This is a genomic window from Microbacterium pollutisoli, assembly GCF_053586795.1.
Window position 1 is genome coordinate 172,720 of sequence record NZ_JBNYWT010000006.1, and the last position, 47,628, is coordinate 220,347.

A 47,628-nucleotide genomic window follows, 5' to 3' on the forward strand; every position below is an offset into this window, starting at 1 on the left:
CGCCCAGTCGCGCCGCCGATGCTGGGCGAGCAGCACCGCCTCGACCGACACGGTGCTGAACGTCGTGTATCCGCCGAGGAGTCCGCCACCGAGGATCACGAGCCAGGCCGGACCCAGCGCCGTGCCGAGCCCGGTGAGCAGCCCGAGCGCGAAGGCGCCCGTGATGTTGACGACGAGGATGCCGGCGGGGAACGCGTTCTTCCGGCCGCGCATGACGAGCCCGTCGACGAGATAGCGGATGCCGGCGCCCAATCCGCCGCCGACGATGAGCGCGATGATCTCGAACGTGCTCATTCGGCGTCCTCGACCGGTTCGACCTCGTCGGGCACACCGGCCCACCGCCGCCCGACGACCAGGCCCACCCCCGCGGCGAGCACCCCGCCGAAGATCGACACGAGGATCAGCAGCAGCCCGATCACCGGTGCCGCGGTGAAGGTGGTCACCGCATGCACCGCGAAGGCGCTGTAGGTGGTGAACCCGCCCAGCACGCCGGTGCCGAGGAAGACCCGCAGCCGGGGATGCCGGCCGTCCAGGCCGGCGACGACCAGGCCCAGCAGGAACGAGCCGGCGATGTTGATGACCGCGGTGATGCCCGGCACGAGCAACGGGTGCGCTCCGTCGGCGAACGGGACCGTCATCAGCGCACGCGCAGCGACGCCGACGGCACCGCCGACGACGGCGAGCAGCAGCGCGACGGGCGAGAACCAGCGTGTGGATGCCACGGCCTCACGCTAGAGGCGGATCACCCCAGAAGCAGGGCACGGATCGCCGATTCGGGTGAGATCGAGGTGTCGAGCACCCGGCCGCGCGCATACTGGCGGAACACCCGCGGGTCGATGTATGCGCTGCGGGCCACGGCGGGGGTGTTGCCCAATGCCTCGGCCGTCGCCCGCACCGCGAGCGCCTCGGCGCGCTTGCGGTCGCTCTTGGTGTCGACCGTGCCGATGCGGGCCAGGGCGTCCGCGGCGAGGATCGTGCCGCGCAGCGTCCGGAAGTCCTTCGCGGTGAATCCGCCGCCGGTCACCGCCCGCACGTAGTCGTTGACCTCGCGGGCCGTCACCGGCACCCGCCGCCTGCCGCGCTGGTACGCCAGCAGCGCGGAGTGGCTGCGGCCGGCGACCAGCAGCAGCATGACCACGGCCAGGTCGTCGTCGTCGATCTCGAGCGCCTGCCGCTTGCCGCTCTTTCCCGGAAAGGTCAGGGTGGTGACACTGCCGTCCACCACCGCGTCCCGGCGGCGCAGGGTGGTCAGTCCGCGGCTGCCGTGGCGCTCGAGGTAGCGTTGGCTGCCCACCCGCAGCGCGGCTTGATCGAGCAGGCGGAACGAGGTCGCCAGCACGCGCTCCCGGTCCAGCGCATCGCGGCGCAACGACACCGTCACCCGCCCGCGCGCATGCGGCAGCGCGGCGGCGAGCGCGAGCGACCGGGTGAACTTGCTCTTGTCGCGCCGGGGCGCCCAGTCCGGGTGGTACAGGTACTGCAGCCGCCCCGCGCCGTCGATGCCCGTGGCCTGGATGTGCCCGTCGGCGTAGGGACAGATCCACACATCGCGCCACGCGGGCGGGATCACCAGGGCCGTGATGCGCTCGCGCTCCTCCTCCGGCAGTGGGTCGCCGTCGGCATCCACGTATCGGAAGCCGGAGCCGGCGCGCAGACGGCGGAAGCCGGGGTCGTTCCCCGGCCTCACGCGGCGTAACCGTGGCACGTCAGTGGTTGCGCAGCATCGAGATCAGCTCGGCCTTGCGCTTGCCCGAGTACCCCGAGATGCCGAGCTCCTTCGCGCGCCCGCGCAGCTCGTCCACGGTCCAGTCTTCGTAGTCGCCGGCCTTGCCGCCGCGGCTGCCGACCTTCTTCCGCCCGTCGCGGGCGGCGGCGTTCGAGATGCGCGCGGCCTTCTCCTTGGAGGCGCCGTCGTCGCGCAGCTCTTCATAGAGCTCGGGGTCCTTCAGGCTGTTCGATCCGCGTCCGCGAGGCATGGCCTTCTCCTTCTCCTTGGTCGATCGGCTCACGCTACGACTCGCCGCGAACACCCCACGAGGGGGTTGACGCGCGTCACGGCGGCCATTAGCACCGCCGAGAAGACGGCGTCAAGGGCCTGTCGGCGCACACCGTCTCCGCTCTACCGTCAGTGACACATCGATTCCGCACGTGCCCACACAGTAGCGTCGGAAGAACGGGAGAGAAGACATGAACATCGCCCTCCTCATCATCATCGTGGTCGCGATCGTGCTGGCCATCGTCGGTGGCCTCAACTCGGCGCTGAACTGGTTGCTCTGGGTTGCGATCATCGTCGCCGTCATCGCGCTGATCGCGTTCCTGTTGCGGGTGGTCCGCGGCGGCACGCGTACGTGACCGCCGGCTAGCGAAGCGCCCTCCGGAAGCCATCCGGAGGGCGCTTCGTGGGCGTCACAGCTGCGCCTGGACGTAGACGCGCAACGCGTCGCGCACGAATTCGGCGCCGGCCTGCCCGCCGTAGTTGGCGGCGAAGCGCGGGTCGGCGACGTACATCTCGCCGAGGCCGGTCACGTACCCGGCCAGGTCGCCGTCGGGGCTGGATGCCGGTGTCCCGGGGATGCCGGTGAGCCAGGCGATGTGGCGTTCGGCCAGGGCCTGTGCCTCGGCGCTGTCGGCCGCGATGCCGCGTGCCGCGGCGTCGCTCCAATCCTCACCGAGCTTCTGGGCCCGCTCCTGCCACGCGGCCTTCTCGTCGGCGCCCATCGAGCGCCACCACCGATCACTGTCGGCATAGGCCTTCTCGCCCCAGCGCTGCTCCACCTCCTGCTTGTACTGCGTGTGGTCGAAGCCGTCGAACATGTTCTCCGCCATGAGCGGCTCTCCTCCTTTCAATGCGGCGATGGTCGCCTCGACCGACGCGATCTGTCGCGCCAGCCGGTGCTGCTCCTCGCGGAGCCACGCGAGGTGGCCCGCCAGCGCGTGCTCCTCGCTCGAGGCCCGCGCGAGGATGTCCGCGATCTGGGGCAGCCCCAGTCCGAGCTCCCGCAGCAGCAGGATGCGCTGCAGTCGCACGAGCGCCCGCTCGTCGTAGTACCGGTAGCCGTTGCTCCCGATCCGGGACGGGGCCAGCAGCCCGATCTCGCCGTAGTGCCGGAGGGTCCGGCTCGTGGTGCCGGCGAGTTTCGCGATCTGCTGGATCGACCATTCGCTGTTCATGGGAATCACGTTAGAGGTTGACGTTGCGTCAAGGTCAAGCCCGTGGCATCCACCCCTCTTGACAAAGTCGAGATATATCGTGTTATCGTCGGTCCAACGCGATATATCTCGAATCGCCCTCACCATCCAGGAGAACTCATGACCCTCGAGAAGTGGCTCATCCAGCCCGGGCAGACGCGCGTCATCGACCTTGAAGACGTCCGCAAGCTCAAGATCGGCCTCGTCGGCGGTCAAGTCGACGTCGTCGCCCACAACGAACCCGGCGTGCGCATCGAAGTGCACTCGGTCACCGTCAAGGACCTGCGCATCGAAGCCGACGGCAGCGCGGTCGAGATCGACCACGCACAGCTGCGGTGGGACAACTTCCTCGAGGCGTTCCGCAACTTCGGCAGCGGCGGCCCGAAGGCCGAGATCAGCGTCGCGGTGCCGCGCAGCGTGGCGCTCACGCTCGGCGTCGTCAGCGCCAGCGCCCTGGTGTCCGGCCTCGAGACCGACGCCAAGCTCAACACCGTGTCGGGCGACATCATCGTCGACGGCCTCTCCGGCGACCTGTCGGTCAACGCGGTGTCCGGTGACGTGCAGGTGCGCGGCCTGTCCGGTTCGCTGAGCGCCAACTCCGTCTCGGGCGACATCGCCGCCACCGGCACGATCCGCAAAGCCGACATCGACACGGTGTCGGGCGCGGCGCTGATCGACTCGGACGGCGCGATCCAGTCGGCCGGGTTCAACACCGTCAGCGGCGCGGTGACGCTGCGGCTGGACGAAGACCTGCCCGCCAACTACGTGCTGCGCACGGTGAGCGGCCGCCTGCTGGTCGACGGCAGCCTGCAGCAGGGCACCGGCGGCATCGGCGCCAACTTCACCGGCTCGGTCGGCGAGCTCAGCGGCTCGTTCGTCGACGTGCGCGCCAACACCGTCTCCGGTGACATCACGGTGCTGCGCCGCGAGCCCGCCGGCGCCGAGCCCGGCGACGCTCCGACCCCTGAGGAGTGGTGATATGCCTCCCGTCTTCTCCCACGGCGACCTGCGCCTGTACCTGCTGAGCCTGCTCGACGAGGCGCCCCGCCACGGCTACGACCTGATCCAGGCGCTCTCGGACCGCACCGGCGGCACCTACACACCCAGCGCCGGCACGATCTACCCGCGCCTGGCCAAGCTCGAAGAGGACGGCCTGGTGACCAAGACCGTCGACGGCCGCAAGACCGTCTACGAGATCACCGAGGCCGGCCGCGCCGAAGTGGCCGCCCGCGCCGGCGAGCTCGAAGGCATCGAGGCGGGCCTGGCCGACAGCGTGCGGCTCATCGCCGAAGAGGTGCGCGGCAGCGTCCGCGAGGCGATGAAGAGCCTGCAGGCCGACCTCGCCGCCGCGGCGCACGCCGACCGGTCGGGCAAGGCGTTCGGGCCACCCGCCGACCGCGCCGACGACCCGCGTGTGCTCTCCCGCGAGCAGCTGCGCCGCGCCGACGGGCTGATCTCCGAGTTCCGCGCGAACCTGCGGGCTGATCTGCGCACGCACGTGGCGCACGGCGGCGCACTCACCGCCGCGGTCGTCGACGAGCTGTCGGCCGCGCTCGACGAGGCCACACGCACGGTGACCCGCGCGCTCCGCGGCGACTGATCCCGCCCCGCGAGACGCCTACCTGCGTACGAGCCGCCCACGTGTGGACGGTACGCAGGTAGGCGTCTCGCGCAGAACTGGGCGTCTCGCGGCGGAAAGGCACGGCCTAGACGAGGGCGCTAGGAGTCGGGCCAGAGGTCCTCGTCGTCGGCGGCGGGTTCGCCCAGCGGCACGACGAGCACCGGGCGCGGCTGGCGGTGCGCGAGCCGCGCGGCGACCGAACCGGTGAAGAACTCCCGGATCGACTCGCCGATCCCCCGCTTGCGCGTCCCGACCACGATGAGCCGGGCGTCCGACCGCTCGGCCAGGTGCTTGAGCGCCAGGGCCGGGTCGCCGACCAGCTGGCGCACGGTCCACTCCACGTCGCTGCCGGCGAGGACGTCCCGCGCCGCCTCCTGGATGGCGGTCAGCTGCGACTCGCCGGTGGCGAGATCGAGGTCGATCGGCGCTGAATGCACGTAGCCGTCCGGGTCCTCATACGTCACGAACCGGGTGACGTCGACGTGCGTCACGATCAGCGGAGCGCCCAGCAGCTTGGCGTAGCGCGACGCCTCGCGCAGCACCCGCGGCGACTGATCGGGGATCACTCCCACGATGACCGCGTGCGGCGGCACGGGCAGCTCGTCGGACGGTGTGGCACCGGGCACCACCCCGGCATCCACCTCGTCGGAACGGTCGTCGGACATGTCGGCAGCCATCCTTCCCCGCGCATCCGACCCCACTCGAACCCTGCGCGGTCCGCGATGGGCCGGGAGCGCCGTGTTATTCTGAATGCTACTCTTCCCGGCGTTGCGCCGGACGTTATTGCAACGGGCGCAGCAGCCAGCCCGCAATTTAGAAATGAGGGGGTCAGGCATGGGGCGTGGCCGTCAGAAAGCGAAGCACACGAAGATCGCTCGCGAACTCAAGTACGACACCTACAACGTGAATCTTTCCGCGCTGGAGAAGGAGCTCGCACACCACAGCGACGACCAGTACGTCGACAAGTGGGCCGACGAGTACGAGGACGAGAAGGCGTAAGCCTCCGTCCGCTCACCAGCGACCGCCGCGGCGCTCCCACTCCTCTTCGACGGTGTGGGTGCGAGCCGCGATGAAGCCGGCGGGGATGGATGCCGTGATCACTACGGCCAGCAGCCCCAACGGCCCGATCCACGACCCCGTGAGTTCGTGGAGGACTCCGAACGCGAGCGGCACCATCGCCGCGATCGCGTAGCCGATGCTCTGCACGAAGCCGCTGAGCGCGACGGCTGCCTCGTGCGTCCGCGTGCGCAACCCGAGCAGCACCAGCGCGAGGGGGAAGTACAGGGGCGTGAGGCCCAGCAGGGTGACCCACAGCCAGGGGGCGACCCCCGGCGCGAACATCAGCCCGGCGATGCCCCCGAACACCCCGAGCAGGGCACCGGCGGCCGCTTCATCGAGCCCGCCCCGGTCGGTCAGCAGCTGCGGCAGCCACATCGCCATCGTGTAGACCGCAGCCGACGACGACCCGAACGCGAGCGCGAGCGCCCACGCCATGGGAATGCGAGACATACGCCCGAGGATCGATGCACGCGGAGTCGCGACGCTGACGTCCGCCGCCCGGCGGGCGTGGTTCGCCAGGCCGGCCCACGGGATGACCGCGCCCACCGCGATCACCGCCCACACGCCGAGCGAGACGCGCCAACCCGCGGCGTCGGCCACCGGCACGGCGATGAACGCCGGAACGAACACGGCCAGCGAGAGCACGGTCGTGTACACACCCGTCACCAGGAAGATGCGATCGGGGAAATACGCTTTCACGAACGGCGGCAGCAGCACATTGCCCACGCCACACGCCGCGAAGACGAGGGCCGTCGCCAGCAGCAACAGGCCGGCGTCCGGCGCGAGGGCGCGCGCCAGCATGCCGACCGCGGCGACCACGATCGCGACCAGGGCGAGCCGCTCGAGGCCGAGCCGCCGTTCGAGCGCAGGGGTCAGCAGCCCGAAGATCGCGAAGCACACCGGCGGCGCACTGCCGATGAGACCGACGACCCATGTCGGCACGGCGAAGTCGGCTTCCGCCCGCGCGAGGACGGGTGACAGCGATGCCACCGCCGACCGCAGCGAGAACGCCAGCAGGAGGACACCGGTGACGGCCATGGCCCGGCCACGCCATAAGGGCCGGGGCGCGGGGGTCATCAGGCAAGCCTAGGCGGCGCGGCGGGAGGCGACCCCGCAGGTCACGACGGGATACCCAGCGCCTTCGCTTTGCGGTAGATCGTTGCGCGGGATATGCCCAGCAACTGTGCAGCTCTTGTCCGATTCCCGCCCGTTGCTACCAGGGCGCGGTGGATCGCATCCTGCTCAGCCGCGACCATGAGGCCGCGCTCTTCGAAGGCGCGGATGTGCGGAGGTAGGTCCGCGACACGGGCGACTCCCTGCCTGCGTTGCGCGCACACGTGGGCGACGGTGTGATGCAGCTCACGGAGATTGCCCGGCCACCCGTATTGTTTCAGGATCGCGAGCGCCCTGGCCTCCGGCCGCACCGTACTCGCTCCTTCGCGGCGCGCAAAGCTTGTCCAGAGCTCTTCGATGTCGGCTGGCCGTTCACGCAACGCCGGGACGTGGATCAGATGTGCACCGAGCTGCTGTGCAAGCGGCTCGGCGGCAGGGCGCGACAGCAACGATGCTGTCAGCGTTACACCGGCTGCCGTCGGCGTGTCCTGGACCAGCGCACGAAGGTTCTCGAACGACGGCCTACCGAGCATGTCGACATTGCTCACGACGAGCCGTGCGCGTCCGTTCAAGGCACGCGAGACACGCGCGAACCATCGCTGCGCGCCATCCGTCTTGTATCGGGACGCATCGATGACTTCGACGTCGTCGGGAACTGCAGCACCATGCGGGGCACCGGTTGCGAGCGACGTCCGCCCACTGCCGACCTCACCGGCGATCACCAACGGCTTGCGGCTCGCCCGCGCTCGCGCAGCGGCACGCACGACCTCTCGCCACTCAACGGCGTTGCCGACCAGCTGAGTAACGCTGCCTGCGGGGAGGGGGCGGAGTCTGATCCGCACGAGGTGATGGTCGAGCCCGTAGGAACGGACCGACATCTCGACGTCACCGAGCGATGTTCCAACGCGCACGTGGCCTCGCCCTTCGGCCCGGCGCGATGCTTCCTGCAGCAGCGCGACGTCCGCGGGGCTGAAACGCCGGGCGGCACTGTTCTGCAGAAGTGTGCCGTCAGCCATGAAGCCGATGACTGCTTCGGGCTGGAGGCCGGCCCCGGTCATGAAATCATGAATGAGGCGATCCGCTCCCAACTCGAACATACCTCCCACCGAGCTCGTCAGGCGCCGTCGGGCGCTGCCGCATCGCTAGGCCGCGAGGGGCCGTCGAAAACCTGCCGAAACCTCAAGAGCTGCCGATCACGCCATTGCACACGGTCGCCCCATTGGTCCGCGGGCAGCACTGCGCGTCGCTGCTGCTCGACGTCCGCAACCAGCTGCGTGGTCCATGGGTCATTCTGGCCGCGCTCCGCCCCCATACGCGCATAGGCCGGACCCATCTTCTCTGCGTGTGACGCGATGCCGCCGCGGGTGTTCAGATCGATCGTCTCGAACGGGCCGATGAACGCCCAGCGACGCCCGAGCCCGTCGCGCATGACGGTGTCGATGTCTTCAACCGTTGCCACCCCGTCACGAACGAGGCAATACGCTTCACGCAGCACGGCGCCCTGCAGCCTATTGAAGATGAATCCCTCGACCTCCCGCCGCACCAGAACCGGCCGCATACCCGCTTCGCGGTACAGGGACATGGCCTTGTCCACGATGTCTGAGCGCGTGCCGGGCGTCGGAACGACCTCAAGCGCGGGCAGAAGGTACGGCGGATTGCCGGGGTGCCCGACGAGCACCTGATCAGCGCATGCCAGACCATCGGCAATGAGCGACGGGGCGATCGCCGAGCTCGAACTGGCAAGCACCGTCGAGTCGTCGACCAGCTCGGCCATATCGGCGAACAGCGCGCGCTTGATCTCGATGCGCTCGGGCGCGCACTCCTGTACCAACACGGCCGCGTACACGGCTTCCGCGAGTTCGTGGACGAACCTCACCCGTGCGCGCGCCGCGCCGAGCTCCGCAGACAGCAGTCCGGCCTCGTGCAGCATCGCGAGTCGCGTCTGAAGGTCAGCAGTCGCTCGCGGTTCAGCCGAGGGATCCGGATCCCACAGCCGCACCTGCCGCCCGCCGGACGCGAACAGCACGGCGAACGCGACGCCGATCGACCCAGCGCCCAGAATCGCGACGTGACCTTCGTTCACTGGACAGCCTCGAAGGAACGGTCACCCCGGTAGGCGCGTCGTAGCACATCGAGCGCTTCGGCCTTCCCCATCGGCCGGGGATTGTTGGCAAGAAGACGTGTCGAGAGCATCGCTTGCTCGGCAATGTGCTCGAGGTCCTTCTCCTGCACGCCGAGTTCGACAAGGTCGGCAGGGACACCGAGTGCGGCGAGAAGCGCGTCGACGCGCTCAATGCCCGCCCGCGCCTGCGCGTCGAGCGGATCGTCGCGATCCGCGACGCCCAGCAGTCTTCCGAGCTCGGCGAATACCGAGACCCGAGCCGGCAGGTTGAAGCGCATGACGTAGGGAAGCAATGCCCCCACACCGAACCCGTGCGGCGTGTGGGTCAGACCTCCGATCGGGCTCTGCAGTGCGTGAGCTGCAGCCGTGCCGGCTGTGTTGAGAGCCATACCGCCGCAGTACGCCGCGAGCATCGTGTCGGCACGTGCGGCAATATCGGAGGGGTCGGCCACGACGCGCTCGATGGACGCGTTGAGTAGCTCAAGCCCGTACCGGCAGTACACGTCCGTCAGCAGATTCTTCCCGACGTACAAGTGCCGGCGCATGTCTTCCAGCGAGGGGTTCTTCGCTACATCCGTGAATGACTCGACGAGGTGTGAGAGCGCGTCGGCGCCGGTCGCGGCGGTGAGCCCGGGAGGAGCCGTCAATGTGAATTCAGGGTCGATGATGGTCGCCACCGGCTCCAGGTAGGCGCTCGCGACGCCCACTTTCACCTCCCGCTCGGTGTCGTAGACGACACTGATGCACGACACCTCGGCACCCGTGCCCGCGGTGGTGGGCATAGTGATGATCGGCAGCGCAGGCGCATCGACGAGATTCTCGCCGTAGTAGTCGCGCACATCGCCCCCCTGTGCGAGCACGAGCGCCGTCACCTTGGCCATGTCCATGCAACTGCCGCCGCCGAGGCCCACGACGACGTCGATGTCGCTGTCGGCGAACCGTTCTACGGCCCGCTGCACAGTCTCGCGGGGAAGCTCCGCGTCGACCTCGCCGTAGACGTGCGCGCTCAGCCCGGCGGCCTCGAGATCGGAGATCAGCGCTGTGAACTCCGACGTGGTCGTCATGCGCGCGTCGGTGACGACGAGAACGTGCTTCCCGTGCTCGGCCGCGACCGCCGGAAGGTGGACGCGCTGCCCCGGTCCGAAGATCACCGTCTTGGGCTGCCGCAGCAGACCGAGTCGGATATCGTTGCGATTCTCGTTCATGCGAAGGCACCTTCCTCATCGACGGTCAGGGCAAGGTAGTGCGGCTCGAGGAACTCATAGATTCCGTCCTGTCCCGCTTCCCGTCCGATGCCGGACGTCTTCGTGCCACCGAACGGTGCAGCCGGATCCGACATGATTCCGCGGTTGATGCCGACCATCCCGAACTCGAGACGCTCGCCGACCGCGATCGCGCGTGAGACGTCACGCGTGAACACATATGCGGCAAGGCCGTACATCGTGTCATTCGCGAACTCGAGCGCCTCGGCGACGGATTCGACCGTGTAGAGCGCTGCAACGGGCGCGAACATCTCTTCGTTGCAGAAGTCGTAGCGCTCCGCGCCGAGCGACAGGATCGTCGGCTCGAAGAAGAATCCTGCGCCGGCGACGACGTTTCCGCCGAGAAGAACCTCGGCTCCGGCGTCCGTGTAGCGCTTGAGCAGGTCCACGACACGGTCGCGCTGGCGCGCGGAGATGACCGGTCCGACATCGGTTGACTCATCGAATCCGTCTCCCACGCGAAGCGTCCGCGCAGCGTTCACAAACTTCTCGGTGAATTCCTTCGCGATCCCGCTCTGGAGGATGATCCGGTTGGCTGCCACGCACGCTTGTCCCGCGTTGCGAAACTTGCAGGCGATCGCCTCCCGAACTGCCAGGTCCACATCGGCGTCGTCGAGAACGACGAACGGTCCGTCTCCACCCAGCTCCATCGATGCGTTCACGATCCCGGGAGCGGCCTGACCAAGCAGGCCGGCGCCGACGCCCGTTGAACCGGTGAAGCTCACCTTTCGCAGACGCGGGTCGCCCATGATGGCCGTCGAAACATCACCCGTATGGCGGGTATGGATGAGGTTGACGGTCCCGGCCGGGAACCCCGCATCGTGCAGAACCTGGGCGAACAGCGCTTGGGTCAACGGGGTGTCTCTCGCGGTTTTCAGCACGATTGTGCATCCGGCGCCCAGAGCCGCGCCGGCCTTGCGTGCAGACATGAGCAGAGGGAAATTCCATGGCGTCACCAGATAGCTCGGACCGACTGGTTGGTGACTGACGATGACACGGTACCCGCCCGGCGATCCCTCGGCGTAGGTGCCGTGCAGGTGCGCGACCTGCTCTGCGAACCAGAGGAAGAAGTTGGCCGACAGGTCGAACTCGCCTCGCGACTCGGCCAGCGGCTTGCCGCTCTCGAGCGTCATCGTCTCGACGAATGCTTCTTTGCGCTCCAGAAGCAACCGGTGTGCGCGGTGCATCAGGTCTGCACGAGCTCGCGGCGCCCAACGACTCCAATCCGCCTGCGCTGCGGCAGCCGCTTCAAGCGCCCGCAGGGCATGATCGACCGCCGCACTGGTCGGCTCGGCGACAATCGCTCCGTCGGCAGGATTGATGACTGCGTAGCGATCATCCGTCGTGACCCACGCACCGTCGATGAGCAGGTCGAGCGGAATATCGTGTCCACGCAGAGTCGCGATACGCGATGCCATCTTTTTCTCCTTTGAACTCCGGGATGCCGCGCTCTAGTGAGGCGATCACTCGTCAGTGTATCGTATTCACGTAATACCGTATTACGAGATGACACTGATACTGGCGTCGCATATACTGCCCTCCACAGGTACCTGCTGCGCGACAGCGTCAGCATCAGACCGGGAGGCACAATGACGTCGCACATCCTTCACCCCAGTGAAATCGACGATATGAAGGAATCGATCCTCAGCGACGCAACGGCCGCTGAGGTATTCCACCCCGACGGCTCTCGGACGAACGCCAGCCAAGCCATCGTCGACAGCTGGTTGCGTTCCAAGGCTGCGGTCGGAATGCCCGAGCAGATCACCGACGTCCCCGTCGTCGCGGAGAGCCTGCTTGACGACGCTCTGCTCGAGATGCTGCACACGCCCATGGCCAGTTTCGCGCGTTCGCTCGAGGGCACCGGTGTCGGCCTTCTCCTGGCTGATCCGCAGGGTCGCATTCTCGACCGTTGGGCCGGGAACGCGCATGGAATCCACCACCTCGACCGCGTTGGTACGGTGCGCGGTGCCGTGCTCGCGGAGGACACGGTCGGGACGAACGGTGTGGGCACGGCACTCGCCACGCGCAGACTCACCCAGGTCGTGGCCAGCGAGCACTACTCCGAGTTCTATCGAACCGCGGTCTGCACCGGCGCTCCCCTGATCCACCCGATCTCCGGGAATCTGCTGGGCGCTGTCACCCTGTCGTGCGAGGTCGCCCCCCAGACCGAGTTGCTCCGCGCGCTCACGCGCACGCTCACCACGAACCTCCAGCAGCACATGATGACGATGGAACAGCCAGGGACGCGCCAGATGCTGGATGAGTTCCTTCGCCACTCTAGCAACGGCACGATCCCCGTCATCGGTTTCGGGGCCGAGGGTCTGCTCGTGCAGAACACTCAAGCCAGTCAATTCAGTCCCGTTGATTTCCTTCTGATCCGTCAGGCCGCTGCGGAAGCCGATTCCCGCGGTCGTGCGGTGGGGGAGACATCCATCGGCCGAGTGAACCTGCAGATCGACCGGTTCCCCGGTTCGGGCAATATCCTCGTGCATGTCACTCCGGCCAGCACACCGACGCGTCCGTCGACCTCGACGACCCGACCGGACGTACAGCCGCTCGTCGGCGCTTCCAACGAGTGGCGCGAGACTCTCCAACAGATCTCGCGGGCGCGACGCACGTCCCGTCCTCTCCTCGTCGTGGGCGAAGCCGGCAGTGGCAAGACCTCGCTGGCCTTGGGCCACGCGCACGCGCCCGCGCAGGTCACCCCCGAAGTGGCCGTGCTCGATGCGGCCAGAATCCCACTTGTCGGGCTGGGGACGTGGTTGCAGCAGCTCGAAGCGCACCTCGAGCACCCCCTGCGGCGAATCGTCGTGCGAGGAGTCGAAACAGCCGAGTCTCGGGCGCTCGACGGCATCCGTTCGCTCATCACCCCGATCGCGCGACCGTATCGCATCACCTTGACAGCGACGACGACGTCTGCCGACGATCGCCAGGCGGAGATGCTCGCTCTCGATCTGGGTGCCCACGTGGTCGCCGCGCCCCCTCTGCGCGACCACCCGAATGATATCGCGGCGCTGTGGCGCCACTTTGTTCGCAAAGAGCAGCCCGATGCTCATGTCACGCTCAGTCCGGACGCGCTGCGCGCCTTGCAGCGACACAGCTGGCCCGGGAACCTCCGTGAGCTCCAGACCGTTGTCTCGCAGGTCCTCTCCCATCGTCGGTTCGGAGAGATCGCGCGAGATGATCTTCCCGAGTCCGTGCGGCAACCGCGCACGACGGGGTTGATCGAGCGCGTTGAGGAGGAGGCGATCCGTCGAGCCCTGCGCGAAGCCGGAGGGAACCGTTTGCGCGCGGCGGAGATCCTCGGCGTCTCCCGAGCCACCATCTACCGCAAGATGAAGAGTTACAACCTCTCTGCGTGAAACGGGCCGCCGACACATCGCCTGCCTCCTCTCCCGACGCTACGCAGCCGTCGGCAGGGCATCGCGCGACCGGCGCCGCTCCCGCAATGCCTGCCGCAGCGTGGGAACCAGCTCGCGGATGAGGATGACGAGCAGCAGCACCACCGCCTGAGCGATCAACTGCCAGGCGTCCGACCACCCGACCGCGCGGAAGAGCTGACCGAGCTGGGTGAGGAACAGCGCGGCGACACCCGAGGCGACGATACTGGCAAGGCCCCCAGTGAGTGCTGTACCGCCAAGGACCACCGCCGCCACGGTGGGCAGGAGGTACGAGTCGCCGAGGAAGAGTGGGGGGGTCTTGGTATATGCCGCAAGCAGAATCCCCGCCGCTGCATAGAAGGCGCCGGCTACGCCGTAGGCAAGAACCTGGTACCGAACCACGGGTGTCCCGATGACCCGCGAAGTGGGCTCGCTGACACCGACCTGCGCCAGGCGCCTGCCGATGACGGTGCGCCGCGCGATGAATCCCGCGATGACGATCACGACGATAGCGATCAGGAGAGTGTTCGGGATGCCGAATGTACGTGCCAGTGTGAACTGGTTGAGCTCGGTAGGCGCACCCGAAGGTGTACCCGCTGAAATCGCGAACACGACGCCCAGCAGGACGCTGTTCATTCCGAGTGTCACGACGAGCGGCATCACCCGAAAGGCGACGACCACAATGCCATTGATCAGACCGAAAACGAGTGGAACAGCGAGAGCCACGAGCACAGCGGGGGCCACCTCCCACCCGTAGGACTGCGGAAGCTTCGTCACCAGCACGGCACCGAGGGCAAGCATGCCCGGGACGGACAGGTCCAGGCCACGCTGTTGCACGACCAATGTCTGGCCGGCCGATGCTATTGCCAGTACCGCTGCGAAGGGCAGCATGCTCAGCAGCGGGGCTGAGCCGAGACTCGCCGGTGCAATGAGCGGACTGACCGCAAACAACACGATCGTCGCGATCCAGATCGCTGTGTAATGGCCCGACAGCAACCGGGTCCAGAGTTGCCTTCCTGAAGATGCAGCGTTCACGCTTGGCTCCTTCCTCGACGCAGCTGCGAGTAGAAGATCGCTGCGCCGACGGTGATGATGCCCGGGGCCAGGTACGACCACTCCTGGCTGAGACCGAAGAAGGGCATCGCATTGATGATCTGTTGAACGAGGATCGCTGCGACGATGATGCCGATGTAAGATCCCCGGCCACCGAAGATGCTGGCGCCCGCCAGCACGAGCACTGTCACGGACGACAGCGTGTAGGCGATGGATGGTCGACCGTCGCCGATGCCAATCTGGGCCATCATCATGAGTCCCGCCGGGAGAACGAGGAGCGAAGCCAGCACGTAAGACATCAGTTGCACACGCCGAGTGGGCACGCCCAGCCGGGTCGCAGCTTCGGCGTCAGAGCCGTAACCGCGCAACTCCAGTCCCCAGCGCGTGCGCCTGAGACACCACTCGAGCACGAGCGCAACCACGACGGCGAAGATGAACGCGACCGGAGTCATCCCGATCCGCATCGTCACAATATTGGTGAACGCGAGTGAGAACAGTCCTCCGGGTGTCGGCCGCAGCGCGAGGAAGGCGCCCTGCAGCGCCATGAACGTTGCGAGGGTGACAACAATCGGGCTGAGTTTTAACCACGCCGACAGGATGCCGTTGAGCAGACCCACAACGAGAGCGCCGACCAGCACGATGGCGAGTCCGAACCAGATATTGCCCCCGTCGATGATCCAGAACGAGCCCAGGACGACGAGGAACCCCATGAGTGGTCCGACAGAGAGGTCGAAACCCGCCCCCAACACGACGGTCAGCTGTGCCGCCCCCACCAGCACCAGCGGTGCGATGAGGAAGAGGAGATTGCCGATGTTGAAAGCCGAGAAATAGGCAGGATTCGTCATGCCGACCGTCAGTGACAGCGCCACGATGATCACACCGAGCACCGCCGCCGGGGACTGATCTCCTCTCAGCCATTTGCGCACGGGCGACGGCGCACCCGCACGCTTCTTGCCCACCACTTCGATGCGCGAGGTCGTGGCTGTGAGTGCGGCGTGAGTAATGCCTTCTTCGCTGACACCTTCGCCCACCAACTCTTTGACGACCTGGCCTCGTGACATGATCATCACTCGGTCGCACAGTCCTTCAAGCTCGACGCCGTCGGAGGAGAGGATGACGACCGCGGCCCCACGGTCCGCCGCCTCCCGAAGGATTTGGTAGATCTCGACCCGCGCACCCGCGTCGACGCCCTGCGTCGGCTCCTCCGCCAGAATCACCTTCGGGTTCGAAAGCATGGCCCGCGAGAGGACGACCTTCTGCTGGTTTCCGCCGGATAGCGAGCGAATCGGAGTGCGGGTTGACGGCGTCTTGATGCGAAACCTGTCGATCTGCTCCTTGGCAGCCGTGGCGATGCGCGATTCTGACACGATGCCCGCCGGCGAGAAGCGTCGCAACACCTGCGATGCGATGTTGTCTCCGACCGACAGGGGCAGGAAGACACCCTCCCCGTGACGGTCGGCAGGTACGAACACGATGCCGGACTTCGCTGCGTGGACATTGCTGCCGCGGCGCACTCGGGCACCGTCGACGACGACGTCGCCGCTGGATGGGCTGAGACCGGCCAGCGCACGCATGAACTCGGGCTGACCGTTGCCTTGAACGCCAGCGATGCCGACGATCTCGCCGGCCTTCACGTTCAGCGATACATTGTGGAAGCCCACGCCGCTGAGAGCGCTGACGGTGAGCTGATCATCGTCACGAATCGTGCCCGCCGCGCTTCCCTTGACCGGGAAGACGGCGTCGAGTGCACGGCCGACGACCAGCTCGATGATCTGGTCCTCGCTGACGTCGGCTGCCTCGAACGTCCCGCGGACGGCACCGTCGCGCAGAACAGTGAGCCGATCCGAGATCCGTTTGACCTCAGGAATGCGGTGCGAGATGTAGACGACGGCGGTGCCTGAGGCGACGACTTCGCGCACACGCTCGAAGAGCCGCTCGACGAGATCCGCGTTCAAGTGCTCTGTCGGCTCGTCGAGGATCAGCACCTTCGGTTCCAACGCCAGGGCCTTCGCGATCTCGACGATGAAGCGTTGCTCGACGGGGATGTCGCTGACGTTTGCCTTGGGGTCGATGTCCATTCCCCACGGTGCGAGCTGCTCCGCAGCCCACTTCGGCGCACGACCGATTCCGCCGACCCGCGCGTAGCCGACACCGATCGTCATGTTCTCAGCGACCGTCAGCTCGGGAAGAAGTGCGGGCTGCTGACGAACGATGCCGAGTCCGAGTTCGCGCGCGGCATCCGGGGACGCACTCTCCAGCAGGTTGCCACCGATACGAACGGTGCCTTCGTTGGGTTCGAGCGCACCGGATGCGACGGCCATCAGCGTCGACTTTCCCGCGCCGTTCTCACCCACAAGCGCGTGCACTTCGCCACCGCGCACGCGCAGCGTCACATTCTTCAGTGCGTGGACGCCAGGAAAGTGCCGTTCGATGCCCACGAGTTCGAGCATGAGGTCGCCGGTCGAGTCATCGACTGCCTCCGCGCCTGGTTCGACCACGGTGTCGGGGGTGTGAATCATGTCTGTGCTCCTGCCGCTCCTACTGCGCGAGATATCCGCCGTCGATGACGAGCTCTGCGCCGGTCATGAAGCTCGACTCATCGCTGGCGAGGAACAGCGCGCCGTTGGCGATCTCCTCCGGCTTGCCTGCGCGTCCCATCGGGGTCTGGCCGATCACGAACTCATTGACGGCAGGGTCTTGATGTTGGGTCAGCGGCGTCCAGATGAATCCCGGGTGCAACGAGTTGATCCGCACGCCGGTCGTCGCGTAGGTGATCGCGGCGTTCTTTGACATGTTGCGCACCGCCCCCTTCGTGGCGTGATACGCGTGGGCTCCGCCGACGGCCGCATTGCCCCAGATCGAGGAGACATTGATGATCGACCCCGACCCCTGCTCGATCATCTGCGGGAGCACTTCGCGCATCCCCAGGAAGACACCGGTCTGATTCACCGCGACTACGCGATTCCAGCCCTCGAGCGTCAGATCGTTGATCGGCTCGTATTCGATGATGCCCGCGTTGTTCACAAGGACATCTATCCGCCCGTGCTCCCGAAGTACTTCGGCGACGAGATCCTTCCAGCCAAGCTCGTCCGCCGCGTCATGTGAGCGGTAATGGATCCCGGGCTCGCCGTACTCTTCGTGCGTGGACCGCGCGGTCGCATACACCACTGCTCCCTCGGCGGCGAACAGCTCCGCCGTCGACCTCCCGATTCCGCGCCCCGCGCCCGTCACGATCGCGATCTTTCCGTCAAGACGATTCATGGTTGCCTCCTGGGCTCTCACGTCCTTGTGATGGTTGGTGTGCGGTTCCCGGAGGCGATGAAGTCGCCTCCGGGAACCGCGCTGCCGTGGCTCAGTCGAACAGCGCCTTCAGCTGGTCGACACTCAGCCCGGACGACAGGATGGCGTCCGCAGGCAGATCCGGCTCACACTTGGGCATGAGGTCCGGGTTGGTCGAATCCTCGATGATCTCCAGGTTGAAGATCGAGGGGTCGGTGCTGACGATGCCGTTGTGCGCGGCCAGCGCCTTGTTCAGCGCCGCCTTGACGACCCAGTTACGCGAGGACATCGTGGCGATCTGGTAACGAGAGTCTTCCGACCCATAGTCGTACCAGAGGCACGCGAACTCGTTCGAGTCGTTCGCGCTCCACACCGGTAGCTCCTTGCCGGCAGCCTCGAACGCCCGGATACCGCCGACCGAGCCCCCGCCGTAGTCGGAAACGATGCCGTCGATGTCGCCGTACTTCGTGATGAGACCGGCAACCACCTGCTGTGTCTTGCCAGGCTCCCAGTCGGTCGAGACCGGCCCATCCTCGTTGAGGAGCGTGATGCCCGGGTAGTCCTCCAGTGCGCGGACGACACCGTCGTACACGCCCTGGGAGTACGAGTTGCCGGCGATACCGCCGAGCATGACGAGATTGCCCTCGCCCCCCATCTGCTCCATCGTCCAACGCGCGAGGCCCTCGCCATAGGTGGTGATGTCCTCCGACACGAAGTCGACATAGTCGGTGCCCGGCTGTCCACCCGGCGAACCAACGAACGGCACAAAGCTGACGCCTTGCTGGGTCGCTTGGCGAATAGTGGGCAGAAGTGCCTCGCCACCGTCGACGAAGCTCACGATGACCTCTACGCCCTGGGCGACCAGAGAGTTGATGTCCGAGATCGCCTTCTGAGTGTCGCCCTGCGCGTCTGTGTAGAGCACCTCCGTGATGTTCGGACAATCCGCCGCCCAGTCTTCGAAGATCGCCCGGGTGATCTTGCGCCACGAGTTGCCACCGAAGCCGTCTGCAAGCGCGACCTTCACGGGCTCGTCACCGCAGTACTCCGTGATGTCGACGATGTCCGACTCGACGCCGGTGGTTCCGAGCTCCTGCCCTGCGGGTACGACGGAGTTGCCACCGTCACCCGATGCGTCGCCGCCTGACGTACCGCCGCCACCAGTAGCGCAGCCTGTCAAGGCGAGACCGGCGAGCGCGACGAGCGCCGCCCCGTGAAGAACTTTCCGTTTGAACATGTGCTGCTCCAACCCTTCTGATCGTCCGCGCGTCCTTGCGCCGTGCCGTGCTCCTGTGCGCGTTGCGGCATCCCACAGGCACGCGGTGCTGTGCTGTGTGTTGAAGTTGCCCCGGCTCCCCGCAGCTATGCGGATCTCATGTCGAGGACTTCGCTGCTCACCTTGACAGCCGGGGCGCGCCCAGACCCGAGACTGCGTCATCGTGAGACAGGCGCGTCTCATATTGAGACTCACGGTGCTCTGGTGCTCGACGGCAGGTGATGCTGGTCGCGTCCGGTGGCGGACTACAGCCCGCCCCGGCCAAAGCACCGTTCGAAGGAGAGCACGCAATGAGCGCACCACGTCCCACAGACCGTCTCGGCGAGGTCTACGCCGAGTGGGCGGTTGAAATGGGCCGCTACCCGGACATGTCCACCGAGCTGCTCCGGATCATCTTCGATGACTGGCAGCGGGTGACCGGTGAGCCTGAGGGCGTTACATACAAGGACACCGAGTTCGGTGGAGTTCCCGGAATCCTCGTCACACCGCTCGACGGCAACCCCGATGAGGTTATGGTGTTCTTCCACGGTGGGGGATTCGCGCTCGGCTCATCCCGCAGCCACCGCAAACTCGCCGGTCACCTTGCGAAGGCCGCGGGGACAACGGCCTTCGTTGCGGATTTCCGCCTGGCTCCTGAGCACAAGTTCCCAGCGGCCATCGAAGATGGTGTCGCCGTTGTGCGCGCTCTGCGCGAAGCGGGACACCGGGTCGAGGACGTCACGCTCGTAGGCGACAGCGCAGGCGGCAACGTTGCGATGGCAACCGCCCTGAAACTGCGCGAACTCGGCGAGCCACTTCCACCGCAGGTGATCACGATGTCGCCGTGGTTGAACATGGAGAACACCGGTGTAACCATCGAGACCAACGATGCCACCGACTTCCTCATCGCACGCGAAGGTCTCCAGGCGAACATCGATCGGTACATCGGTGGTGTCACCTCCCCTACCGACCCCCTGGCCAACCCGCTGTACGCGGATCTGACCGGCTTCCCTCGGCTCTACATCACCGCGGCCGACACGGAGTCCCTCTTCGACGACAGCGTCAAGCTGCATGAGAAGGCTCAAGCCGCTGGTGTAGACGTCACGTTCTCCGTCGGCGAGGGGATGCAGCACGTCTTTCCGTTCCTCGCGGGTCGGCACCCCCGTGCCGACGAAGAGATCACCCGCATGGCCGACTGGTACCGCGCCGGCCGATGACACCCCAACCGTCAAGAAATCACACGAAAGAGACGCATCATGACTGACCCCATCCCCACCGACTACGACGCCCTCATCATCGGCGCCGGGTTCTCGGGCCTGGCGAACCTGCACCATCTACGTGAAGCCGGCTTTCGCACGCATGTCGTCGACGGCGCGGACGGCATCGGCGGCACGTGGTGGGTCAACCGGTACCCCGGAGTGCGCACAGACAGCGAGTTCAGCTACTACTCGTTCTCGTTCTCGAAGGAGGTCCGCGAAGAGTGGGTCTGGAAGGAGCGCTACCCGTCGGGTGAAGAGGTGCTCGCGTACCTGAATTTCGTCGCCGACCGCCTCGACTTGCGTCGCGACATCGAGCTGAACACGTTCGTCGAGCGCGCCGAGTACCACGAGGACGGCACCTATTGGGAGGTGCAGTACCGCGACGGCCGCACCGTGACCACGCGTTATCTGGTCAGTGGAATGGGTGTGCTCTCGCAGGCCGTCTATCCCGCGATCCCGGGTATCGACACATTCAAGGGCGAGAAGTACCACGCGGCCCGCTGGCCCCGGGAAGGCGTGAACTTCGAGGGCAAGCGTGTCGGAATCATTGGCCTCGGCGCCTCGGGCATTCAGATCGTTCCGGTCGTGGCACCCCTGGCTGAAGAGTTCTTCGTCTTCCAGCGCACACCGAACTACATCGTCGAGACGAGCAACGACCCGGTCACCGATGAGCAGATGCAGCACTTGCGCGAGAATTACGACGCGATCTTCGAGAAGGCGGCCCGACACCCGTTCGGTGTCGCCATGGAACCGGCAGAGTACAGCGCTCTGGAGGTTTCACCGGAAGAGCGCGAGCGCATCTTCAACAGCAAGTGGAACGAAGGCGGCTTCCACTTCGCCAACGAGTGCTTCAACGACCTCGCCACCAACACGGCCGCGAGCGACCTCGCCGCGGAGTTCATCCGCAGCAAGATCCGCGAGATCGTCAAGGACCCTGAGACCGCCGAACTCCTCTCGCCGCGCACCTACACGTTCAACGGCAAACGCGTCCCCACCGGACACAATTATTACGCCACCTTCAACCGTGAGAACGTGCACCTGATCGACACGAAGACGACACCGATCACAGAGATCACCGAAAAGGGCATCGTGGTCGGCGATACCGAGTACGAACTCGACATCATCATCTTCGCAACCGGCTTCGATGCGATGACGGGAACCCTCACCGCTGTCGACTTCGTCGGCACCGACGGGCGCACGCTCGCTCAGAAGTGGGCGGAGGAAGGCTTGAAGACCAACCTCGGGATCTCCGTGAGTGGGTTCCCGAACTTCTTCTTCTCGCTGGGCCCTCAGACGCCCTACGCCAACCTCGTGGTTCCGATCCAGATGGGGGCCGTGTGGTTGCGTGACCTGCTCGTCTGGGCGCGCGACCGCGGCATCGACCGCATCGAGGCGACCCCTGAAGCCGAAGAGGCGTGGCGCGATGAGACGGAGCGGGCGTCGAAGGCCACGGTCATGTACGAAGAGGGCAAGAAGGCGGGCGCGTGGTTCATGGGCGACAACATCCCAGGCAAGCGCGAGGAGATCAACGTCTACATGGGCGGCCACGGCACATACCAGGACTTCTGCCGCCGTGAGGCAGAAGCCGGATATCCGACGTTCAGTACCGGCTCGCACCGGTCGAAGCCTGAGAAGGAGCGGCACATGGCCCGGCTCGACGGCAAGGTTGCCCTCATCACGGGGGCTGCGATGGGAATGGGCCAAGCGACGGCGGAACTGTTCGCCGCCGAGGGCGCGATGGTCGCCGTCACCGATCGCGACGAGCGTGCCGGCCGCCAAGCGGCTGACGCGCTCGTCGCGGCGGGCCATGACGCCGCCTTCTTCGCACTCGACGTGTCGGTTGAGTCTCAGGTCGCCGACGTCGTGGCTCAGATCGTCGACCGCTGGAGCAGGATCGACGTCCTCGTCAATTGTGCGGGCGTCATCGGCCCCGACAAGAAGGCGCACGAGATCACCGAGGAGGAGTGGGACGCTCTCTTCGCCGTGGATGTGAAGGGTGTGCTCTTCGCGACCAAGCACGTGGTGCCTCATATGATGGCTCAGCGCAGCGGCAGCATCGTCAACTTCTCCTCCATCTACGGCCTGATCGGCAACGATGAGTTCTCTGCGTATCACGCGGCAAAGGGCGCTGTCACGATGATGACGAAGCAAGATGCGGCGAGCTACGGCGAGTACGGCATCCGCGTGAACTCGGTGCATCCCAGCACTGTTCTGACGCCGCTTGTCGAGGGCATCGCCCGTGACTTCGAGGGTGGGCTCCCGGCGTACGAGAAGCACATGACGTCGAACCAGTCCCTGCGCCGCTTGGGCCGGCCGATCGACGTCGCCGCGGCGGTGCTCTTCTTGGCATCGGATGAGTCCAGTTGGATCACCGGCGTCAACCTGCCGGTCGACGGCGGCTACACCGCCCGGTGAGCGTAGGAGCAGATGATATGGGTCCGCTTGCGTTCGAACCGCTGACGATACGGGGCGTGACGTTCCGTAATCGCCTGTGGGTTTCGCCCATGTGTCAATACATGTGTCTTGACTTCGACGGCATGCCCGGTGATTGGCACCTCGTGAATTACGGCAAGTACGCGGCCGGTGGCGCTGGCCTCGTGATGGTGGAGGCGACAGGGGTGAACCCCGGGGGCAGAATCACATCGGAATGCGCCGGCATCTGGAACGATGCTCAGCGCGATGCGTGGGCGCGTGTCGTGTCGTTCGTGCACAGTCAAGGCTCCGCCGCGGGAATGCAGCTCTCGCACTCGGGTCGAAAGGGAGCCGACTATCGCGGCTTCACAGAGGCCGCTGGCCGAACGAAGCCGAAGGAAGAGGGCGGATGGCAACCCGTTGGCCCCTCCGCGATCGCCTGCCCCGGCATGGATATCCCCCATGAATTGACTGCAGCAGAGATCCGCGGCATCGTCGATGACTTCGCGGCGGCCGCCGTCCGGTCTATCGAGGCTGGCTTCGACGTCATCGAGATTCATGCCGCGCACGGCTACCTGATCCACTCGTTCCTCTCACCTTTGAGCAACCACCGAACCGACGAGTACGGCGGGAGCCTTGAGAATCGAGCGCGCGTCCTTCTCGAAATCGTGGATGCCGTCCGCTCAGTCATCCCGGAGTCGACTCCCCTGTTCGTCCGCTTCTCCGGAACCGACTGGGTAGACGACGGGTGGACTGTGGAGGAAACGGCTGAGGTTGCGGGTTGGGCTGCGGAGCACGGCGCGGACTTCTTCGACATTTCGAGTGGCGGTCTCATTCGGGACATCTTCATTGCTGTCTCGCCGGCGTACCAGCTGCCGCTGACCGAGTCGGTTCGCACTCTCGCTTCTGTACAGGCAAGCGTCGTCGGCAAGATCACGTCGGCGGCGCACGCGGAAGAGATCCTGACCGAAGGACGGGCGGACGCGATCTTCCTGGGTCGGCACTTCACCGCCGACCCGCATTTCGTCTTCCGTGCAGCCCATGAGCTCGGTGCGGACATCGACTACGTTCCCCTGCCCTTCCGCGCCGCTACCTACCGGGAGTGAATATTCGCTTGTCTGAGCGCCATGGGTATCGCGGTTGAGCGCCATTTGCTGGTCGACGCGATGGTGTCGTTGAGCGCCACTGATTATTCGGGTTCGGCGCCACCTTCCTAGGCTCCTTCTGCCGCGTGGCTGATCACGCGGCAGAAGGAGTAGTTCGGATGGTACGCAGGATCAAGGCGAAGCTGGTGCTCCGGCTTCGCGCGGAGGGGCTCACGGGGCGGCAGATCGCGGCGCAGGGCATGTCTCGGCACTCGGTGGCGGCGGTGCTCGATGCCGCCGACCGGGAAGGGATCGGCTGGGACGACGTTGCCGATCTCGAGGAGGCGGAGGTGTATGCGCGGCTGTTCCCCGGGCGCGGTGAGCACGAGAGCGTTCACGGGCAGCCGGACTGGGAGAAGGTGCATCGCGAGCTCGCCCGGGTCGGGGTGACGTTGAAGCTGCTGCACGGCGAGTACGTCGACGCCTGCCGGAGCAGGGGTGAGACGGCGATGGGCTATGACCGGTTCTGCAAGACCTACCAGCGGCACGTGCTGGTGATCGGCGCGGCGTCGCGGGTGGGTCACAAGGCCGCTCAGACGGTCGAGGTCGACTGGTCGGGGAAGACGATGGCGCTGACCGATCCGGTCACGGGCCAGGCGACGCGGGTCTACTTGTTCGTCGCGACGCTGCCGTTCTCGAGGTACTCGTTCGTCGAGCCGACGCTCGATATGCGGCAGGAGACCTGGTTGCGTGCGAACGCGGCGATGTTCGACTGGTTCGGCGGGAGTGTTCCTCGGATCGTCCCGGACAACCTGAAGACGGGAGTGATCAAGCACCCGGCGGAGGGTGAGGTGGTTCTCAACGACGCGTATCGGGAACTCGCCGCGCATTACTCCGCGGCGGTGCTGCCGGGCAGGGTCGCGAAGCCGAAGGATAAGGCGAGCGTTGAGGGCACGGTCGGGAACGTCGCTACCTTCGTGATCGCGGCGCTCCGCGATCGGCGGTTCGCGACGCTGCCGGAACTTCGGGCCGCGGTCTATGAGCGGGTCGCCGCTTACAACGCCGAGCCGTTCCAGAAGCGCGCCGGGTCGAGGCTGGGCGTGTTCGAGGCGGAGGAGAAGCCGCTGCTGCGGCCACTGCCAGCCGTCGGGTTCGAGATCTCCCGATGGCTCTACGGACGCAAGGTCCAGCGCAACGGGCACGTGGTGTTCGAGCGCAACTTCTACTCCGTCCCCTACGCGAACATCGGCCGGAACGTCGATCTGCGCATCACCGACACGACGTTGGAGGTGTTCGCCGGCGACCAGCGCCTCACCAGCCATCTCCTCACCCCGACAGGGGTGATCAACGAATACCGCACCCACGACAGTGACCTGCCCGACGGCCCGCAGTATCGGCAATGGGACGCCCCGAGGGTCCGGGAATGGGCAGCCAGGATCGGCGAGAACACCACCACGATCGTGAACCGGATCTTCGAATCGGTCCCCGTCGACGAGCAGGGCCTCGACCCCGCACTGGCAGTGCTCAGGCTCACCCGCCGCTACTCCAGCGCGCGTGTCGAAGCCGCCGCCGGCGTCGCCCTCGCATCGCGGGTCCGCTCACCTCGTTACGCGCATCTGCGGTCGATCCTCGACAGCCGTCAGGACGACCCCGGCAGCAGTGACGCCTGGACGACACCCGGAACCCCGCCCGAACCGGCCGGCTACGTCCGCGGCGCCGACTACTACGCGGGAGGCGCTCGATGAGCCGGCTCGATTCGGAGACGAAGCGGAAGCTGCGAGAGATGGGCGTCTCCTCGCTGGTCGACGCCCTCGACCTCCAGGACGACACCCTCACCCTCGGGATGGTGTTCGAGGAGCGGATCAAGCTCGCCGTCGACGACGCGCATGCCGCGTTCACCCACTCCAAAGTTGAAGGCCTCATCCGGCGGGCCGGACTCCGCTACCCGAACGCGGACCTCCGCAGGGTCGACATGCTCGAACAGCGCGGCCTGGACCGCGGTGTGATCGCGCAGCTCGGGACCTGCCAGTTCATCACCCGGCAGCAGAACGTCGTGTTCCAAGGCTTCACCGGATCCGGGAAGTCCTACCTCGGGTCAGCGCTGGCAAAACAGGCCTGCCAACACCGCTACCGGGCCCACTACATCCGCATGCCCGACCTCGAAGAGAGTTGGGCGACCGCGAAGGACCGGCCAGCGGGGAGGGAGAAGTGGTTGCGGAAGTACTCCACATTCACGCTCCTCGTGATCGACGAGTGGCTCCTCGATCCGCCGACCGATGACGTCCGGAGCATGCTGCTCGAGCTCCTCGAACGGCGATACGACAGCTCATCGACGGTGTTCTGCACTCAGTACGCGAAGAAGGACTGGCACCAGCGCCTCGGCTCCGGAGTTCACGCCGACGCGATCATGGACCGCATCGTCCACAACACCCTCTGGATCGAGACCGGCGAGGTGAACATGCGCGAACACACCGCCACCACCAGCTGAACCGGGCCCGGTGAGCGCGGCTCCCGCGGGGGTGGCGCTCACCGGCAACAATCGCTGGCGCTGAAACCGAATATCAAGCGGCGCTGAGAGTGAATATCCCATGGCGCTCAGAGGTCCGAATACTCAGGGAGGCGGGAGATCGATCACCCGTCCGGGCATGACGAGGCTGCCGCGATCGGGGAGTCAACGAGCGATCGCCGCCGGGCTAACTAGAATTCAAGCGAGCCCGGTTCGAATGAGAGCTTCGAAGGAATTGCAGAGATGTCGTCGATAATGGTCGAGCGCCACGCCGCTCCCCTCCGGGAACAGGTTGCGGCGGCGATACGCTCCGAGATCGTCGATGGTCACCTCGCTCCCGGCGAGCGTCTCTACGAGAAGGATCTGTGCGAGCGTCATGCTGTTTCGCGAACGGTGATCCGCGAGGTGCTGCGTCAGCTCGAATCGGAGAGTCTGGTGACCATGCGTCCGGGTCACGGGCCCATGGTCACGGTCCTCACGCCCGAAGACATCCACGACCTCTACGAGGTGCGCAAAGAGCTGGAGGGCTTGGCGGCCGAGCTCTTCGCCCGTCGCGCCACCGACGCGCAAGCAGCGGACCTGCTCGCGTTGGTGACCGAGATGGAACAGACCTATATGCACGGCACCCTCGAGACGCGGGGCGAGAGCAAGGATGAGTTCTATCGGCTACTGATGTCCGGCGCAGGAAACCCGGTGCTGACCGCGACTCTCGAAGGGATCCACGCCCGTATCGGCATTTTTCGCCACCTGGCTTTCGTCGACCCCCAACGTGTGCAGATCTCATACCCCGAGATCGTCGCGATTGCACAGGCCGCCGCACGAGACCGCGACCCGAGGGCCGCGCGGCGCGCCGCCGAGCACCACATCTCGCTGGCGAGCGAGCTCGCCGTGATCGCGTACCGGCAGCGGCTCGGGGACGATGACCTCACCGGCCTCGCACCACTGCGCAGCGCGCGCTGACGGCGATCAGAGCTGCGCCCTCAGTTGACGCTGAGCGCTCTCCAACCCGATATCGAGAAGCTGCTCGATGACGGGGAACGTGTCGCGCATGCGCACTCCTGCGTATGAGTCGGCGTCTCCGTCCGCGCGCCGTGCCCACACCAGCCAGCTGGCGGCGAGCCGCGACACAGCGAGTGGTAGTAGAGCCTCCCGCTCCGCATCGGTGAGTTGCAGGACACTCTGGTATCCGGCCGCAGTCGCCGCCATGGCCTCGAGCGGGTGCTCCTGGTCGTACGCCGCCGATGCCACGGCGATTGCGATGTCCGCGACGCGGGCCGTGCGCACAGCGTCATTGAAGTCGATCACACCGAGGATCGCTCGGGGATCCTCGGGATCAACCGTCACATTGTGTCGGTTGAGGTCCTGATGCACCGTCGCCTGCGGCAGTCGCCCGAAGTCGGGCACGTGGTGATCGTGGAAGTCGAGGATGCCGTCGATCTGACGTCGCACGGTGCGGGGGAGGTTCAGGTCGAGCGCATCCGAGATGACAGCACGCACGTGCGACATACGCCATGGGTGAGTGCGTCGTCCATAAGGCGCATCGATGTTGGCGAGATGCGACGTGAGCACCGCCGAGATACGCCCCAGGTCATGCAGCATCGCGGCGTCCGGTTGGATCGATGCGGAAGAGAGCGGTTCGCCATCGACCCACGTGAGCATGATCGCCTCGGCGCGCACGTCATCGAATGCAAGGCGAGCCGTCTCGCCTCCGGCGCGATCACGAACCAGCGCCGGAGTCTGAAAGCCAAGATCGGCGCCGGCGAGCCGATCGAAGAGGAGTCGCTGCCATTGCGCCTCACCGTGAGGGAACGGATGCGGACGAGCCTTCGCAACGAAGCGCGCACCGTCATCGCGCCGCAGCCATGCGGTCAGATACTCCTCGCCGTCGATTGTCCGCGTGATCTCGAGCGGCATTCCATACGCCTGCGCCAAGGCATCCGCGAGTCCGCCCGTACGAATCTCCCTCACCGTACCCCCCGGACCGCGTCGAGGAACTCGCCGCGGCGCAGCGCCCGTGACGCGGCCGCAGCGATCTCATCGATCTGCGCTTCATCCACCACCAGCGGTGGGCGCACTTTGAGCACCTCGGCCTCAACGCCGCACGTTCCCACGAGCACGCCCTCTTCGCGCATCAGGTCGGAGATCAGTGGGCCCAGCCCCCGCGTCCCGGTATCGACCCCGATCATGAGCCCCGCGCCGCGAACACGCACGGGAATCCCGGCGCCGACGAAGGCCGCGGATAGGCCGTCTGCGAGTCGCGCGCCGAGCGAAACGGCCCGTGCTCGCAGATCGCGTGTCTCAATCTCATCGAGGACAGCGTCCGCAGCAGCCACGCAGACGGGATTGCCGCCGAATGTGTTGAAGTAACGAGAGTGATCCCCATAGCCATCGAGCAAAGAGTGACGTCCGACAAGGGCTGCTATCGGCAGACCATTGCCCATCGGCTTACCGAGCACGACGAGGTCGGGATCGCCCTCGTGCCGCTGGTAGCCCCACCATGCGCCGGTCCGCCCATAGCCGCTCTGCACTTCGTCGGCAATCCAGACCCCTCCTGCTGCCCGCACTCGGCTCGCGGCTTCGCTGAGCAGTCCCAGCGGGAGAGGGTGGATCCCATCGCTTGTCATGAGTGAATCGATGAGCAGCGCAGCGACTCCAACACCGCTCTGCTTGAGTCGCTGAATTTGTTCATCCAGCCGGGCGAGGAATCCAGCCCCGAATGCTTGGATGTCACCGGCGTCGGGGGGCAACTCGATCAGCCCGGTTCGATCATCGCTCCCGGTGCCCGAGAGGCTGGGGGAGAGATCACGCAACGCTGCCGTTGTGCCGTGGTACGCATGCGACGTCACAATGACCCCGTCGTTTCCCGTCATCGCACGCGCGACCTGCACCGCCAGGTCATTGGCCTCGCTGCCGGACGAGGTGAAGATCACGCGGTCGAGGTGGTCTTCGAACAGATTCAGCAGTCGCCCTGCGAAGTCGGCGATACCGGGTACGAGGTAGCGAGTGTGGGTGTTGGAGCGCAGCAATTGCTGCGCCACGCGTTCGGCAACGACGGGGTTGCTGTGGCCGACGACCGGTACATTGTTGTAGCCGTCCACCAACCGAGTTCCGTCGGGCTCGTAGATCACCGCGCCGTCCGCTCGATCGACCATGACCGGGACCCGGTAGAAGAGGCGATAGGTGCGTGGTAGGACCGCTACTCGTTTGCGCTGCTCGTCAGTGGCGACATCGAGATTCGCCGTCATCATGCATCCGCTCGAGCGCGCAGTCGTGCTGTCGCTGCCTCGTCCACTCTGAGCGCGTCCGAGAAGACATCCTCAACGAAAACCACGCCATACTCGGTGCGCGCAGCGGCGAACGAGACCAGTCCCGCCAACACATCTTCGCGCACGCGCGCGGCCGGTCGAAGGTACGGGTCGCCGTATCCGCCTCCGCCGCTGAGGCGATGCCCGAGGAACTCACCCGGCTCGAGCCCAACCGACCCGATGAGCGGCGCCTGTAGTTCGCGCCCCTGCTCATCCAGGATGTAAGGCTCTGACGGTGCCGCATCATGCCCACCGACGACGCCCCGCGGCGGGTTCTCGTTGCCGTCGGTCACGTAGTACGCGGTCATTGCCCCGTGCGCGGGCCCGTACTCGAGAATCGTGCCCGGCGCGCCGCGCCACGTGCCGGCACCCCCGGAGTCGACGCGCACCCGCAGCTGCTTCACGTGCAATGGGTACTTCTGCTCGTCGACCTCCACGCTGTCACGCAGCATCAAGCCGTTGGTCACCGAATTGCCGAACGTCAACCATCCGTCGTACCCGGGGCTGGCAGGGCCGCCCTGGCTGCCCAGGAACAGCTGATTGATATACGGCGCCGCGGTCGCACCGCGGGTATCCATTCCCGACACGACAGCGAACCCGGCTCCCAGCCCGCTGGAACCCTCTGCCTGGCCCTGACCTGGCCAGCGTTCGGCGATGATTCGCTGCGTGGTCATGACGAGCCGCTCACCGATGTTGGTCGTCGCTACCGATGTGGAGTGCGGGAATGACGGCCGCCCCACGATGCAGTTATCACGGAGAAGGACCTCGATGCACCGGAAGCTGCCTGCATTTCTAGGCACATTCGGGTCGAGGCAGTTGAGTACGCCCGTCATCGCGTTGTTCACTGAGCAGGTTTCAGACTCGTTGATCCCGCCATCGACACAGTCGATGTTGTCGCGCAGATCGACGACGATGCGGCCTTCATCGGGCATGATCTCGACGGTGACATTGACCGGCACTCCGCCCGGGACGAGATCCCCGACCGGGTCATGCATGCCCGAGCCGGCAGCAACACCAGCCTCCATCGTTCCGATAGTGTCCCGCATCATGCGTTCGGAGTACGAGAACCAATCCTCGATGAAGGTCTTGATCCGTTCAAGTCCATACTTGGCCGTCAGTTCCTTCAAGCCGCGTTCGCCAATGCGGCCGGCGCCGACCATCGCCAGGTAGTCGCCGTACCACTGGTCGGGCACCCGAATCCGGTTGCGGCACATCGTGATGATGTCGTCGATGTCCGTGTAGTCACGCTGAACCTGTGTGGCACGGAAGATCAGCGCACCTTCCTCATAGACGTCCCGCGCGAACGGCATATACGTGCTGGGGACAGAGTTCCCGATGTCTGCCTGGTGCGCCTTCGCCAGCGTCGTGAACATGTGAACACCGTCCACGAACACCGGCACCATGAGTGTCAGGTCCGCAGCGTGGGTGTTTCCGGCGTAGGGATCGTTGTGTAAGAAGGCGTCGCCTTCGCGCAGATCAGGATGGATCGACGTCATTGCAACGCCCAAGCGATCGCTTCCGATCACGTGCACCGGCAGGCCTTCGGCCGTCGCGAGAAGCCGGTTGTCCCCTGTGATGATGCTGCAGGAAAAATCGCGGGCCATGTTCAGCACTGCCGATCGTCCCGCGCGCAGCAGCGTGTTCTCCATCTCGCGCACGATGCCGTCGAGACGGTTGGCGATGACGGACATATCGATGATGCCGGTCGAGTAGGTCTTGCTCATTGTGTCTCCGTCTCCTTCGCTGCTGTCCCTTGATCGATCAGCCGGTAGTCTCCCGACGGCAGCAGCTCGAGGGTCTGCCCCGGGTGGATGACGATTGTTGTGATGTCTTCGCGGATGATCGCTGGGCCAGCCACGCGCGACTGACGCGCGACCTCGTCGGCATCCAGCACCCGTGTCTCCTGCCAGGCCCCGTCAAAGTAACCCCGACGGGACCCGCTCGCGTCGGTGTGCTCCGGCGAAACGAAGCGGTTGCCCCCGTCGTCGGTCGCGACTTGCGCCCGGGCACGGGCCCCCCACGCGACGACCTCAATGGGCTTGCCCATCTCCCGCACCCCGAAGACTCGCTCATGCTCACGATGGAAGTGCTCTTCGATCTCTCGCGGCCCGAGGCCCTCGAGCTCCTCGCGACCACCGAGGGGGATGGTCAGCTCCCATGCCTGCATGGGGTAGCGCGCCTGCATATAGAAGTCCGTCGTCGTTCGTGTGACGCGCGCGCTGCGCAGAGTCGTGTAGAACTCGTCCGCCGCAGCGCCGACGCGTCGTACGGCTTCGTTGTCGACGGAAAAGTTCGGATCATTCGTCGTCATGAAGGTCACGGCGTCGAACTCGCTGACGATGTCAGATGACAGTGCCCCGTAGGCGCTCATCGCGCCGGCCGCCTTGGGCAGGAGGACGGAGCCAGCTCCGAGCTCGCGCGCGATCAGCCCGATGGTGAGCCCGGATGCCCCGCCGCCCGCGACGATCGTGATCTCACGCGCATCGATTCCCTTGGCAACGGTCTTCTCCCGGATGGCTGTCACGATGTTGTCAACGGAAATGTGCAGCGCCGCGCTCGCTGCCTGTTCGACAGTCATCCCCACGCGACCGGCGACATCTGCGATCGCAGCACGTGCTCCTTCCACATCGAGCGCAAGGCGCCCACCGAGGAAGTTGGACGAATCCAGGTATCCAAGGACAAGTGCGGCATCGGTGATCGTCGGCTCCGTACCGCCCCGCGCATAAGCCACAGGGCCCGGCTCGGATCCTGCGCTCTGCGGGCCGACCCTCAAGAGACCGCCCCCATCCACCCAGATGATCGAGCCACCGCCGGCACCGATGCTTTCAATGTCAACGGAGCGGGCACCGGTGATGTGCCCGATCCATTTGCCCCCCAACCACGTGTCGTTCGTGCGCGCCACCTCCCCGCGTACCACAACGCTGAGGTCGAACGTTGTTCCGCCCATGTCAGTGACCAGCAGGGTATTCGACGCCGCACCGCCCGGAAGGTTGATATCCGCGACGTCGATGGCGGCGAGGGGCGCCATCGACGGTCCCGAGCCGATTGAGTACACCGGTTGCTCAGCGATGCGGTCCGCGTGCCACCCCCCTCCGTACGAGGTCGAGATCAAGAGCGTCCCGGAGAATCCGGCGTCCTCGAGATCGGACTCCAAGTCGGCGAAGAACCTCTGCATCGACGGCTTCAGCGATGCGTCGATGGCAGTGGCTGACGCGCGGCGGTACTCGCGGATGCTCGGGTTCACGCGATGCGAGAGTGTGTAGGGCACCCCGGGAAGATGCTCCTCGATGAGCTCACCCACACGCAGTTCATGCGCATGATTGCTGATCGACCAGATCAGACTGACGGCAATCGCCTCAACACCGGCGTCGCGGCATTGTGCAAGCGCATCCACCACCGTCGCCTCGTCCAGCGGCGTATAGACCGAACCGTCACTCGTGACGCGCTCGCGAACCTCGTGCGTGAGGTAGCGCGGGATGTACGCGCCGCGGTAATGCAGCCGACGAAAGGGGTCCGGCTTGCCGCCTTCGCGCAGGAGAAGGACGTCCGGGAACCCTTCTGTCGTCAGCAGGGCGGTCTTGGCGGTTTGCTCCGTGACGACGAGGTTCGTTGATCGCGTCGTGCCATAGTTGATCTGGCTTGCATCGCGCACGAGATCACTGACCGCGACGCCGATCGTGCGGGCGATGTCTTCAAGGCCCTGCTCGATCGCGTCATATGCACGGTCGCGTGTCGTAAGCGCCTTGGACATGTAGACGTTGCCGGCGTCGTCACGGACGACGATGTCCGTAAAGGTGCCTCCGGTATCTACCGAGACTCGGTACATGCTCTCTCCCTTGTCATCGCACGTGAGTCCTCAGGGTAGGCGTGCCGCGTGCCGCGTGGCGCGGGCGTGAGAGCGAATCGTTTCAGATTGAATCACTGTGCGCCCCCACCCCGTACGCTCGGGGTGTGGAGCTGCACAAGGCCAGGGCGTTCCTCGCTGTCGCCGAGGAGCTGCACTTCGGACGCGCGGCACAGCGACTGCATATGGCACAGCCTCCGTTGAGCCGGCTGATCAAGTCGCTGGAGGCCGAGCTCGGCGCAGAGCTGTTCGTGCGCAATCCGCGCATGGTCGCGCTGACCCCGGTCGGTGAGGCGCTCGTCGAGCCGACGCGTGACCTCATCATGCAGTCCGAGCGCATCGCCCAATTGGCGCGGCGCGTGCAGCGCGGTGAGACCGGGCGCGTGCGCCTGGGTTTCGCCGGATCCTCGGTCCACACGATCGTGAGCGACGTGGCCCATAGGCTGCGAGCGCATCGCCCCGACCTGTCCCTCGAGCTGTATGGTGCACAACTGTCTCAGCCCGGGCTCGAGAACCTCCGCGCCGGCCGCCTCGACGCCGTCATCGGCCGGTGGGACAGCCTGCCGCGTGAGGTGGACTCGCACGTGATCGCGCACGAAGAGTTGCTGGTCGCGGTCGCGGCGGACCATCCGCTCTCCGCGCTCGAGACCGTCACAGCGGACGATGTCGCGGGCGAGCCCTGGGTCACGCTTCCGGGGGGAGGCGGGACGACGCTGTCCAACCGCATGCATCAGCTGAGCATACGCGGCCGCTTCACGCCCCGAATCGTCGAGACCGCGGTGGATTCCGCGACTCAGCTGCTGCTCGTCGATGCCGGCGTCGGCATCGCGCTGACGTTCTCGAGCGTGCGCGAGAACATCCCTGTTCATTCGGTGGCGTTCCGCCCGCTCGTCCCGAGTCTCGGCTCAGTCGAGGTGCGCCTGGCCTGGCAGCACGGGAGCATAAACCCGGCTCTGGCGGGGCTCATCGAGGTCGTCCGCGAGCGGACAATATCGTAAAGGTATTGATAGGGGTCGAGAAAAGTACTTCAGGTTATCGCCAGCTCGACGCACACTGGATGCATGACCCTTCCCCTCGACGGCATCCTCGTGGCCGATTTCAGCCGCGTGCTGGCCGGTCCGCTCGCGACCGCGATGCTGGCTGACCTGGGGGCGCGGGTCATCAAGGTGGAGCGACCCGGCACCGGCGACGACACGCGTGCCTGGGGCCCCCCGTGGACCGAGAACTCCGCGTCGTACTTCGAGAGCGCGAATCGAGGCAAGGAGTCGATCACGCTCGATCTCGCCGATGCCGACGACCTCGCGCTGGCCCGGGAGTTGGCGGCGCGCGCGGACGTCTTCGTCGAGAACTTCCGGCCGGGGGCGCTCGCCCGCTACGAGCTGGACTACGCCCACGTGAGCGCCGCGAACCCCGGGGTCGTGTACTGCTCGGTCTCGGGGTTCGGCAGCGGGGCCGGTGCGCACCTTCCCGGGTACGACTTCCTCGTTCAGGCGGTCGGGGGACTCATGTCGATCACCGGAGACCCCGATGACGCAGGGGGAACCCCGATGAAGGCCGGCGTCGCCCTGGTCGATGTGCTGACGTCGAAGGATGCCACCACCGGCGTCCTCGCCGCCCTGTACGCCCGGCGGGAGACCGGGCGCGGGCAACACGTCAAGGTGGATCTGCTGTCGAGTCTGCTCGGGTCGCTCGTGAACCAGGCCTCGTCGTACCTGACCACCGGCGTCGCGCCCGGTCGGATGGGCAACGCGCACCCGTCGATCGCGCCGTACGAGTTGGTGCCCTGTGCGAATGGCCAGATCGCGGTCGCGTGCGGCAACGACAGCCAATTCCGCAAGCTCGCCGCGGTGCTCGGCAACGAGGCCCTGGCTGATGACGAGCGCTTCGCGACCAACGCTGAGCGGGTGCGCCATCGACCCGCTCTCATCGCAGAGCTCTCGGCGCTCCTGGCCGCCGCCGACGCCGATGCGTGGGTCCCGCGCATCCTGGCGGTGGGCGTCCCGGCCGGGAAGGTCGGGACCGTCGCCGACGGATTCGCGCTCGCCGCCGAGCTCGGGCTCGAACCCCTCGTCGACATGGGCCCTGGCCGACCCGCGCAGGTGCGGCATCCCATCACCTACTCCGACACTCCCGTCACCGAATACACAACCCCACCGCGTCTCGGCGAGCACAGCGATGCCGTGCGCCGCTGGCTGCAAGAGAAAGAAGCATCATGAGCCACCTCGACCCGATGAGTCTTCCCGCCCCTGATCCGGCCGACCCCGCGGCCCTCGACGACCTCCTCACCGAGGACGAGAAGGAGGTGCGCGCAGCAGTGCGTCAGCGGCTGGACGTGATCGCCGAGCCCTACATCGCGCAGTGGTTCGAAGACGGCGGTATCCCTGACATCCGTGAGCTGACGAAGGAGCTGGGTTCGCTCGGCGTGCTGGGAATGCACCTCGAAGGCTACGGCTGCGCCGGCATGTCGGCGACCGAGTATGGCCTCGCGTGCCTCGAGATCGAAGCCACCGACTCAGGCCTGCGCTCGCTCGTCTCGGTGCAGGGATCACTGGCGATGTTCGCGATCTGGCGGTGGGGGTCCGAGGAGCAGAAGCAGGAGTGGCTCCCTCGCATGGCAGCGGGAGAGGCGATCGGATGCTTCGGCCTCACCGAGCCCGATGTCGGTTCCGACCCCGCGGCCATGACGACGCACGCCCGTCGCGACGGTGACGACTGGATCCTCGACGGCCGGAAGATGTGGATCTCGAACGCGCCCTACGCCGATGTCGCCGTCGTGTGGGCCGCCACGGAAGACGGCGTGCGCGGGTTCATCGTGCCGACCGACACCCCCGGGTTCTCCGCCCCCGAGATCAAGCACAAGCTGTCGCTGCGCGCTTCGGCGACCGGGGAGCTGGTGCTCGATGGCGTGCGCCTGCCCGCCTCGGCGATGCTCCCGGAGGCCCGGGGGATGAAGGGCCCGTTGTCGTGCCTCAACGAGGCCCGGTATGGAATCGTGTGGGGATCGCTGGGCGCCGCGCGCTCGAGCCTCGAGGCCGCGCGCCGGTACTCTCGCGACCGCGTGCAGTTCGGCCGGCCGATCGGCGGGTTCCAGCTCACGCAGCAGAAGCTCGCCGACATGTCACTGGAGTACATCAAGGGCTACCTGCTGGCCGTGCATCTCGGGCGCCGCAAGGACGCCGGCCAGCTGCGCCCTGAGCAGGTCTCGATCGGCAAGCTCAACAACGTCCGCGAGGCGCTCGAGATCTGCCGCACGGCGCGCACGATCCTCGGCGCCAACGGCATCTCGCTCGAATACCCGGTGATCCGGCACATGAACAACCTCGAGTCGGTGCTCACGTACGAGGGCACCGTCGAGATGCACACCCTCATCCTCGGCCAGGTGCTCACGGGCGAGGCCGCGTTCCGCTGAGCCCCGCCGCGCCGGGTCCGCGCGGTGTCCGCAGCACGGGGTCCCCCGCACGGGTCCGCAGCACCGGGTCCGCCGCACCGCGGCACCACGCCCCGCCAAAGTTCAGTTGCCGCATTCTGCGGTCACACCCCGCGATTCGTGACAGCTGAACGCCGCGCCCCGCGCTTCAGTTGCCGCGTTCTGCACGCACTCGCAGCAATTCGCGGCAATTCGCGGCAACTGAACCGGCCGAACGCGGCCGAGCGAGACCCAACCCGACACAACGCCCCCGTCAGCTCACGATCGTCTCCTCGACCCACGCGAGGTACTCGTCGGTGACCGTGCCGGTGACGTAACGCCCGTCGAAGCAGCTCATGTCGAGGTCCTCGACGTCCGGCGTGCCCTCGAGGATCGCCGCCTTGAGGTCGTCGATCTCCTGGTAGACGAGGTGGTCGCAGCCGAGCTCCTCGGCGATCTCCGGGATGGTGCGGCCGTGCGCGACCAGCTCGTGCCGCGAGGGCATGTTGATGCCGTACACGTGGGGGAAGCGCACCGGCGGCGCGGCCGAAGCGAACGTGACCGTCTTCGCCCCGGCATCCCTCGCCATCTGGATGATCTGCTTCGACGTGGTGCCCCGCACGATCGAGTCGTCGATCAGCAGCACGTTCTTGCCCTTGAACTCACTGGACATCGCGTTGAGCTTCTGACGCACGCTCTGTTTGCGCACCGCCTGCCCGGGCATGATGAACGTGCGCCCGACGTAGCGGTTCTTGTAGAAGCCCTCGCGGTACTCCAGCCCCAGCTTGCGGGCGACCTGCATGGCGGCCGGTCGTGCCGAGTCCGGGATCGGCATGACGACGTCGATCGCACCCTCGGGCGTGTGCTTGGCGATCGTGTCGGCCAGCCGCTCGCCCATGCGCAGGCGCGACTCGTACACCGAGATGCCGTTCATGATGCTGTCGGGGCGGGCGAGGTACACGTACTCGAAGGAGCACGGCACCAGGCTCGGGTCGTCGGCGCACTGCTGGGTGTGCAGGTGGCCGTCGAGATCGATGAACACCGCCTCGCCGGGCTCGACGTCGCGGACGACCTCGAAGCCGCCGTTCTCGAGCACGAGCGACTCGGATGCCACGGTCCACTCGTACCGGCCGTCGGCGGCCTGGCGGGTGCCCAGGATGAGGGGGCGGATGCCGAACGGGTCGCGGAAGGCCAGCAGCCCGTATCCGGCGATCAGTGCGATCGCCGCGTACGAGCCCTCGACGCGGCGGTGCAGCCGGGTGACGGCGTCGAAGATCTGCTCGGGGTCGAGTTCCAGACCGGAGATGACGGCCTGCAGCTCGCCGGCGAGCACGTTGACCAGCAGTTCGGTGTCACTGGAGGTGTTCAGGTGCCGGCGGTCCTTGCGGAACAGCTCTTCGGTGAGCTCGCGCGTGTTGGTGAGGTTGCCGTTGTGCACCAGCACGATGCCGTAGGGCGCGTTCACGTAGAACGGCTGGGCCTCCTCCTCGCTCGAGGCGACGCCCTTGGTGGCGTAGCGCACGTGGCCGAGGCCGATCTCGCCCAGCAGCGCACGCATGTCGCGCGTGCGGAAGGCCTCACGCACCTGCCCCTTGGCCTTGGCGATGTGGAAGACGCCGTTGCGCTCGGCGGTGGCGATGCCGGTGGAGTCCTGGCCGCGGTGCTGCAGAAGGAGGAGGGAGTCGTAGACCTCTTGATTGACGGGGCCCTGACCGACCACGCCGACGATTCCGCACATGAGGTGTTGCTGGTCCGTTCTCTCAGTAGCTGCCGACCAGGCGCACGGCGCCGCCGTCGACGCCCTTGGCGCCCTGCTCGTAGTCGCCGTCCGGGCGGGGACCGTCGTGCACGGTGCCCACCTGCCAGGTGGCGATGCCCTCGGCCGACAGAGTGGATGCCGCGGCCTCGGCCTGCTCGGCGGCGACGACGGCGAGGAATCCGATGCCGAGGTTCCAGGTGCCCTCGGTCGCGGTCAGGTCGAGGCCGCCCAGGTCGGCGAGCACGCGGAACACGGGCGGGGGCGACCAGGTGGAGCGGTCGACGTCGACCCACGTGCCCTGCGGGAGCACCCGGGCCAGGTTCGCGGCGATGCCGCCACCGGTGACGTGGCTGAGCGAGTGCACGCTGTCGCCGTACTGTGCGATCAGGCGCAGCAGCGGCGAGGTGTACAGACGGGTGGGCTCGAGCAGCTCCTCGCCCCACGTGCGGCCGAAGTCGGCGGCGTGGTCGCCGTAGCCGATGCCGGCGCCGGTGATGATGTGACGGATCAGCGAGTAGCCGTTGGAGTGCGGCCCGCTGGATGCCAGGGCCAGCACCGCGTCGCCGGGCTGCACGCGCTCGGCACCCAGCACCCGGTCGGCTTCGACGACGCCCGTGGCGGCGCCGGCGACGTCGTAGTCGTGCGGACCGAGCAGGCCGGGATGCTCGGCGGTCTCGCCGCCGACGAGGGCCGTGCCGGTGGCCGAGCAGCCGTCGGCGATACCGCGCACGATGTCGGCGATGCGCTCCGGGAACACCTTGCCGGTGGCGATGTAATCGGTCATGAACAGCGGCTTGGCGCCCACCACGACGATGTCGTCGACCACCATGCCGACGAGGTCCTGCCCGATGGTGTCGTGCTTGTCGATCGCCTGCGCGATGGCCACCTTCGTGCCCACACCGTCGGTGCTGGTCGCCAGCAGCGGGCGGTCGTAGCCCTTGAGCGCGGCGGCGTCGAACAGGCCGGCGAATCCGCCCACACCGCCGAGGACTTCGGGGCCGTGGGTGCGCCGGACGGCCGACTTCATCAACTCGACGGCAAGGTCTCCCGCCGCGGTGTCGACGCCGGCTTCGGTATAGGGGTTCGGTGGGGTCGAGGCCACGCCTTCAGCCTACCCGCCCCGCACCCGTGCGAACGCCCCGCGCCCCCGCCCCGTTACGCCCCCGCCCCGGGCGCGCCGCCCGCGCCGCCGCGGCGGGGGCGGGCCGCCCTAGGATGGGCGCCATGAGTGCGGCGGGAAAACCGGAGTGGGTGGTGCGCGAAGACGCGAGCCTTCCGGTGCTCATCGCGCTGTATCTGCGCCAGACGCTCGGCATTCGCTCGCCCGACGAACTGCCGCACCTGCGACAGGTGCCCGCCGGTGCGCCGGCCGATGACGACGCCCACCGCGAGCTCGAACGACAGTGGCGCGCGTTCTGGGCGATGACCGTCGAGCCGCAGGCGCACCCGTCACCGGTGCCGCTCGACCTCGTCGACGGGTTCGAGATGCTCACGGCGCTGCCCACCGAGGGCTTCGACGAACTGCGCACGGCGATCATCCCCCACGGGCCGGATGCCGTCGCCTATGCCCGCGTCGCCCATGAGCGCTACCGGTCGACCGCACACGTGGGCACCGGCACCTCTTACCGGGCGTATGCGAGCGCGATCGCCCAGCACGAGCGTCAGATCGGCCGGCGTGCGCACTCGTTCGAATTGAACGTGCAGGTGCTGCCGCTCACCCAGCGCGGCGTCTGGTGGATCGGGTCGCTCACGATCGCGGTGACCGACGGGCTGCGCGGCGACGTGGTGGCCTTCGACAAGGCGATCGCGCCCGTCATCGCCGACATCGCCTGACGCGCCGATCCTCGCTTGACGCGCCGGCCCCTCCCGCGACCCTCACCGGGGATGCCGGGAGGCCGACCTCAGTCCTCGTCGTCGCGGACGCGCGTGCGGGCGATGCGGACCTCGTGCGAACGCCGGGCGGCGGCACGGTCGAGCACGAGGGCGAGGATGCCGGCGAGCGCGACCCCGAGCGGGATCGCGTACAGTGCCAGGAATCCGAACACCTGGCCGGTCGAGTAGGTCACCCCGGTCGTGGGGCTCTTCCACCCGTCGAAGACGAACGTCAGGATGAGTGCGGCGAGCGCACCCACGGCGGCGCCCGCGACGAGGAACACCCCGTAGCGGGGGCTGCGGCGCACGCGCGCGGTCTCGATGGATTCGCCGGCCGGTTCGGTCATAGCATCCATTCTCCCACCCACAGGGCGGAGCGGATCCCGGCATCCACGCGGGAAGGCAGGCCCGACCCCGCGAGCTGATCAGGGGCGCAGCGGCAGCAGATCCGCCAGGTCCGCGCGCGTGCCGGAGGCGTGCACCCGCCCCGATGCGGCGGCGTCAGCCCAGGCTTCGACGCCGGTGGCGACGGCGATCCAGGTCGCGGCATCCATCTCGACGACGTTCGGCGGGGTGCCGCGCGTGTGCCGCGGCCCCTCGACCACCTGCACCGCACCGAAGGGCGGCACCCGCACCTCGACCGAATTGCCGGGCGCCTTCTCGACCAGAAGCTGCAGCAGGTACCGCACGGCGGTGGCCAGATCGGTGCGCGCGGGCCGCTCCGCGGCGGCGACCGCGGCCAGGGCGGCGCGGCCGTCGTCGGTGGAGATCTTGCGCGCCATGACGCCCACCGTACCGGCGGCGGGCGGCCTCGGTAGGCTGGAGGGGTGAGAATCCTCGTCCTCGGTTCGGGCGCGCGCGAGCACGCCATCATCCTCGCGTTGCGTGGGGAGGACGCCGGCCACGAGCTGTTCGCCGCCCCCGGCAACGCGGGCATCGGCCGCGACGCGACGCTCGTGCCCGCGCTCGACCCCGCCGATCGCCGCGAGGTCGCCCAGTACGCCATCGACGAGAACATCGACCTGGTCATCATCGGTCCCGAGGCCCCGCTCGTCGCCGGCGTCGCCGACGCGCTGCGCAAGCGCGGCATCCCGGTCTTCGGGCCCGGTCAGGCCGCCGCGCAGCTGGAGAGCTCGAAGTCGTTCGCCAAGCGCATCATGGAGGCCGCGGGCGTTCCCACCGGCCGCGCCACCCGGGCGCACAACCGCGCCGAGCTCGACGCCGCCCTCGACGCGTACGGTGCGCCGTACGTCGTGAAGGCCGACGGGCTGGCCGCCGGCAAGGGCGTCATCGTCACCGAGGACCGTGCCGCCGCGATCGCCCACGCCGAGGCCTACCTGTCCGACGGCGCCGTGCTGGTCGAGGAGTTCCTGACCGGGCCCGAGGTGTCGCTCTTCTTCCTCTCCGACGGCGATCACGTGCTGCCGCTGTCGCCCGCCCAGGACTTCAAGCGCGCGCACGACGGCGATGCCGGCCCGAACACCGGCGGCATGGGTGCCTACTCGCCGCTGCCGTGGCTGGCCGGCACGTTCGGTGGCGAAGCGGAGTTCGTCGCCCAGGTCACCCGTGAGGTCGCCGAGCCCGTCATCCGGCAGTTGGATGCCGAGGGCACGCCCTTCATCGGCCTGCTCTACGCCGGGCTCATCCTCACCGACTCCGGCATCAAGGTCATCGAGTTCAACGCGCGCTTCGGCGACCCGGAGACCCAGGTCGTCCTCCCGCGCCTGGTCACCCCACTGTCGCGGCTGCTCATGGCGGCCGCCAGCGGCCACCTCGAGGACGAGCCCGCGCCGCAGTTCGCCGAGGCCGCCGCGGTCACCGTCGTGCTCGCGAGCGAGGGCTACCCGGCGGCACCGGTGACCGGCCGCACGATCGAAGGGCTGGATGACGCGGCATCCGTCGAGGGCGTGCACCTCGCGCATGCGGCGACCGCCGAGCGCGACGACGCCCTCGTCGCCACCGGCGGCCGCGTGCTCAACGTCGTCGCCCTGGGTGACACCTTCTCCGAAGCACGCGACCGCGCCTACCGCGCGATCGGCCGGATCCGCCTCGAAGGCTCGCATCACCGCACCGACATCGCCGCCGCCGCCGACGGCTGATCCGGCTCAGCGCGTCGCGAGTTCGGCGGCGACCCCGGCCAGCACACGCCGGAACGCGGTGGCTGCGGGGGACAGTCCGCCCGCCTCGCGCACCGAGGTGAACACCGTGCGGTGCGGGTCGCCGGGCAGGTCGATGAGCCGGCACGCCGGCGCGGCGCCCTCCCAGATGAGGTCGGGCAGCAGCGCCACGGCGTTGCCGGTTTCGACGAGGCGCACGTGCGCCTGCAGATCGGCCGTCTCGTAGCGCACATCCGGCTCGAACCCGGCGGCGCGGCACTGCTGCTCGGCGTAGTGCCGCGAAGCGGCGCCGTGCGGCTCCATGACCCACGGCCTGTCGGCGGCGTCGGCCACTGAGTGGATGCCGGCGTGCCCGGCCGCGGGCACGGCGAGGCGGATGGCGTCCCGCGTCAGCGCCTGCCGGTCCAGCCCCGTGTGGTGCGGGGCCGCGTGGGCGGGGTACTGCTCGGCCACGACCATGTCGAAGTCGCGCATCCAGGTCTCGCGCAGCGCCGTCTCGGGTTCCCGCTGCACGAGCTGCACCCGCACCTGCGGTGCGAGTTCGCGCATGGCCTGCAGCGCGGCCGGCAGCAGCGCCAGCATCGCCGACTGGAACACCGCCACCCGCACGGTGCCCGACAGCTCGGCGTCGGGGTCGTGCAGCTCGGCCACGGCGCGCTCCATGATGTCGAGCAGATCCTCCGTGCGCGCGACCAATCGCTCCGCGGCCGGGGTGAGCCGGACGCCACGGCCGGCTTTGCGCAGCAGTTCGACCCCGGCCTCGCGCTCGAGCTGGGCGAGATGCTGCGACACCGCCGAGGGACTGTAGGCGGCGGCCTCCGCGACCGCGGCGATGGTGCCGCGCAGGTGCAGTTCGCGCAGCAGGCGCAGCTTCTTCAGATCGAGCATCACCGGCATCCAATCATGAAGTGAAGCTGAAGGGAATACGCGAGAAAGCGTTGCTTTTCTTTCCATCGCCCCGGGCGCACACTGGTGCCGACCCCTCTGCCTGCCTACGCTCGGACCCAGGGAGCAGTCATGACCACGCACGTCAACGACGACACCACGCACGACGCCGACCTCGCCGACGAGACCGTCGCGCTGGTCCATCGGTGGCTGCACGAAGCCGCCGACATCCCCGCCTCGGTCGCCGCGTGCCGCCTGGCCGGTGTGCTGAGCGACCCGAACGGCCTCGCCTTCACGACCGGGTTCGTCGACGGCGTCGTGCGCCCGGAGGACACGCGGGTGGCGGCGGCCGCGCTGCGCCGGGTGGCCCCGTTGGTGCCCGCGTTCCTGCCGGCGCCGCTGCGTGCGGCCGTGCGGCTGGGCGGTGCCGTGGGACCGATCGCGCCGGGCATCGTCGTGCCCATCGCGCGGGCGGTGCTGCGCCGCATGGTCGGGCACCTCATCGCCGACGCGCGCGACGACAAGCTCGGCCGGGCCATCACGGCACTGAGCCGCGAGGGCGTGCGCCTGAACATCAACCTGCTGGGCGAAGCGGTGCTCGGCTCCGCCGAGGCCCAGCGCCGCCTGGACGGCACGCTGCGGCTGCTGCGCCGCGACGACGTGGACTACGTCTCGGTGAAGGTGTCGGCCATGGTGGGACCGCACGCGCCCTGGGGCTTCGACGAGGCCGTCGAAGCGATCGTCGAACGGCTGCTGCCGCTGTACCGTCAGGCCGCGGCATCCACCCCGGCGAAGTTCATCAACCTCGACATGGAGGAGTACCGCGACCTCGATCTGACGATGGCGGTGTTCCAGCGCCTCCTCGACCGGCCCGAGTTCACCGGGCTCGAGGCGGGCATCGTGCTGCAGGCCTACCTGCCCGACGCGTTCGACGCCATGGTGGAACTGCAGGAGTGGGCTGCGGCCCGCCGCGGCCGCGGCGGCGCCCCCGTCAAGGTGCGCCTGGTCAAGGGCGCGAACCTGCCGATGGAGCACGTCGACGCCGAGATCCACGGCTGGCCGCTGGCCACCTGGCACACCAAGCAGGACAGCGACGCGCACTACAAGCGCGTGCTCGACTGGGCGCTGCAGCCCGACCGGGTCGCGAACGTGCGGCTCGGCATCGCGGGGCACAACCTCTTCGACATCGCGCACTCGTGGCTGCTCGCGCAGCGGCGCGGAGTCACCGGCGCGGTCGAGTACGAGATGCTGCTGGGCATGGCCGAGAGCCTCGCCGAGGTCGTGCGCCGGGAGGTCGGCTCGCTGCTGCTGTACACCCCGGTGGTGCGGCCCGAGGAGTTCGACGTCGCCATCGCGTACCTGATCCGGCGCCTCGAAGAGGGCGCATCGAGCGAGAACTTCATGTCGGCGGTGTTCGAGCTCGACTCCGACCCGGCGCTGCTGCAGCGCGAGACCGACCGCTTCCTCGCGTCCCTGGCCGACGTGGGCGCCGACGTCCCGCGCAGTCACCGCGTGCAGGACCGCACCGCCGCGCCCGCACCCGGGCTCACCTCCGGGTTCCGCAACACTCCCGACACCGACCCCGCCATCGAGGTGAACCGCCGGTGGGGTCGGGACATCCTCGCCCGCGTGCCCGCCTCACAGCTGGGCGTCGCGACCGCGGACGCGGCGATCCTGCCCGACGCCGCCGCGGTCGACACGGTACTCGAGCGCGCCCGCGCGGCGGCGAGCGCGTGGCAGGAGCTGGGAGCCGACGGCCGCGCCGAGATCCTGCACCGTGCCGGTGACGCCCTCGAGCGTCGCCGCGCGCAGCTGCTGGAGGTCATGGCATCCGAAGCGGGCAAGACGCTCGACCAGGGCGACCCGGAGGTGTCGGAGGCCATCGACTTCGCCCACTATTACGCCGAGCGGGCCCGTGAGCTCGGCGACGTCGACGGCGCCGTGTACACGCCCGCCGATGTGACGCTCGTCACGCCGCCGTGGAACTTCCCCGTCGCGATCCCCGCCGGCTCCACGCTGTCGGCGCTCGCGTCGGGGTCGACCGTGGTGATCAAGCCGGCCCGCCAGGCCCGCCGGTGCGGTGCCGTCATGGTCGAGGCGCTGTGGGAGGCGGGGGTCCCGCGCGAGGTGCTGCAGCTGGTGCAGCTGGCCGATTCGGCGCTGGGCGAGAAGCTCGTCGCCTCGCCCCTGGTCGACCAGGTGATCCTCACCGGCGGGTACGAGACGGCCGAGATGTTCCGCGGATTCCGCTCCGACCTGCGGCTGCTGGGCGAGACCAGCGGCAAGAACGCGATCATCGTGACCCCCAGCGCCGACCTCGACCTCGCGGCGAAGGACGTCGTGTACTCGGCGTTCGGCCACGCCGGGCAGAAGTGCTCGGCGGCGTCGCTGGTGATCCTCGTGGGGTCGGTCGCGAAGTCGCGCCGGTTCCACGACCAGCTGCTCGATGCCGTCCGGTCGCTGCACGTGGCCCTGCCCACCGACCCGACCGCCGAGGTGGGGCCGGTCATCGCGCCGCCGTCGGGCAAGCTGCTCGAGGGGCTGACGACACTGGGCCCGGGTGAGCGCTGGGTGATCGAGCCGCGGCCGCTGCCCGAGGACGACCGACTGTGGACGCCGGGGGTCCGCGCCGGGGTGCGCCGCGGGTCGGAGTACCACCTGATCGAGTACTTCGGTCCCATCCTCGGAGTGATGACCGCCGCCACGCTCGAGGAGGCCATCGCAATCCAGAACGACATCTCGTACGGCCTCACCGCCGGCATCCATGCGCTCGACGCCGAGGAGATCCGCACGTGGCTGGCGGGCATCCAGGCCGGCAACCTCTACGTCAACCGCGGCATCACCGGCGCGATCGTGCAGCGTCAGCCGTTCGGCGGCTGGAAGAAGTCGGTCGTCGGCTCCGGGTTCAAGGCCGGCGGTCCGAACTACCTGATCGGCCTCGGCCGGTGGTCGGATGCCCCCGTCGGTGCCGACAGTTCGAGCGCCGTCAGCGTCTCACCGGCGGCGCGGGTGGTGTCCGCGGCATCCGCTTCGCTCACCGACGACGAACGCGCATGGCTCGCCGAGGCGATCGCGAGCGACGAGGCCGCGTGGCAGGACGAGTTCGCCACCCCGCGGGACCGCACCGGGCTGGCCGCCGAGCGCAACGTGTTCCGGTACCTGCCGGTGGATGCCGACATCCGTGCCGAGCGGGGGGCTTCCACGGCGCAGATCGTGCGCGTCGTGGCGGCGGCGGTGCGCACCGGCAGTCGCGTGACCTTGTCGGTGGCCGAGGCGCTGCCCGAGGAGATCGCCGCGGCGATCCGCGACGCGGCGATCGACGTGCGCGTCGAGGATGCCGCCACCGCGCACGCCCGCTACATCGCGCAGCCCTGGCCGCGCGTGCGGCTGATCGGAGCCGACGGCGCCGAACTGATCCGCGCCGCCGGCGGACGCCCGGACCTCACGGTCTTCGACGGCGAGGTCACCCGCGCCGGGCGCGTCGAGCTGCTGTCGTTCCTGCGCGAGCAGGCGGTCAGCATCACCGCCCACCGGTTCGGCAACCCCGACCCGCTGGCCCACGCGGTGCTGTAGGGGCGGGGCCTAGGCACCCGCACGCCAACTTGGCGCTTATGGGGCCTATGCCCGCGGAATACCCCACATTCACGCCAACTTGAGCAGACCAACGCAACCGGGACCCCCACCCACCCGAGCAACTTGGCGCTTATGGGGCCTATCCACCCGGCAGATTCAGGGGGTCAGTGCAACACCTGAATCTGGAGGTGGGGCGTGGGTCCTGAGGTGTTGTTGGAGTCTCGTGTGGGGGTGTTGCGACTGGCGGTGTCGGTGGGCAGCGTGCGGGAAGCGGC

The 47,628-nt window shown here is 67.5% G+C and carries 41 protein-coding genes (1 of these 41 only partly in view); 17 read left to right on the top strand and 24 right to left on the bottom strand.

From position 1 onward, the window contains the following. The 4 genes in view from ACQ143_RS13705 to ACQ143_RS13720 are tightly spaced (at most 20 nt apart) and all read right to left on the bottom strand, a layout consistent with a single transcriptional unit that may run on beyond the window. Nucleotides 1–294, bottom strand: partial view of a fluoride efflux transporter FluC gene (locus tag ACQ143_RS13705; protein ID WP_449571263.1) — the 5' portion only. Its footprint begins 84 nt before the window's first position; the window shows 294 of its 378 coding nt (coding positions 1–294); it begins with the start codon at nucleotides 292–294; the stop codon falls past the left edge of the window. Then, on the bottom strand, nucleotides 291–722 hold the full coding sequence (locus ACQ143_RS13710; protein ID WP_449571264.1) for a fluoride efflux transporter FluC: 432 nt from the start codon (nucleotides 720–722) through the stop codon (nucleotides 291–293). The genes ACQ143_RS13705 and ACQ143_RS13710 overlap by 4 nt, the downstream gene beginning before the upstream one ends. Before the next feature lie 20 nt (nucleotides 723–742). Further along, nucleotides 743–1,705 carry a DNA topoisomerase IB gene (locus tag ACQ143_RS13715; RefSeq protein WP_449571265.1) on the bottom strand — a complete coding sequence of 321 codons (963 nt, stop codon included), beginning with the start codon at nucleotides 1,703–1,705 and terminating at the stop codon, nucleotides 743–745. 1 nt (nucleotide 1,706) lies between these two features. Beyond that, nucleotides 1,707–1,976, bottom strand: coding sequence for a DUF7218 family protein (locus ACQ143_RS13720; RefSeq protein WP_449571266.1), 270 nt, complete (start codon nucleotides 1,974–1,976; stop codon nucleotides 1,707–1,709). Between the two features lie 211 nt (nucleotides 1,977–2,187). On the opposite strand from ACQ143_RS13720, the gene ACQ143_RS13725 reads away from it, so the two are divergent. Beyond that, the gene (locus tag ACQ143_RS13725) at nucleotides 2,188–2,352 is read left to right on the top strand and encodes a hypothetical protein (protein WP_449571267.1); all 165 of its coding nucleotides are present in this window, start codon (nucleotides 2,188–2,190) and stop codon (nucleotides 2,350–2,352) included. Between the two features lie 54 nt (nucleotides 2,353–2,406). Here ACQ143_RS13725 and ACQ143_RS13730 read toward each other — a convergent pair whose 3' ends face one another. Beyond that, nucleotides 2,407–3,171, bottom strand: coding sequence for a MerR family transcriptional regulator (locus ACQ143_RS13730; protein WP_449571268.1), 765 nt, complete (start codon nucleotides 3,169–3,171; stop codon nucleotides 2,407–2,409). A gap of 138 nt (nucleotides 3,172–3,309) precedes the next feature. Here ACQ143_RS13730 and ACQ143_RS13735 point away from each other — a divergent pair, with 138 nt between their 5' ends. Both ACQ143_RS13735 and ACQ143_RS13740 read left to right on the top strand, forming a co-directional pair. Further along, on the top strand, nucleotides 3,310–4,167 hold the full coding sequence (locus tag ACQ143_RS13735) for a DUF4097 family beta strand repeat-containing protein (RefSeq protein ID WP_449571269.1): 858 nt from the start codon (nucleotides 3,310–3,312) through the stop codon (nucleotides 4,165–4,167). A 1-nt stretch (nucleotide 4,168) separates the two neighbouring features. Continuing rightward, nucleotides 4,169–4,789: a PadR family transcriptional regulator gene (locus ACQ143_RS13740; RefSeq protein ID WP_449571270.1), complete on the top strand. Its 621-nt coding sequence runs from the start codon at nucleotides 4,169–4,171 to the stop codon at nucleotides 4,787–4,789. A 119-nt stretch (nucleotides 4,790–4,908) separates the two neighbouring features. Here the strand turns inward: ACQ143_RS13740 and ACQ143_RS13745 are convergent, their stop codons facing one another. Continuing rightward, the gene (locus ACQ143_RS13745; RefSeq protein ID WP_449571271.1) at nucleotides 4,909–5,475 is read right to left on the bottom strand and encodes a universal stress protein; all 567 of its coding nucleotides are present in this window, start codon (nucleotides 5,473–5,475) and stop codon (nucleotides 4,909–4,911) included. 169 nt (nucleotides 5,476–5,644) lie between these two features. Here ACQ143_RS13745 and ACQ143_RS13750 point away from each other — a divergent pair, with 169 nt between their 5' ends. Further along, nucleotides 5,645–5,809, top strand: coding sequence for a DUF3073 family protein (locus ACQ143_RS13750; protein WP_449571272.1), 165 nt, complete (start codon nucleotides 5,645–5,647; stop codon nucleotides 5,807–5,809). A 12-nt stretch (nucleotides 5,810–5,821) separates the two neighbouring features. On the opposite strand, the gene ACQ143_RS13755 is transcribed toward ACQ143_RS13750, so the two are convergent. Genes ACQ143_RS13755 through ACQ143_RS13775 form a run of 5 tightly spaced genes read right to left on the bottom strand, consistent with a single transcriptional unit; the run spans nucleotide 5,822 to nucleotide 11,784 of the window. Next, complete coding sequence (locus tag ACQ143_RS13755) at nucleotides 5,822–6,946, bottom strand: MFS transporter (RefSeq protein WP_449571273.1); 1,125 nt, start codon at nucleotides 6,944–6,946, stop codon at nucleotides 5,822–5,824. Between the two features lie 41 nt (nucleotides 6,947–6,987). Next, nucleotides 6,988–8,079 carry a helix-turn-helix domain-containing protein gene (locus ACQ143_RS13760; RefSeq protein ID WP_449571274.1) on the bottom strand — a complete coding sequence of 364 codons (1,092 nt, stop codon included), beginning with the start codon at nucleotides 8,077–8,079 and terminating at the stop codon, nucleotides 6,988–6,990. A gap of 17 nt (nucleotides 8,080–8,096) precedes the next feature. Then, a complete protein-coding gene (locus tag ACQ143_RS13765; RefSeq protein ID WP_449571275.1) occupies nucleotides 8,097–9,065 on the bottom strand; it encodes a 3-hydroxyacyl-CoA dehydrogenase in 969 nt (322 codons plus the stop codon). Continuing rightward, entirely contained in the window at nucleotides 9,062–10,309 is a 1,248-nt protein-coding gene (locus ACQ143_RS13770; RefSeq protein ID WP_449571276.1) for an iron-containing alcohol dehydrogenase, read from the bottom strand. The genes ACQ143_RS13765 and ACQ143_RS13770 overlap by 4 nt, the downstream gene beginning before the upstream one ends. Next, entirely contained in the window at nucleotides 10,306–11,784 is a 1,479-nt protein-coding gene (locus tag ACQ143_RS13775; protein ID WP_449571277.1) for an NAD-dependent succinate-semialdehyde dehydrogenase, read from the bottom strand. The genes ACQ143_RS13770 and ACQ143_RS13775 overlap by 4 nt, the downstream gene beginning before the upstream one ends. A gap of 171 nt (nucleotides 11,785–11,955) precedes the next feature. Here ACQ143_RS13775 and ACQ143_RS13780 point away from each other — a divergent pair, with 171 nt between their 5' ends. Next, nucleotides 11,956–13,728: a sigma-54-dependent Fis family transcriptional regulator gene (locus tag ACQ143_RS13780; RefSeq protein WP_449571278.1), complete on the top strand. Its 1,773-nt coding sequence runs from the start codon at nucleotides 11,956–11,958 to the stop codon at nucleotides 13,726–13,728. A 39-nt stretch (nucleotides 13,729–13,767) separates the two neighbouring features. Here the strand turns inward: ACQ143_RS13780 and ACQ143_RS13785 are convergent, their stop codons facing one another. From ACQ143_RS13785 to ACQ143_RS13800, 4 genes are all read right to left on the bottom strand, one after another. Continuing rightward, nucleotides 13,768–14,781 carry an ABC transporter permease gene (locus ACQ143_RS13785; RefSeq protein ID WP_449571279.1) on the bottom strand — a complete coding sequence of 338 codons (1,014 nt, stop codon included), beginning with the start codon at nucleotides 14,779–14,781 and terminating at the stop codon, nucleotides 13,768–13,770. Beyond that, nucleotides 14,778–17,318: an ATP-binding cassette domain-containing protein gene (locus ACQ143_RS13790; RefSeq protein ID WP_449571280.1), complete on the bottom strand. Its 2,541-nt coding sequence runs from the start codon at nucleotides 17,316–17,318 to the stop codon at nucleotides 14,778–14,780. The genes ACQ143_RS13785 and ACQ143_RS13790 overlap by 4 nt, the downstream gene beginning before the upstream one ends. Nucleotides 17,319–17,337: 19 nt before the next feature. Beyond that, nucleotides 17,338–18,060 (bottom strand): SDR family NAD(P)-dependent oxidoreductase, encoded by a 723-nt coding sequence (locus ACQ143_RS13795; protein WP_449571281.1) that lies wholly within the window; start codon nucleotides 18,058–18,060, stop codon nucleotides 17,338–17,340. A 91-nt stretch (nucleotides 18,061–18,151) separates the two neighbouring features. Beyond that, on the bottom strand, nucleotides 18,152–19,324 hold the full coding sequence (locus tag ACQ143_RS13800) for a substrate-binding domain-containing protein (protein ID WP_449571282.1): 1,173 nt from the start codon (nucleotides 19,322–19,324) through the stop codon (nucleotides 18,152–18,154). 317 nt (nucleotides 19,325–19,641) lie between these two features. Here ACQ143_RS13800 and ACQ143_RS13805 point away from each other — a divergent pair, with 317 nt between their 5' ends. From ACQ143_RS13805 to ACQ143_RS13830, 6 genes are all read left to right on the top strand, one after another. After that, nucleotides 19,642–20,547: an alpha/beta hydrolase gene (locus tag ACQ143_RS13805; protein ID WP_449571283.1), complete on the top strand. Its 906-nt coding sequence runs from the start codon at nucleotides 19,642–19,644 to the stop codon at nucleotides 20,545–20,547. Nucleotides 20,548–20,586: 39 nt separating this feature from the next. Then, nucleotides 20,587–23,004 (top strand): glucose 1-dehydrogenase, encoded by a 2,418-nt coding sequence (locus ACQ143_RS13810; protein WP_449571284.1) that lies wholly within the window; start codon nucleotides 20,587–20,589, stop codon nucleotides 23,002–23,004. A 17-nt stretch (nucleotides 23,005–23,021) separates the two neighbouring features. Beyond that, complete coding sequence (locus ACQ143_RS13815; protein WP_449571285.1) at nucleotides 23,022–24,107, top strand: NADH:flavin oxidoreductase/NADH oxidase; 1,086 nt, start codon at nucleotides 23,022–23,024, stop codon at nucleotides 24,105–24,107. Between the two features lie 158 nt (nucleotides 24,108–24,265). Beyond that, nucleotides 24,266–25,831, top strand: coding sequence for an IS21 family transposase (gene istA, locus ACQ143_RS13820; RefSeq protein ID WP_331792428.1), 1,566 nt, complete (start codon nucleotides 24,266–24,268; stop codon nucleotides 25,829–25,831). Next, complete coding sequence (locus tag ACQ143_RS13825; protein WP_300593693.1) at nucleotides 25,828–26,574, top strand: ATP-binding protein; 747 nt, start codon at nucleotides 25,828–25,830, stop codon at nucleotides 26,572–26,574. The genes istA and ACQ143_RS13825 overlap by 4 nt, the downstream gene beginning before the upstream one ends. A gap of 273 nt (nucleotides 26,575–26,847) precedes the next feature. Beyond that, entirely contained in the window at nucleotides 26,848–27,552 is a 705-nt protein-coding gene (locus ACQ143_RS13830) for a GntR family transcriptional regulator (protein ID WP_449571286.1), read from the top strand. Nucleotides 27,553–27,558: 6 nt separating this feature from the next. Here the strand turns inward: ACQ143_RS13830 and ACQ143_RS13835 are convergent, their stop codons facing one another. From ACQ143_RS13835 to ACQ143_RS13850, 4 genes are read right to left on the bottom strand one after another with little or no spacing between them, the layout of a single operon-like run. Continuing rightward, nucleotides 27,559–28,506 (bottom strand): phosphotransferase, encoded by a 948-nt coding sequence (locus ACQ143_RS13835; protein ID WP_449571287.1) that lies wholly within the window; start codon nucleotides 28,504–28,506, stop codon nucleotides 27,559–27,561. Between the two features lie 50 nt (nucleotides 28,507–28,556). After that, nucleotides 28,557–29,837: an aspartate aminotransferase family protein gene (locus tag ACQ143_RS13840; protein WP_449571288.1), complete on the bottom strand. Its 1,281-nt coding sequence runs from the start codon at nucleotides 29,835–29,837 to the stop codon at nucleotides 28,557–28,559. Continuing rightward, on the bottom strand, nucleotides 29,837–31,621 hold the full coding sequence (locus tag ACQ143_RS13845) for a hydantoinase B/oxoprolinase family protein (RefSeq protein WP_449571289.1): 1,785 nt from the start codon (nucleotides 31,619–31,621) through the stop codon (nucleotides 29,837–29,839). The genes ACQ143_RS13840 and ACQ143_RS13845 overlap by 1 nt, the downstream gene beginning before the upstream one ends. Then, nucleotides 31,618–33,723 carry a hydantoinase/oxoprolinase family protein gene (locus ACQ143_RS13850; RefSeq protein ID WP_449571290.1) on the bottom strand — a complete coding sequence of 702 codons (2,106 nt, stop codon included), beginning with the start codon at nucleotides 33,721–33,723 and terminating at the stop codon, nucleotides 31,618–31,620. The genes ACQ143_RS13845 and ACQ143_RS13850 overlap by 4 nt, the downstream gene beginning before the upstream one ends. Nucleotides 33,724–33,848: 125 nt before the next feature. On the opposite strand from ACQ143_RS13850, the gene ACQ143_RS13855 reads away from it, so the two are divergent. The 3 genes from ACQ143_RS13855 to ACQ143_RS13865 all read left to right on the top strand — a co-directional run bounded on the left by ACQ143_RS13855 (nucleotide 33,849) and on the right by ACQ143_RS13865 (nucleotide 37,150). Continuing rightward, nucleotides 33,849–34,739: a LysR substrate-binding domain-containing protein gene (locus ACQ143_RS13855; protein ID WP_449571291.1), complete on the top strand. Its 891-nt coding sequence runs from the start codon at nucleotides 33,849–33,851 to the stop codon at nucleotides 34,737–34,739. Between the two features lie 63 nt (nucleotides 34,740–34,802). Continuing rightward, nucleotides 34,803–35,957 carry a CaiB/BaiF CoA transferase family protein gene (locus ACQ143_RS13860; protein ID WP_449571292.1) on the top strand — a complete coding sequence of 385 codons (1,155 nt, stop codon included), beginning with the start codon at nucleotides 34,803–34,805 and terminating at the stop codon, nucleotides 35,955–35,957. Then, a complete protein-coding gene (locus tag ACQ143_RS13865; RefSeq protein WP_449571293.1) occupies nucleotides 35,954–37,150 on the top strand; it encodes an acyl-CoA dehydrogenase family protein in 1,197 nt (398 codons plus the stop codon). Before ACQ143_RS13860 ends, ACQ143_RS13865 begins: the two co-directional genes overlap by 4 nt. 271 nt (nucleotides 37,151–37,421) lie before the next feature. On the opposite strand, the gene purF is transcribed toward ACQ143_RS13865, so the two are convergent. Continuing rightward, nucleotides 37,422–38,885 carry an amidophosphoribosyltransferase gene (purF, locus tag ACQ143_RS13870; RefSeq protein ID WP_449571294.1) on the bottom strand — a complete coding sequence of 488 codons (1,464 nt, stop codon included), beginning with the start codon at nucleotides 38,883–38,885 and terminating at the stop codon, nucleotides 37,422–37,424. Nucleotides 38,886–38,907: 22 nt separating this feature from the next. Next, nucleotides 38,908–40,008 (bottom strand): phosphoribosylformylglycinamidine cyclo-ligase, encoded by a 1,101-nt coding sequence (gene purM / locus ACQ143_RS13875; RefSeq protein WP_449571295.1) that lies wholly within the window; start codon nucleotides 40,006–40,008, stop codon nucleotides 38,908–38,910. Between the two features lie 122 nt (nucleotides 40,009–40,130). Between purM and ACQ143_RS13880 the strand changes: the two genes are divergently transcribed. Continuing rightward, the gene (locus ACQ143_RS13880) at nucleotides 40,131–40,739 is read left to right on the top strand and encodes a zinc-binding alcohol dehydrogenase (protein ID WP_449571296.1); all 609 of its coding nucleotides are present in this window, start codon (nucleotides 40,131–40,133) and stop codon (nucleotides 40,737–40,739) included. A 68-nt stretch (nucleotides 40,740–40,807) separates the two neighbouring features. Here the strand turns inward: ACQ143_RS13880 and ACQ143_RS13885 are convergent, their stop codons facing one another. Together ACQ143_RS13885 and ACQ143_RS13890 are read right to left on the bottom strand one after the other, a co-directional pair. Further along, on the bottom strand, nucleotides 40,808–41,125 hold the full coding sequence (locus ACQ143_RS13885; protein WP_449571297.1) for a potassium transporter Trk: 318 nt from the start codon (nucleotides 41,123–41,125) through the stop codon (nucleotides 40,808–40,810). Between the two features lie 78 nt (nucleotides 41,126–41,203). Then, on the bottom strand, nucleotides 41,204–41,560 hold the full coding sequence (locus ACQ143_RS13890; RefSeq protein ID WP_449571298.1) for a sterol carrier family protein: 357 nt from the start codon (nucleotides 41,558–41,560) through the stop codon (nucleotides 41,204–41,206). Between the two features lie 45 nt (nucleotides 41,561–41,605). Here ACQ143_RS13890 and purD point away from each other — a divergent pair, with 45 nt between their 5' ends. Next, nucleotides 41,606–42,877 (top strand): phosphoribosylamine--glycine ligase, encoded by a 1,272-nt coding sequence (gene purD, locus ACQ143_RS13895; protein ID WP_449571299.1) that lies wholly within the window; start codon nucleotides 41,606–41,608, stop codon nucleotides 42,875–42,877. 6 nt (nucleotides 42,878–42,883) lie between these two features. Here purD and ACQ143_RS13900 read toward each other — a convergent pair whose 3' ends face one another. Then, a complete protein-coding gene (locus ACQ143_RS13900) occupies nucleotides 42,884–43,783 on the bottom strand; it encodes a LysR family transcriptional regulator (RefSeq protein ID WP_449571300.1) in 900 nt (299 codons plus the stop codon). 129 nt (nucleotides 43,784–43,912) lie between these two features. On the opposite strand from ACQ143_RS13900, the gene ACQ143_RS13905 reads away from it, so the two are divergent. Continuing rightward, nucleotides 43,913–47,353 carry a bifunctional proline dehydrogenase/L-glutamate gamma-semialdehyde dehydrogenase gene (locus ACQ143_RS13905; RefSeq protein WP_449571301.1) on the top strand — a complete coding sequence of 1,147 codons (3,441 nt, stop codon included), beginning with the start codon at nucleotides 43,913–43,915 and terminating at the stop codon, nucleotides 47,351–47,353. The last annotated feature ends 275 nt before the right edge of the window (nucleotides 47,354–47,628 follow it).

Coding starts and splice junctions, on each gene's coding strand:
- ACQ143_RS13720 (WP_449571266.1), bottom strand. CDS start 1,976: ATGCCTCGCGGACGCGGATCGAACAGCCTGAAGGACCCCGAGCTCTAT.
- ACQ143_RS13725 (WP_449571267.1), top strand. CDS start 2,188: ATGAACATCGCCCTCCTCATCATCATCGTGGTCGCGATCGTGCTGGCC.
- ACQ143_RS13730 (WP_449571268.1), bottom strand. CDS start 3,171: ATGAACAGCGAATGGTCGATCCAGCAGATCGCGAAACTCGCCGGCACC.
- ACQ143_RS13735 (WP_449571269.1), top strand. CDS start 3,310: ATGACCCTCGAGAAGTGGCTCATCCAGCCCGGGCAGACGCGCGTCATC.
- ACQ143_RS13740 (WP_449571270.1), top strand. CDS start 4,169: ATGCCTCCCGTCTTCTCCCACGGCGACCTGCGCCTGTACCTGCTGAGC.
- ACQ143_RS13745 (WP_449571271.1), bottom strand. CDS start 5,475: ATGTCCGACGACCGTTCCGACGAGGTGGATGCCGGGGTGGTGCCCGGT.
- ACQ143_RS13750 (WP_449571272.1), top strand. CDS start 5,645: ATGGGGCGTGGCCGTCAGAAAGCGAAGCACACGAAGATCGCTCGCGAA.
- ACQ143_RS13755 (WP_449571273.1), bottom strand. CDS start 6,946: ATGACCCCCGCGCCCCGGCCCTTATGGCGTGGCCGGGCCATGGCCGTC.
- ACQ143_RS13760 (WP_449571274.1), bottom strand. CDS start 8,079: ATGTTCGAGTTGGGAGCGGATCGCCTCATTCATGATTTCATGACCGGG.
- ACQ143_RS13770 (WP_449571276.1), bottom strand. CDS start 10,309: ATGAACGAGAATCGCAACGATATCCGACTCGGTCTGCTGCGGCAGCCC.
- ACQ143_RS13775 (WP_449571277.1), bottom strand. CDS start 11,784: ATGGCATCGCGTATCGCGACTCTGCGTGGACACGATATTCCGCTCGAC.
- ACQ143_RS13780 (WP_449571278.1), top strand. CDS start 11,956: ATGACGTCGCACATCCTTCACCCCAGTGAAATCGACGATATGAAGGAA.
- ACQ143_RS13790 (WP_449571280.1), bottom strand. CDS start 17,318: ATGATTCACACCCCCGACACCGTGGTCGAACCAGGCGCGGAGGCAGTC.
- ACQ143_RS13795 (WP_449571281.1), bottom strand. CDS start 18,060: ATGAATCGTCTTGACGGAAAGATCGCGATCGTGACGGGCGCGGGGCGC.
- ACQ143_RS13805 (WP_449571283.1), top strand. CDS start 19,642: ATGAGCGCACCACGTCCCACAGACCGTCTCGGCGAGGTCTACGCCGAG.
- ACQ143_RS13810 (WP_449571284.1), top strand. CDS start 20,587: ATGACTGACCCCATCCCCACCGACTACGACGCCCTCATCATCGGCGCC.
- ACQ143_RS13815 (WP_449571285.1), top strand. CDS start 23,022: ATGGGTCCGCTTGCGTTCGAACCGCTGACGATACGGGGCGTGACGTTC.
- istA (WP_331792428.1), top strand. CDS start 24,266: ATGGTACGCAGGATCAAGGCGAAGCTGGTGCTCCGGCTTCGCGCGGAG.
- ACQ143_RS13825 (WP_300593693.1), top strand. CDS start 25,828: ATGAGCCGGCTCGATTCGGAGACGAAGCGGAAGCTGCGAGAGATGGGC.
- ACQ143_RS13830 (WP_449571286.1), top strand. CDS start 26,848: ATGGTCGAGCGCCACGCCGCTCCCCTCCGGGAACAGGTTGCGGCGGCG.
- ACQ143_RS13835 (WP_449571287.1), bottom strand. CDS start 28,506: ATGCCGCTCGAGATCACGCGGACAATCGACGGCGAGGAGTATCTGACC.
- ACQ143_RS13840 (WP_449571288.1), bottom strand. CDS start 29,837: ATGACGGCGAATCTCGATGTCGCCACTGACGAGCAGCGCAAACGAGTA.
- ACQ143_RS13845 (WP_449571289.1), bottom strand. CDS start 31,621: ATGAGCAAGACCTACTCGACCGGCATCATCGATATGTCCGTCATCGCC.
- ACQ143_RS13850 (WP_449571290.1), bottom strand. CDS start 33,723: ATGTACCGAGTCTCGGTAGATACCGGAGGCACCTTTACGGACATCGTC.
- ACQ143_RS13860 (WP_449571292.1), top strand. CDS start 34,803: ATGACCCTTCCCCTCGACGGCATCCTCGTGGCCGATTTCAGCCGCGTG.
- ACQ143_RS13865 (WP_449571293.1), top strand. CDS start 35,954: ATGAGCCACCTCGACCCGATGAGTCTTCCCGCCCCTGATCCGGCCGAC.
- purF (WP_449571294.1), bottom strand. CDS start 38,885: ATGTGCGGAATCGTCGGCGTGGTCGGTCAGGGCCCCGTCAATCAAGAG.
- ACQ143_RS13880 (WP_449571296.1), top strand. CDS start 40,131: ATGAGTGCGGCGGGAAAACCGGAGTGGGTGGTGCGCGAAGACGCGAGC.
- ACQ143_RS13885 (WP_449571297.1), bottom strand. CDS start 41,125: ATGACCGAACCGGCCGGCGAATCCATCGAGACCGCGCGCGTGCGCCGC.
- ACQ143_RS13890 (WP_449571298.1), bottom strand. CDS start 41,560: ATGGCGCGCAAGATCTCCACCGACGACGGCCGCGCCGCCCTGGCCGCG.
- ACQ143_RS13900 (WP_449571300.1), bottom strand. CDS start 43,783: ATGCTCGATCTGAAGAAGCTGCGCCTGCTGCGCGAACTGCACCTGCGC.
- ACQ143_RS13905 (WP_449571301.1), top strand. CDS start 43,913: ATGACCACGCACGTCAACGACGACACCACGCACGACGCCGACCTCGCC.